Consider the following 57,671-nt stretch of genomic DNA (forward strand, 5'->3'; position numbering starts at 1 on the left):
AAAGCCGAATATATGGCAGCAATGAACTTTGAAATTCTATCAATTACTGTCTTGCAATCGGAGATAGTCCATATATGGTATTATTATTTTTTGAGGAATTTATGGATATTAATTTAATCAGTATATTTGTTTCGGTTGCAGCTGCACACTTTCTTGCATTGCTAAGTCCTGGGCCTGATTTTGTTTTGGTTGTTAAAAGTGCATTAAAAGGCAATCAAAAGAATGCGATTGGCGTAGCACTTGGGATCGCAACAGCTAATGCAGTGTATATTACCTTATGCTTAATTGGAGTTGGCGCCATATTATCCACCTCAATTGGTTTGATGGTAACGCTCAAAGTTATTGGTGGCTTATTTTTGATGTATATAGCCTATCACGCCTTAAAAGCCCCTAAAAATGCCTATGCTAATTTCTCCACAAATACCAAGGCATCCACTGAATTTTCATTATCATGCTTTTGCAAAGAGTTTGTAACTGGGTTTCTCTCAGGTATTTTAAACCCTAAAAACTTATTATTTTATTTAAGCTTGTTTACTGTTGCACTAACCCCTGAGGTCAGCATTAGCTTTAAAGTGCTTTTAGGAGTATGGATGACATTAGTCGTCTTTTTTTGGGATGTGGCAATTATTTATATGTTGTCAAAAACGACTATCAGACAAAAATTCATTAGAGCCGCATTTTATATTGATAAAGTAACAGGTGTCGTTCTCGGTGCGATAGGGTTTAACATTCTAAAATCAGTTTGGTCAAAACAGCCGTAAATACTACTGCATAGTAAGGTGCTGTTTATAACGCGGTGTTGTAAAACAGCACCGATTTATTTAAATCAGCTTTTTTAATTGCTTACTGTAGGTTCGACTTACTTTTAAGGTTTTACCTGTAGTTAAGGTTGCCATGTACTCTGAGTTGCGCAATGGCTCAAGCTGTCTTACATAGGCTAAGTTAACAATTGTCGACTTATGGATCCGCAAGAATGCCTCAGGCAGCATATTACTTTCGAGTTCCTTTAATCTTGCTCGCATAACATGGGTATCGGTCGCAGTGTGCACACACATATAATCGCCAGCCGCATCAATCCAAAGAATATCGGTGAATGAAATTATTTGAATCGGGTTTTTAGCATCCCGGATAACCAAGTGATCACTGTCAAAATTATAATCAGACTGATTAGCAGAGTGTTTGTTTTGCTCAGACTTGCTACTCACTTCTTGTTGTAGCGCTATCAACTCACTTTTTTGAAATAGCTTTACTTTACTTATAACTCTTTCAATAGCTTCAGCAAGTCTATCTAGTTTTACCGGTTTTAATAAATAATCGATGGCTCTAACTTCAAAAGCTTGGACCGCATGTTGATGAAATGCTGTGACAAAGATGACCGCAGGACATGCCTCAGGTTGAAAATGCTTTATCAATTCAAAACCTGATTTAGAGGGCATTTCAATGTCTAAGAAAATTAAATCTATTTCTTTGTTATTTATCAGCTCAATTGCATCGTCAACACTGCATGCACTACCAACAATATTAATTTCAGGAAAATGTTCGAGTCGAATACGTAAACCTTCGACGGCGCTGTATTCATCATCAACCAGTATCGTGTTTAGTTTTATCATTTATTATGACCACTCATAGGTAATGTTATACATACCCAAGCGCCACCTTCGCTTAAGTTACCCTTTTCTATACGGTGTGACTTTCCATACATTAGCTTTAAACGTTGCTCACAATTAGCTAACCCAATACCTCTTTTGTTGGTACTTTCCTCACCAAATCCCTTACCAGTATCAGACACTTTTATATTTAAATAACTCTTCGTTTTTTCTATTGCAATGGTGATACACATTTTCTGGTTTGAACACATGCCATGCTTTAAAGCATTTTCGACAAGGGGTTGAATCAACATAGAGGGGATCAACAACTCGTTGCAACCATCGGCAACAGAAATATCAACAACAAGCTTATCAGTAAATCGACACTTTTCTATATCCAAATAATTGCTAAGAATGCCAATTTCTTCCTTAATTGTTACCTTCTCAAGTGGATCTGTATATAAGCTGTGGCGCAATAGATCACACAGTTTTTCGAGCATTTTGACAGCTTCTAAACTTTCTTTCTTCAAAATCAATGTACAAATCGCATTTATACTATTGAACATAAAATGGGGATTAAGCTGATAACGCAGCATTTTTAATTGTGACTCTTTTGCTAGGTGTGTGGCTTCAGCTGCTTTTTGCGTTTGCTCTAAGTTATCTAAATAAATCTTGATCCCATAATAAAACGCGGCCCATGTTGAAAGCACTGTTAATGACGCCGACGTCCATGTACCAAAGTCAAACCACGTCATTGGTTGCCAAAAGTTTCCATAAAACCACTGCAGCGTAATCCACTTTATTTGTGTCCAAATTAACGTCGCAGTTATAACAACGACAACATGAAGCGCAATCTTCAGTTTTAGCTCAATAAAATTGATATAGGAGAATACTTTTCGCAGGAACAGGGTAATTAAAAAGCCGCAGATTGTATCAATAATCAGATGCGGGATATGGATAGTCCAAGGCTCATCACTTGGTACTTTAATCATTAATTCGGTTAGCATTGCGTAAACAACCCAACCACATATCTGAAACAGCCAAAATAAGTGGCTGCGGGGGTTACTAGTATTCAAATTATTCAATCCATAAGGTAAAGCTGATGGGCATTACTTGCTCATCAGCTTTACTAAGATTTAGTCAGAGCATGAGAGTAAATAAGCATCTGCATTTGGTTTACTAGTCAGTGCTATATCAGCAACAGCTAAGCTGGCAGCATTTGCCGAAACGTTTAGCACCTCTGTCACCTTGGTTATAGTATTTAACGCAGATGGACAATTTAACGGTATCGCTAACGTATGCCATTTCTTATCATTCATCAAGGCTTCTATTGATTCAAACTTAATGTTACGCATGCAATGGTTATTGTTACACATTAATTGTATTTGAGTCGCTTTACTTGGCGCTGTGTTAACTCTCATTTTAAGTTCAAGAATAGCTGACTTACTTGCATCACTGAGCACTTCAGGCTGTTGATAGCTTAAGCTCAAAGTAGCTTTCTTTGCGCCTGCTCGCCAAATGAATTGTCTTGCATCTTCCTGATAAGACAAGTTAACTGATTGCATTAACAAACTAGCACCATCACCACTGGTTGCAGATGAACCTGTTGTTTCGATGGCAGCGGTATTTGCGTCTTTTAAGCGCCAAACTAAGTTCTCTGCTAAGCCTCTAACAAACAGTGGCTTTGCGTCTTCATTAGCTTGCTTTTTAGGTGATGTTTTTTCACTCAATAAAGGCACATTAACCGTGTCTTGGTAGGTTAATCCGTAGTCGTAAGCAAACAATGGATCATAGTTTTCATCACCTAAGTTTAATGTGTATTGCGTGTCATACTTTGGCCATGAAAAGCTCAACTTACCTGAAAAATCATGTTGAATGTTGCCTTTCTTATCGGTCAATAAAACATCTGCTACGCCCTCGCCTTCTGAGCCAGGTAACCATGCAGCAACAAATGCATCAGATGCATTGAGTTCTTTATTTATCCAAAGTGGTCTACCGCTCAAAAATACAGTAACAACCGCAATGCCGTCTGCTTTTAACTTTTTCAATAATGCTAGATCTGCTTTTGTTTTATGCTGATATTCAAGATATTCGATATCACCAAACCACTCTGCATAAGGTTCTTCGCCAATAACAACAATTGCTACATCAGGTTTGACCGAGTAGTTTCCGGCTTCGTTTAGTTCAATTTGCCCACCGGCATTTTCAACTTGCTTCTTTAAGCCAGCAAAAATTGACGTCGCATTTGGAAAATCGTCATTGGTGTTGTCTGTGCCTTGCCACGAAACACTCCATCCACCTGCTTGCTTTGCAATACTATCGGCACCATCACCAGCAACCAGTATCTTGCTTGTTGCTTTAATTGGCAGTATTTTGTCATTATTTTTCAATAATACTAATGATTTACGAACAGCTTCTCTAGCAAGCTCACGGTGCTCAGCAGCACCTAACCATTCAGGATGCTGAGATTCAGATCGGCTTGATGGTTTACCTCTTGAGAATAAGCCCCATCTGATCTTCGCTCTTAAAAAACGTCGAACAGCATCATTAATTCTTTCTTCAGAAATAGTACCCTCTTTCACTTGCGCAACCGTGTTGTGATAAAAGGCTTCAAAGTGCTCTGGAACCATAATAACATCAACACCTGCATTGATAGCTGCAGCACATTGCTCTAAATCACAACCCTCAACAAATTTGTGAGCATTCCAGTCACTGACAACAAAGCCATCAAAGCCCATTTGCTTTTTAAGTACCTCTGTTAGCAAGTATTTATCACCGTGCACACGTTGACCGTTCCAGCTATTAAAAGATGCCATAACAGACTGAACACCTTCATTTATTGCTGAAAAATAGCCTGGACTATGAATATCTCTCAAACCTTTTTCATCAATAATAGTGTTGCCACGGTCTATACCACGTTCAGTTCCACCATCACCAACAAAGTGCTTTGCTGTTGCAATACGATTTGTTCCTGTTAAGAAATCATTGTTGATGCTTCCCTGAATACCTACAACCATTTCGCCTGCGTAATCTTTAACTAAATCAGGGTTCTCAGAATAACTCTCATATGTTCTGCCCCACCGATCGTCTCTGACCACTGCGACAGTAGGCGCAAAACTCCATTCTATTCCGGTTGCAGCAACTTCTTTTGCTGTCGCTTGACCAATGCGTTTAATTAGCTCTTTATCTCTGGTTGCACCTAAACCTATGTTATGTGGAAATAACGTAGCTCCATAAACATTGCTATGTCCATGCATTGCATCTGTGCCCCAAACCGTCGGAATTGCGCTTCCATCTATCGATGCATCTACTGATGCCTGATACATCTCATCGGCATATTGAAGCCACTGTTTCATCGAGGCACGTTTATTACCATAAGGCGCGGTGTTACCACCATTTAAGTACGATCCAAAGCCATACTTGCGCATCTGTTCGACACTTAAATAGCCTATTTCAGGTTGAACCATTTGTGCTACTTTTTGCTCAATTGTCATTCCTTCAATGAGCTCATCAATTTGCTTCTCAACAGCAGGGTCTTGTTTGAGTTTAGTGTTTACATCAGGCCAGTTTACCTGTTCGCTGTCGATGGCATGTGAAAGATGACTATAAACAAGCCCAATAAGAACCAATGGGCTTAATAATAATGGTGGAAATTTAAATCTAGACATTTAAAACCTATAATACAACACGTTGAAAAATAAATAGTTAGTTAGGTATGTATTCAATAAAATCATAATATACCCAAGATGAAGCACCATAATATTGCCCAGGAAAGTAATTGGCTTCTTGTGAGTTATCGCCGTGCCAGTGATTAATCATAATTTTGGTGTTATCAACAGGCCAAGCGTATGCAGGTATCTCATTATTTGCCAGCACACCATCACCATTATCTTTATAAACGGTACGAATAGTTTGCTCTTGGCCATTGGCATCATACAGATACCAACGAATAACACTGCTAGACCAATCAAAGCCTATCATGAGCAGATTTTCACGGTAATCAAGCCCAAATTGGCTTAAATCGATGTCTTGTTCCCAGCTTTGATATAAACCACCTTGCGGTTGATAGATAATATTTGTATGTACAACATTACCAAGTGAGGGCAGCAATTCAATGTCTATTTCTTGCCATGCTCGACCTGGACTATCCCACCATGAGGTATAAGTGAATATCGATGAAACCGTACCAGCAACATTGCCTGACTTTAATCGACCTTGTACCTTACCATAACTATAAAACTGATTGCTCTGTAATTCTGAGCATGTGCCTTGCGATAAGGTTAGTGTTAAGCCATGCTCGCTGGGGCTTTGCATATTAGGCTCAAAGGAGCACCCAAATGGCGTGCCATTGTCACCTTGTCGTGCAGTCCAAATACTCGTGTTGTATCCCCAAGAAAAGTTATCTTTGAAGTAGTTTGCACTTAAACTAGGGGATAAAAAAGCAACACATAAAGTTGCTAGAGGTAGCCATAATTTTTTCATTTTTTTGCCTCTTAATCTGGTTAGCTCTCATATTGCTGAGCAATATGAGAGCGCTTAATCGTAAGGTTAAAATGAGAAACCGGCTCTAACACCATAGTATCTCGGCATGCCAAAACTACCTTTTGGTACACCTTTACTCGTGTTGTTCCAATATTGAATGGTCTCATCAGAAGCGTTGTTAATGAATAACTCCGCATACCATTTTTGGCTTTGAGGCTCATACTTCAAAGATGCGTTATAAACGGCGAATGCATCTCGGCTATCATCAATATATTTTGTCGCTTCGTCTGAAACTGCAAAATCCATATCATCTAAATGTTTATCAAGATTCCACACCGTTGAATACGATTTATCTTTCCAACTTGCGTTAAACCAACCATGAATAAAGCCATACTCACCTAAATTGAACGTATGCGTATAACTAATATTCGCAGTGTATTTAGGTGTCATTGCTAGGTTGTTACCTTTGAGGTTTGTCGCTAACAATGTGTTTTCTGGATCTTTTGATTCTTCATAAGAGATATCAAATAGATACTCTGAATCATAATCCCACTTAGTATTCCAATCTTCCGTAATTTTAGCATCAGTCCAAGTTACATAACCTGTAATGCGACCATTTGGATATGGCTTCCAGTCAAATTCAAATTCAATACCTTTAATTGTTGATGCTGGAACATTCTGAGTGTAATAAGCAATCACAGGTTGATTTTGATAATCAAGAAGAGGCTCGCCATCATCACCTAAAATCGGTGTTCCGTTATCATCTTCCACCACTGATAAGCGTTCAACATTACCGATCGAACCAACCGATGCGTATTGCATATCTGTATAGTCTGTATAGAAAAAAGCAGCTTTTAAATTCAGTGAGTTATCAAAAAAGCTTGATTTAGCCCCTAACTCCCACGTTAATACTTCTTCTGGATCAAACTTCGTTTCAAACCGGGTAACATCACCGGTTCTATCGTTAACTACTTCGTATACATCACCAATACCACCCGCTTTAAAGCCACTCGCTAAATATGCATACAGCATGGTTTCTGATGAAATGTCATAATCTAAGCCAACACGGAAGTCATGATGTTGCCAGCTTCCTTTGTTGTCATTTTCAAAGTAAGACGCATATATAGATGGGTCTTCGTAATAGTCGACTGGCAGATTGTTTAGGTCTGTTCTATTTAACCAACCTACAGCACACCCATCGGCATTTGAGCATCGATACGTTCTGCCGCCTTTGTCTTGCTTAGTTTCATCACTAAAACGATAGCCTAAAGTTGCATGTAACTTCTCGGTTAGTTTGTATGTTCCTTGACCAAAAATGGCAAATGCATCTGTTGAGCGATCAGGTTGATCCCAAAACGCTTTATCATCCATTGGATTATCATAATAACCCACGGTTGTGGTTTTTTCGTGGAAGTAGTTTGCCCCTACAATCCATATGAAGTCACCATATTCATCAGATTGAAGTTGTAATTCTGTTGAAAACGATTCAGCCCCAGTGCCGTTTAAAAAGTAGGTTGCACCATCCCATGGGTCAAGACCTACTTCACTGTCTTGTGCTGACTCTCTTTTCATGTCTTCATAACCCATCAACCAAACGATATTGTATTCGTCATTTAGGTTATAATTTAATGTGTTGCGAAGATAAGTGATGTCTAAATCTAATTGTCCAGGAACATTCACAACCGCTTGATAAGTGTTGTCACTTGGCAAGAAATTTGAGCAATCGCCCCCCATTTCAGCTGGACGTCCTCTTAACTTATCACAGTTAACTAAATCAAGATTATTGTTGCTGTTATTTACGTACTTTTGGAAAACCGTATGGTTTGAGAAATTACCATTTAATGGCTCCCAAAGTGTGCTCACACGGAATGAATATTCATCTGCATTGTTATAAAAATCACTTTTATCTGCAGGTGTTAATGCGCGAACTTTTTGTGCTTCTGGATCGGTACCAGCACCATCAATCCACCAGTTTTCTCTTTGAGTAACAGTTTGACCAACACCTTGATAAGAGTCTTCTGATATTACAGGTGCATTTAATACATCATCAGAAAGCCTGCGAGTATCGTACTGGTTAGGATCATAGTAGCCTTCTAAATAAGAATCACGCTTCAAACCTTTTGCTGCGAAACGAACTGCAAATTCCTCGTTAATTGGAATATTAACAACGCCATCAATGTTTTTGCTGTTGTACTTACCTGCCTCAACATTCACATTGCCAAAGAAATTTTCAAATTGTGGCTTTGCAGATATAACATTAATACTACCAACCGTAGAATTTCGGCCGAATAAGGTGCCTTGAGGACCACGTAATGCTTCAACACGGTCAATATCGTACATCAATGCAAGCGCACCTTGCATTCTCGGTGAATACACCCCATCTAAGTGCACACCAACCGCAGGATCACCTAGCTCTGTTAGGTTGGTTGAGCGTACCCCGCGCATTGAAATAACGGGTGCTGATTGGTCGGTTGCTGTTGAAATATCAAGGCTAGGAACAAGGTTCGCAATATCCTTAATATTATTAACACCATTTTTTTTAAGCTCAGCTTCTGTTAACGCCGTAATTGCTACCGGTGTTTCCATCAACTTCGTTTTGCGTTTTGTTGCCGTAACAGAAATGATTTCTAAGCCACTTTGCGGCTCTTTTGATACTTTATTGTCAATATCCTGCTGATTTTCGTTTTGTGCATGTACAGGTAATGAGCAAGCTAAAGCGACAGCAACTGCTAATGCCTTTTTATTTATTGTGTGCATATTCAACCTTTAGATGTGTGTTCAAATTTAAAAGTATTTACTTTTAATTAACAGTATCTGCAGGTTCATTTTTCATTACCAGTCAAATTCGGCAAGACGAGTTTGAAATAATACAAAGCGAATTTAAAGTTACTTTCACGTTGGATTTTACGTACTTTTTGAGCGCAGACCACAAGGAAATAAAGGGGCTTTAAACTGTTCAGATTTAGTTTAAAGCCACCATCATCAATGTCTATTTAAGGTGATCGGATATTAATTTTTCTGTATGAGAGAGCAACTCATATCCGCCTACATCACCATGCCCGGGAACAACCATCACTGCGCTTTTAAATTGTTTGTTTAATTGCTTTGTTATATTTAGCCAAGAATGAATGTCGCCATGAGCTAAGTTACCAACAGATGATGACTGAAGTGATCGAACCGCACAACCACCAAATAAAATTCTTTTTTCAGGTAACCATGCCATAACATTGTCCATTGCATGCCCGGCCCCTGGATAAAACAGCTCAAGTGAGCCAAATTTAACAACTGAGCCTGCTTCTTTAAGCTCTTTAATGGTATTGTTTGGCACTGCCGCTCCTTGCTCTGTCGTTAGCTGAACAGTTAATGGATGGGCAAAAACATCGATCCCCTTAGATTCAAGTACATCAACTCCTGCAGCTCGGTCGCCGTGGGCATGTGTAACAAATGCTTTGCTTACTGGCAGTTTAATTTCAGAGTGTATTGCTTCGAGAAGATCTAAAGTGAGTAACTCTCCCCACGCAGTGTCAATAAGTGTCAAACTATCTCCTTCTTTAACAATTAAACCATTTGAAGGAAATCGTGTACCATTTGGGTAAGTATAATAAGATGTATGCAGCCACACCCCTTCATCTAGCGCAGTGATAGTGACTTGATTAGGCTTGCTATCTTGCGCTGCACCATGAAAACTACATATTAAAAGAAAAAAAACAAAATAACCGAGCATCCTAAATTTCATCATCGCTCTATATATCCCTAAATTAAGACCAAAAAAAATAAATTATAATAAAAACTACCAATAGGTAGGAATATAATTATGAAGCACTATTTATTTGTAAGTCTATAAGAAGTAGCACTATTTTTTAGTGATATAGAAAGCGAGTATGAGAATTAGTCAGTTATAGCTTTTACGATGTTCGCTAACTAATTCTCTTCAGTGTGATTGAAGAAAGTGGCAATAGTGGCTCTTTGCGCCATAAACATAACACGATAAATCATGGTATGTGGCATCAAGGTTTAACTACTCAGACTTATCTAAATGTTCACTTTTTAGAGGTAACATACGTTTTAAGGTGTTATCTGCCAAAAAGTAATGGTGAACTAATGCAGCAGCGGCATGTATACCTATTAAGTAGTAGCCAACTTCACCCACTGTCTCGTGTAATTCTTTAATCGTTTTAGCAAGGTCTTTATTTTCACTTGCTAAAGGAGGAAGCTCTAAGCCAAAAAATGGCACTGGTTTACCAGCCATACTCAATATCAGCCAACCAGCTATTGGCATTGCAATCATGAAGACATAGAGCGCAAGGTGCACTAGTTTAGCCAATGTATTTTGCCACTTTGCAGGCTCAGGTTTTATCGCAGGCGTTGAGCCTGCCAGTACATGCACCACTAACCTTATACTTACTAGGGCTAAAACAGATAAACCCAACATAAAATGCCACATTTTAAAAGCGTCGCGGGTTTCTGTACCTTTATCAAACAACTCGCGCAATTCAATACTGCCAAAAACAGTGACGATTAAAATAAACATAAGCCAGTGCAATACAATAGAAAAAGTATTGTAATGAGTCGTTGTATTTTTAATATTCATAATGCCTCTTTAGTAAAAACGCCTTTAGATAAGTGCCCAATTTATACGTAATATAGACTCACAATTAAGCTATCCTTTGAGCGCTCTTGCTGTAATGATCTAAAACAAAAAATGAGCTATCTAAAATTATCTTGTTTACTTATTAGCGAAACTCTACTGTACTTGTTTAAACTTAAAATAAACTTAAGTCATTTAATTATATAAGCTTACTACTCTTTATAGCCCTCAAGATCCGCCTTACATTATCGTGAGCAATACGCAGTTTATTGCCCCAACTGACAAGCATATTTCCGAACAACTCTCACCATCTACTTCTATTTGAGTTCGTAGAATTTGAAATAAAACTTCCTGAGCATTACCGTGAAAATCACAATCCACTTTTCCGATTACAACAATCTTTTTATTCCATTTTAAAGATTAAAAATAATGATCAATACTAAACTCATCAAATTATGAGAGTTAGGGTATTCAAAATGATTAAAACAGTTACTTTTGCAATAATGCACTTCACAATCGCGTTTACAGTGACCTACTTTTTAACAGGTAGTTTTTTAATTGGTGGCTTGGTTGCCATTGTTGAGCCTGCGGTCAATACGGTTGCGTTTTACTTTCACGAAAAGGTGTGGCGCAATCTAGAGAGTAAGGATAGCTTCAAACAAAACCCAGATGGGATAATGTTTGCATAATAATTAGGTTGAATTGACTCACAAAGCAACGAATACCCATCTTACATCTCAAACTGTCAATTAAGCTTTGCCACTAGGGCCGGTGGCAAAGCTGCAAACTAAACTGGCTATTGTTGTTAAGCTTTATAGCCAAATTCAAACACGTCCTTTTAAGAACACGGCCTATAAATGGGCTCTACACTCTCACTTCCCTGAATAATTACCTGCATGAGCTGAACCTATCAAGCATATCCCCATGAATTAAAATAAAAAGCAGCTATTCCTAAAGCTCTCCTTATCACATTTTAAATTCTTAAAAGTTGCATATAGCTCCGTCAATTTAGAGCTAATACTCAAATTAGACTTGCAATTATCACTTTTCGACTTACACTTGTGCGCTAAGTGAGCGTACACCTGTAAGCTAAAGGCAAAAAATGAGCGCGTTATTTAATTCATTATCAAAACACTTATTACATCATCAATCATGGGCTGGATACTGGGAACCTGTGATCCAGTGCTTTAAACCTGGCTGGCGCGAAGGCTACTTTCGTGCACAAGTAAAACACGTACAAGTGTTTGCTAAACAAAATGTTGAGCTGGTTCTTGAACCAGAAAAAGCATGGCCAATTCATCAAGCAGGCCAGCATATTGCGTTAACAATCCAAACGAATGGACGATTGCTTACGCGCGTGTTTACCATCGCAAGCGAACCACAATTGGCAAGGCAGCAGCGACAAATTCGTTTATTGATCCGCAGCCAAGAGTTCGGCGCATTTACATCAAAGCTAACTAGTCTGAAGTCTGGGCAATGGCTTAATATTTCTGAGCCTAAAGGCCAGTTTGTTATGCCAAATACTGCTCGCTCTTTAATTATGCTTGCCGGTGGTTCTGGCATTACGCCATTTATGGCTATGCTTAAATCTATACCCGCTGATAGCAAAAAAACCATAACCTTGCTTTACTATGCAAAGCCGAACAGCCACTGGCTTAAAGATGAGCTTGAGCAACTAAAACAATCACTGAGCAATTTTGATTACCACTTACTTGAGCGCAGCAAAGATGGTGATGCGACGACATGGCTGACACCAAATGCGCATAAACACTGGTTAGTATGCGGCCCAACTTCTTTGTATAACCAAGCAGCCACTTTAGCTGAACAGTTAGATACACCTATAGATAGTGAGCATTTCAGTGCAGTCCCTGCTTTTTTAGCAACCACTGATAAGCACGAATTAACACTCACTCATCAGGGCAAAACATTCACTATTGATAACCAACAAACCCTGCTTTCTCACTTACAAGCAAATAAGCAACCGGTGACAGTTGGCTGTGGTATGGGCATTTGCCATCAATGCCAGTGCGTTAAAAAGCAAGGCATCGTGCGTGATATTCGTACCGGTGAGCTCTCTGATAGCTCAGAGCAATTAATTCAACTTTGCATATCGCAACCAGTCAGTGACGTGGAGTTATCAGCATGAAGACAACAAAAACAGTCAATTTTGAAAAATTAGCAGCTCAACTCGATAGCGTTAAAGCAGATGTAAAATCAAAACTCGGTGAGCAAGACGCGAAATACATTCGCCGCGTTATTGTTTGCCAACGAGTGTTTGAATGGAGTGGCCGAATTCTATTAATGCTAGGCTTTATTCAGCCAGTTTTATGGCTCGTGGGGGTGCTTAGTTTAGCCACTGCAAAAATCCTCGATAACATGGAAATTGGCCACAATGTGATGCATGGCCAATACGACTGGATGAATGATAAATACATAAATTCAAGGTCTTACGAGTGGGATATAGCGTGCGATGGGGCTAGTTGGAACCGCGTTCACAACTACGAGCACCACACCTATACCAATATTATTGGTAAAGATCGCGACTTCGGTTATGGATTACTGCGCTTATCGAATGACTTTCGTTGGCGAGTAAAAAACCTATGGCAATTTGTCACTTACCTATTACTCAGTGTGCTGTTCCAATGGGGTGTGTCGTACCATGAAATGGCAGCCGAGCGAGTATTTTTTGGCAAGAAAAAAGATGACCGCGATTACAAAGTACCGCACAGCGAACTGAAAAAGCGCTTTTTTAGTAAAGGTGCACGCCAGCTAGTGAAAGACTACCTGCTCTTTCCACTCCTTGCTGGGCCTCTATTTTTGTGGGTTTTGGCGGGCAACTTAGCGGCTAATTTATTACGTAACCTGTGGACCTCAACCATTATCTTTTGCGGGCATTTTACCGGTGAAGTTGAAACATTTAACCAGCAAGACTGCGAAAATGAATCGCAAGGCCAATGGTATTATCGCCAAGCGTTGGGCTCATCAAATATCAAAGGGGGTAACCTGTTTCATGTAATGACTGGGCACTTGAGCTATCAAATAGAGCACCACTTATTCCCAGACTTACCAGCAAAGCGCTACCGCGAAATAGCCCCTAAGGTGCAAGCTATCTTTAAAGAGCACGGTATTCACTACAATACCGGCGGCTTCTTTCGCCAGTACTTTTCTGTAGTAAAACGAATTGTACGCTACTCTTTTCCGTAAATAATGAACGCCAGTGCAAAGTACTGGCGTTAAATCTCATTCGATTCAGACCAAACCCGTAACTCATCAAGAATATGCAGTGCTGAGCGGCCAAAGTCAGTAAGCTCATAGGTCACCGCTATCGGGCGGGTGCTAATAACATGACGGGTGATCATCGCTCTACTTTCAAGCTCTTTTAGACGTTGGTCGATCATTTTTTTACTTGCACCACCCAGCATACGCGTTAAATCATTAAAGCGCACAGGGCCATCTTTTAAATGATAGATAATAGAGCCCGTCCATTTACCGCCAATCAAACGCATGCCTTTTTCAATAGCACACGGCTCCATGCAAGCATTTAAAACTTTTTTTCTACCCTTACTATCTGTTTCTACTGAACTTTCCAAAACATCCTCGCATTTTTCAGCATAGTTACAAAAAGGTAACTAGTTGATTAAATAATCTAGGTTACTATTATATACCACACAATATATTTTGAACATGATAAAGTAACTAGCAAACGGATACTCAACTATGAAAAACGTATTAATTCTTAACGCACATCACTATTACCCTTTTTCTGAGGGTAAGTTAAATGCTGCTTTAATCGAAAAAGCCGACGCTTTTTTTCAAGCAAAAGGCTATCAAACTCGTGTGGTTAACACACAAGACGAATTTGATGTAGAAACTGAACTTGAGAACCATCAATGGGCAGATATCGTCTTTTTGCAATCACCTATTAACTGGATGGGCATGACTTGGTCATTCAAAAAATACATGGATGAAGTGTACACCGCGGGCATGGGTGGAGCGCTTTGCCATGGTGATGGTCGTCATCAAGACAATCCAAAAGCCAATTACGGTAAAGGCGGAACCTTAAATAACACTCAATATATGATGTCGCTGACTTTAAATGCACCTGCAGAATCATTTGCAGATGCCACTGACTTTTTTGAAGGTAAAAGTGTTGATGACCTTGTTTTCCCAATGCATATGAACTTTAAGTTTTTCGGTATGCAAGGGTTACCTACTTTCGCCTGTTATGACGTGATGAAAAATGCAGACATCGAGAGCGACTTTGCGCGCTTTGAAAAACACTTAAACGAGAACTTTTAAGGAGCACTCATGAGTAACGAATCTGTTTATAGCAATAAACTCCATCCGGGCAGTGCATTTCCTAGTATTAGTGCTGCACTTTTGAATGGTGAAGAGGCTGTTCTTGGTCAACCTCAACACGGTGCAAGCTGGCAGCTTGTTGTTGTTTATCGTGGTAAGCATTGCCCTTTATGTACTCGCTATTTAAACAGCCTCGAGCAGTACAAAGCTGCGCTATTAGAAACGGGTGTTGATGTAATTGCTGTTTCAGGTGATAGCAAAGAGCAGTTAGAAGCGCATTTAGAACAGTTATCTGTGTCATTTCCACTTGCTTACGGTTTGACTACAGAGCAAATGCAAACATTAGGTACTTACATATCTGATCCCCGTTCACCGCAAGAAACAGATCACCCTTTCGCAGAGCCTGCTCTGTTTGTGGTTAACGAGCAAGGTAATGTACATGTGGTTGATTATTCTAATAACCCATTTGTAAGACCTGATTTAGCAACCTTGGTAAGTGGGCTTAGCTGGATACGCGACCCAAAAAATAACTATCCAATTCGCGGTATGCATAAGTAGAGAGTAGCCATGAGCAAATTTACAACTTTGCTGATTGGCTTGGTGAGCATAATGATGTGCTCACCACATGCCTTTTCAGCACAACTCCCCCATGCACATATTGCTTCACCTAATCACTATGAAGTATTGCTAGATAACAGTGAAGTACTTGTTTTGCGTATGACTTTAGCACCAGGTGAGCAAGATAATTGGCATAAGCATAATGCTGAAACTGTCTACTTTGAGACAGGTGGAAAGGCAACCATCAGTACTAAAGAGTCACAAACAACACTTGAGATCCCCAATGGCTATGTGATGTGGCATGACGCATGGACTCATCAAGTCAAAAATGAGGGTGAAACCACCATCACTGCAATTATTGTCGAAAGGAAATAGATAGGATCAATTATGGCATTAGAAAACCACCCAATGTGGCGCTTACCTAAGCATCACCTAGATTTAAAAAGTTCACATGACCATGTTCATTGGGTTGAATTATTTTATGACCTTATTCATGTGGTAATCATTTTTCTGCTAGGTAATTTTTTAAGCGACCACTTACATTTAAGTGGTTTTCTTACTTTTGCAGGTTTATTCATCACCGTATGGTTCGCGTGGGCTGACTCCAGCGTTTTTAACTCACTCTATGTCAGTACCGATGTAAAACATCGGCTGATAATGGCCTGCCAAATTGTCACAGCCATGGTTATGGCAGCCTCTATTCCCCATGTACTTGACAAAGGCTGGACATATTTTGCATTGGCCTATGCAGCTAACCGACTTATTACAGCGTATCTATTTCATCGCACCAATCAATTGGGGATCGAATCAACTAAATTAGCACGCAGTGTGAGCCGTAACTACTTTGCACTTGCCATTATCTTTGCGACCACAGCTTTTATGCCTGCACCCTATCGTTATTGGGTATTTGGCACTGCGATTGCCGCTATCCAAGTTTTGTATATGGCTCCAAAAATTGGTGTACTTGAAAATAAACGTTTTTTACCACGCCTTGGGCATATGTCTGAGCGCTTTGCCCTTTTACTGCTCATTGTCGTAGGCGAAGGTTTCTTTAAATTGGTGATTACTTTATCAGAAAAAGGAATTTATAAAGTCGACCCCTCTGTACTGGCTAACTTTATGTTTGGCGGTATTGCAGTATTTGTTCAATGCTGGATTTACTTTGACTTTGTTGGCAATGGTAAACCTAAGAATCAACATAAATGGACACTCGTAAGTTGGTGGTTAGCACACCTATTTTTAATGTTATGTGCAGTTATGGTCGGCGTTGCGCTCGCCGGCGAAGTGAAAGCTGGGTTTTGGCAACCTTACCCACTTAAATATGGTGTCATTGGCTGTGTAGGGTTAGCAGGCTACTTATTGAGTTTATTGTGGATCCAGTTAATGATCGAACACCGTGTAGCCCATCGTTTTGCAACAGCTAAAGTAAGAATGTTTGGCGTTATACTCGCTTTAGTTACCATTCCCATTTTACCCCATGTGCCTTCGCTCATTGGCAACTTACTTTGGGGCACAGCACTGATTTCACAAATTGCCTACCCTGTCACTCGCGCATACTTTACCCTTTCAAAAGAAGAAGCTAATTCATAACGATTAAAACACCTTTGCAAAAACGACAAAGGTGTTTTGTTATCCTTGCTGTTTTTCGCAAAGACTTTCCTCGCAATAATATCGCTATTCAATCATCCCTTTCTAAGGGTTGAAACAAGCATTAACGGACTCATGTCATTACTAAAGGCAATGAAAAATGCCGGTGTGAATCACATTGGCCTGCACTTTAGACGTAACGAATTACCCATCGAATGGGTATTAAATTCCCCAAATTCCATAATTTAGGAGTTATGATGTCACAATCAATTATGCCAAAACTGGGTTTTGGTACATTTAGATTACAAGACGAAATTGCATATCAAAGTGTGCTAACAGCTCTTGAAGAGGGCTTTAGGCACATCGACACCGCGCAAATTTACGGTAACGAAGAAGCTGTTGGCCGAGCGATTAAAGATAGTGGTGTTGCACGTGGTGAGTTATTTATTACCACCAAAGTATGGAATGATAAGTTAAACAAAACTGAATTTATTAGCAGCGTAAAAGAAAGCCTGACTAAACTGCAACTAGATTACGTCGACTTACTGCTTATTCATTGGCCAAGCCCTGCTAATGGCGAGAGCATGGATGAGTATTTAACCGAATTACAATCAGCAAAAGAGCTTGGTTTAACAAAAGAAATTGGTGTTTCAAACTTTACCATTACACAAATGGAAAAAGCCTTAAGTATTTTGCCAAAAGGTGCGTTATTTACCAATCAAGTAGAAGTACATCCATACCTAACAAACCAAAAGGTACGTGAATTTTGCGCGCAAAACGACATTCTCGTTACGGGCTATATGCCATTTGCGGTAGGCAAAGTACTTAAAGATCCAACTATCAAGGCTATTGCAGACAAACATCAAGTGAGCACAGCTGAAGTGGTCATTGCTTGGGAATTAGCTCATGACATGGTGACGATACCGTCATCGACCAAACGTGAAAATATGGCTACCAACTTAAAAGCCCTTTCGCTTATCTTAAGCCAAGACGAGATTAATCAAATTGATGCCCTTAGCTGCGGCGACAGGCAAGCCAACCCAGATTTTGCTCCTAACTGGGATCATGATGAAGTAAAAACAACTCACGCTTGGCAATTTCAAGGTGCTGATAAAGCACTCGGTTTGGGATTAAAAGATGTACCAGCACTAAAAGCAGGGCAAATTTTAGTCCGTAACCTTGCAATTGGTATCAATCCAGTTGATTGGAAGTTTATCCAAGCCAATCCTATTAATTGGGCAGATGCACACACGCCAGGCGTAGACGGTGCTGGGGTTGTTGAGCAAGTTGGCGATGGCGTCGACACTAAACTAATTGGTAAAACCGTCGCTTATCATCACAGCTTGAGTGAAAACGGCAGCTTTGCTAAACACGCGCTGCTTTATGCTGAACGTGTTATGCAGGTACCAAAAGAGTTAGCTGCTAATGTTGCTGCTGCATTGCCTTGCCCACTTCTTACTGCGTGGCAAGCCTTTAGCAAAATACCATTACGCAAAGGCGAAAAAGTATTAGTTACCGGCATGGGGGCTGTTAATAAACTACTGACGCAAATGCTGAACCACAGTGGCTTTGAAGTTCATGCATTATCAACAAGCTTAACGACAGAACAAGCTGAAAAACTTGGCGTTAAGTTAGTATTACGCGACGCGCCTTCTGAAGGAGGCTACTTTGCACTCTTTGATGCTAACGGCCCTGAAGAAGCTAAAAGGTTAGTGCCACTCCTAAAAGCAAATGGCCATGTGATCAGTTTATTAGGACGTATTGAAACACCTGTAGATGAGCCATTTACGCGCACAATTTCTTATCACGAGATTGCCCTTGGTGCATTACATCATTATGGCGATACACAGCAATGGCAACGCCTTGTAAGTGATGGAGAAAAGCTCCTTAATGACATTGCTTCGGGTAGTTTAAATGTTGAAGAACCTACTGACTTTGAATTTAACAATCTCAACGATGCGCTTGAGTTTTCTAGAATTCAAAAGCAAAAAGCCGTTGTCGTTGTTTAGTTCTCATTTTAAAGGCCTCTAATGAGGCCTTATTATTTTATTCTGCTGTTTGATTAGGTGTTTTATTAATTACAGCTAAGTGATAGATAATCACTAAGTTCGCAATAAACCACAGATCTTTAATCACAAATTGACCAAGTCCAGCTAAAACGGTTGTACTGCTAAGCGCATTCGGTGCGGTAATTAAAAACGTTTGTGTCATGATAAAAACAGCACAGCAGGCAAGCCCAGCTAACACTATTAGTTTGTTGTTCTTAATTAACAAGCCAACACAAAGCAACAGCACACTGACAATATCAAACACGCCAATAACATTCGACGCACCCTGCACACTAAAAACCTGATACAACCACGACATAAACGGCGATGTTTCTACAAGGCTCACAATTCCCTTCGCTTCAAAAGCAAAAAACTTCATGGCGCCAATCCAAACCAGCACTAATGCCACCGATGCATAATTCAGAGCAATATGCGCTTTATCAGTTAAAGCATCTTTGTAAAACACAAATATAAACAGTGGAATAACAGCAAAATACTTAATGATCCCCTGCCCCGAACCAATCACAGGGAAGCCCCCTTCACTAGCAAGCCAACGATTAGCGCCAAGCAGAGTTATTAAACATACCAGTGAGATAGCAAGTGCGGTGACGGTCGGAAGCGCTTTATTAATAAACCCCAAATGTGAATGAAGGCTGGTAATGCCAACAAAACAAAATGCAAAGCCTGCTATCATACTCATTAAATGAGCAGGCACCTGAGCGTCTAAACCATAAAACGAAAATATACTGCCAATGGCATTGGGGTTTGCCCCTAAGATAAAAGACAAGCCCAATAACGAAAAACTGATAGTGATAAGTGCAACCACTAAATTATTTGCTGTACGTAAATTCATTTAACCCCCACTTTACTGCTTATTTAAAAGACCCAAGTTAGGGATAAAAACATTCACACTAAAATCAAATATAAGAAAAGCCAAACCGGAACTATTTATAAGAAATTGAAAAATAAATAAAATCATCACTGCTATTTGCTGTTATTTAGTTAAAAATAAATCTCTTTAATTCAATATCAGCAATTTTGTTCAAGTTTTTAGGTTGCCTGCTTCGCTATATTGGCGTAGGAATAATAACGAAGCGCACAACCTTCAGGAGCATCTGTGAGCAAAGACAATCACTTTAAGTACATCAACAACGAACAGCATCAGAGCATCTCGATGTTGACTTCGACTATGAGTGATTTTACCTATGCAAAGCATGCTCACGAAGAGTATTCAATTGGCATTACTCTACAGGGGCGGCAAGATTTCTTTTGTCGTAATGCGTTTTATAAAAGCGTACCTGGCAATGTCATTTTGTTTAATCCTGAAGATATTCACGATGGTCACTCTGGCACTGAGCAAAACCTAGAGTATCTAATGCTGTACATTCATCCCGATGAATTTCAGCCGTTGTTCAAAGCGCTTGGGTATAAGGAAGATTGCACATTACGTATGGCAAACACCTTGTATGCTGATCCATTACTGCGTAATCAAGTGATTAACTTATCGAGGCTTTTACAAACCAATAGCACCAGCAAAATAGAGCGAGAAGCTGCGCTATTGCAAATGGCGCAGTCTTTAGTAAGGCTCAATGGCAGCCTTGATTTGCCAACTTTAAACACCCGTGTTGATAGCTTACTACTGCGCGCAAAAGACTACATTTTGGCAAATATCGACAATGACATTTCTATTGATGACATTGCCCATGCTGCCACTATGTCTAAGTTTCATTTTATCCGCCGCTTTCGCGAGCACTTCGGTATTACTCCACATCAATATGTTTTGAACTGTCGTATTAATTATGCCCGTAGAGCGTTACAAGTTGGCCGCGATGCCACCAGCGTAGCGGTTGAATCTGGCTTTGCAGATGCCAGCCACCTCAATCGTAACTTCAAACGAGTATTCGGTATGACACCAAAACAATTTCAACTGCAATGGGCTCGTAGATAGAGCTAAATTACTGATTTGGAGCTGTTATGGCAGATATCTTTGCATATGCTATTGGCATTATGTACACCCCTGGGCCAATCAATTTACTTGGTTTAGGCAGCGGCTTAAATAAACAAACTCGTTCACACCTTGGATTTTTTATCGGTGTGGGTAGCGCGATGTTTATCTTATTTGTTCTGCTTGGCTACCTTGGCTTACAAGTGATCAATCCGCAGTTTTTGCCTTATGTGAGCTTAATTGGTTGCGGCTATATTTTGTACATTGCTTGGAAGGTTGCAAAAGCAAAAGTACAGGTGAGTGATACGTCTGCTGATGCATCACTTAGCTTTTTCGATGGCCTGTTTATGCAGCTATTAAATCCAAAAGCCTTGGTGGCCACTTTGCCAATTGCTACGATTCAGTTCCCAAGCGCAGATATTACCGGCGCTGCAATCGTATTTTGGTCTCTTATTTTAGCCATTCTTGCCTTTGGTGCGCCTACAAGTTACTCGTTAGCGGGCTTGGTGCTTGGCAAACAAGTATCACGGCCGGGTGTTTTTAATGTGTTTAATAAACTGATGGCTGTTTTGTTGGTTTATGTCGCGCTAATGATTGCCTACGAGCATGTGCTAACCCCGTTAATGGCCTATAAAATTGATCATCCCTAGCAAACAGGCATAATAGCGTTATTCAGCAAACGGTTATCACAAAACGATGCAAGGCAATCTATCTATCCGCTCATACAGTACTAAGCCTGTTAGTCATAGCCATGACTATCATCAACTTGTACTGCCCTTAAAAGGTGTGATTGCTATTAGTGTGGGTGAGTTTCAAGGTAAGGTCGCCCCCGGTGAATGCGTGGTTGTCAAAGCCTCGCAAACACACCTGTTTACCGCAATGCCAGAGGCACGATTTGTGGTGGCCGATATGCCAACGCTACCAGATAACCTGGCCACTGCTGAGCGCTACGTGTTTGCTATTAATCAATCACTTTGGGCATTTTTGCAGTTTGTAGCAAAGCAACTTGAGCAAGCGGTTAATCGTGAATTAGAACTTGCCATGTTTAACACCTTCAATTTGCTGCTAACTGAGCAAATTATGCAGCCAAAGGTCGACAGCCGAATTAGTGAGGCACTGCTTTATATTGACAGTCATCTAAGCACTCCTCTTCATATCAAACACCTTGCCAGCATTGCCTGTTTGAGCCCAACACAATTTAAACTGCTGTTTAAGCAACAAACTGGATTGACTGTCATGCACTATGTAACTAAACAACGAATGGAAAAAGCCCAAGCCTTGCTGAGTCATACCGACTACCCGCTACAACGTATTAGTGAGTTAGTTGGTTACAATGATCTTTCATCTTTTAGCCGCAGTTTTTCAAAGTTCTTTGGTTTATCACCGAGCAAATTCAACAAATAACTTTAGTTTTAAACGCCAACAAAACCGTCCTTTTTGTCAAAAACTGCACATCAATTTTGATTATGCTTTTGATATCTTAAATTTAAAGCGAATCATCAATGAACCATACCATCGCGACCATTGCCGTTTTAGTTGCCAGTGTGTTTTGGGGCACAACAGGCACAGCCGCAAGCTTTGCACCAGACATTAGCCCTTTTGCAATAGGTGCGTTTGCGATGGGGTTTGGCGGCGTATTACTTTGTTTAACCTCACTAAAACAGCTAATAAACAATGCGAGTGCACTACGTAAGCACTACAGCCTAACCCTACTAGGTTCAGCCTGTATTGCTATTTATCCGCTGGCATTTTATACCTCGATGAATAGCGCTGGTGTGGCTATTGGCACTGTTGTTTCGATTGCCAGCGCCCCTTTATTTACCGTCTTATTAGAATACTTAATTGAGAAAAAGCCCATTGCAACTCGCTGGCTAGTGAGCTTTTGCTTTGGTGCAGTAGGCATTAGCTTAATCGCGTTAGGTAAAGAGCATAACCTTGCTGCTAAGGGGCTGTTTAGCCAAAACATCGGCATTTTACTTGGCTTAATTGCAGGGCTTACCTATGCAGGTTATTCATGGGTTGCCAAGCGTTTAATTAGCAACGGCGTTCATTCAAGAGCGACTATGGCAAGCCTATTTGGCGGCGCTGCGTGTGTGCTTTTGCCTTCATTATTGATCACTGGAGATGCGCTTTTTGCCTCAGTTACCAATACCAGCGTGGCGCTTTACATGGCCATAGTACCGATGTTTTTAGGTTATTGGCTATTTAGTATTGGCTTAAAAACCATCGCGGCCAGCCAAGCTGTGCTCATTACTTTACTTGAGCCTATCATCGCCACCATACTGGCTATTGTGATTTTAAATGAGCAATTTCAGCAAATTGGCTGGCTTGGAATTGGCTTAGTGAGCGTTAGCTTGATAATTCAAACGGTCAATTTTAAACGAATATTAGTGCGCTACTCGAAACGTTTACTTATACCCTGAATTAAAATAATTAGAGGGGAAACCCAAAAGGACAATGTCTTGATAATATAGATTAAATGTATGCGCTAAGTCAGTTTAAACTCACTTAGCGCATCTTCTCTTAAGCTTTATTGAATGGGTTGCGGGTGTCTTGGTCGGCATCGAGATTACGCATCAAAATTGCGTGATCTAAATCGATATCTTCTGGCAGAGGAATTTTAACAATATGGCCTGAGCCTTTTGCATCGCTAATGGCTTCGCCTTTTTTGTTTTCCATAAAATCTAGCTTGAAGTTGATATTCCCTTTTGGCGTCATAAGCTCAAGTGAGTGACCAGTACAGAATTTATTTTTTACATCAATTTCCACTAAGCCATTATCGTTACGGCCTAATACCTCACCCACAAACTGCTGTTTATCTGATACCGAATGACCGTACTCATAGTTTTGATAGTCTTGATGCGCATGGCGCTTTAAAAACCCTTCGGTATAACCACGGTGTGCTAAGTTTTCGAGAGTTTTAAATAAGTTTGCATCAAATGGACGACCAGCAACCGCATCATCTATGGCTTTACGATATACTTGCGCAGTACGAGCAACATAGTAGAAAGACTTAGTTCGGCCTTCAATTTTTAAACTATGCACGCCCATTTTTGTAAGCTGATCAACATATTGAACTGCACGTAAGTCTTTTGAGTTCATAATGTAAGTACCATGCTCGTCTTCAAAAGCAGGCATGTACTCGCCAGGACGGCCTTGCTCTTCAAGCATAAATACTTCGTTACTTGGTGCACCATCACCAAGTGTTGGGATCACCGCTTTAGGGTCGATTTTATGCACCATTTCGCCAGTTTCATTTTCGGTGCCGGGTTTCACATCGTAATTCCAACGACATGCATTAGTGCAAGTGCCTTGGTTTGGATCGCGTTTATTAATATAACCTGATAACAAACAACGGCCAGAGTACGCCATACATAGTGCACCGTGAACAAACACTTCAAGTTCTGTATTTGGGCATAGCTCACGAATTTCAGCGATTTCTTCAAGCGATAATTCACGCGATAAAATAACTCGCTCAATACCCTGCTGAGCCCAAAAGTTCACTGTGGCATAGTTTACTGCATTCGCTTGCACAGATAAGTGAATCGGCATGTCTGGCCACTTTTCACGCACCAACATGATAAGCCCAGGATCAGACATGATCAGCGCATCTGGCTGCATCGCAATGACTGGCTCAATATCTCGTAGGTACGATTTAACTTTGGCATTGTGAGGAGCAATGTTCGACACCACATACAATTTTTTATTTTGCGCGTGCGCTTCGTTAATACCGATTTGCAGGTTATCTAGGTCAAACTCATTGTTTCGAACACGAAGACTATAACGAGGTTGCCCAGCGTAAACAGCATCTGCACCATAGGCAAAGGCATAACGCATATTCTTTAAACTACCTGCAGGTGATAACAACTCAGGCGTAAAAGGACGAGGGGTCAAAATAGGTGACGACATGAAAGCTCCATACATCGAACCGAGTACAAGTCGGTTGCATGAATTAATACGATAATGAAGCGCGGGAGTATAATAATCTGCCCAGTAATTTTATTGATCTAGATCATGATTAATAAAACTCAGCAGCACGGTTATACCAATACGCTTAATTAAGGGATCTATTTTGAAGCAATAAAACCTTGTTAGCGACAGGTTTGATGCTTCAAAATGTTTAAGTATTATTGCGAATTGGTATCACATAGCATGCATATGTATAAATGATGTCTAAAGCAAAAAGTGACCGTAAGATGGTCACCTTTATAGCAAAGTCGACTGACGAGCTATTCTCATTAAAGTTATAGCCTTAAACTCCTGATAAACGCTCTCTGCGCTTTTTCCAAAGTAAAAACTGATAGCCAAGTAAACCGTCAGCTTGCATATTAATACGCCCCCCTGCGGCTTTTTCAATTTTCAACTCAGCGGGCTTGCCTGCTTGCTGAAACTCAAATAGATAAAAGCGCGTAGTTTGTTTATTTAAGTGAATAGCGAGCTGTTGCCGAGAGTCATTATAAAAGCTTATTAGGCTATTATTCTCAAATTGATACCTAACATTTTTATTTGTCGCTATTAACTTAGTCATAAGTTTGGCGAAGCTGTCATTCCAATTTGCTGACTTTTTCGCATATTCTATCGATGCTGGCGCATCTAATTCCCATACAGTCATTAATTCGCTGGGAAATTCACTTTTATCTTGGTAGTTATCTGTTGTTGGGTTTGATTGTGCCCATCCATTAAAAGAAGTAAAGCTTAACAACAAGGCGGCAGCATAGAGTGGGATTCTTTTAAACATTGAAAACTCTTTGATACTGTAAAAATTAAAATAAAGACCCACTTTTCAGTGGGTCTTATGCGCTTAACAAAATAAACGATTAGTCATCTAAGTGCGCGCAGCGACCAAATTCAGCACCTAGTTTAACTGCCTCAACCACTTGCTTAGGGAAGCTAAGCTCACGGTCGCGGCCGTTATCACATACAAATGCTTTATTGGCATCAATTTCGATTGATAGTGTTAGTCCAGCCACACCAGCCATAATCTCAGAGCCATTCGCACTTAAACCAAACATGTTATCGGTTAAGATACCTTTTGCTTCGGTTACGCCTTGTTTACCAAAGAACTCTTCTGTTGACATCCAACCAATACCTTTAAGGTAAATAGCGCCAACAAAACCGCCCGCTAATGGGCTACCAGCACGACCCGTAATTACTGACAAGTCGTCGTTTGCATCAAGTACCATGACTGAAGGTAAGCCAAAACCTAATTCAACTAACTCTTCATGGCTGTAGCCTAGGTCACAGTAATTAGTCCAAAAGCTTACCGCTGGAATGTTGTCACACCAACGCAGGCTACCAATTTGCTCTGTGGTATTTGATACTGTGTCCCAAACTTTAACGCCAACAGCACGACGGTTTTCAATTGCACCAAACGCAACATAGCGACCATCAACAGAAATAACTGAGTTATCAATCGCACCAAACTCGGTATGAGTATCAACAAGTTCACCATTTACCCAAGCAATTTGGGTAAAGCCATTTGTAGAACCTGTAATAGTCTTACCATTGCCTGATATACGGTCAGCTCGAGCCCATGCTGTACGACGGATCTCGGTATCACCATCTACTAGAGCGATTTCTTTACCTGAACCATATGAACGGTCAACCATCTTAGTACCTGGTAACAGTGTTGCCTTACCTGTTTTAACATCCCATACTGTTGGCATACCGACAGAACGAGCGCCTTCACCTTCTGCACAGCGGTTAGTTCCGTCATAAGGGAAGCGTGTATTACCTACGACAAGTTTACCCGCATCATCCATATCCCAAACACTTTGCGAGCTAAAACCTTGCTGGCTAGATAACGCACAGCTATTACCCGTCAAGTCTTCAAGCATTGATACGTGGCCTGAGTTAATATCCCAGATACCGCCTTGCATAATTCCGTTGTCATTAAAATGTGCGGTGATTGCTGCTTTAGTTGCAGTTTTATTCATCGCAGTATTTGTAGAGCTCAGTAATGCGTATCCATCAGGGCTAACTAATGTGTCAAATGACTTAGTCGCGCTGTCATATAAAAATGGGATACCTGATGACGTTGTTCCTAGCGCCTTCTTACCATTTTTCGCGTGGTCCATAACAAATGCTGAAATAAGTGGTGTATATTGGATACCGTCTTGATAACCGTTAAAGATCATCTCAACTTGCTTTGTCTCGCCTGCTGAAACAACAATTTCAGTTAAAGCACACGCATTATCTGTACTTGGGTCCGCACTTTCATTTTCATTCCAATACTCTGCTTCTGACAAAATATTTGTTTGCTGAGTTGGGTAGCCGCCAGCATTAATCTCTTGGGTATAAAGTGCATAACGCGCACCCGGAGTTAAACCATTAATAGTAAATGATCCATCAGGTCCAATACGACCTTGAGTCATATTACCTGACTGCTGACTGATCACATCTTCATAAGGATTATCAAGATTTCGAGCTATCAAGTTAATACCTGAGTACTCAACGCCTTCTTTTGTAAAAAGCTTGCCTTGAATGCTACCAAACTGTGATTTGTACTCGGCTGTTGGGTAAAGATCAGAGATGTTTACAATATCGTCTTTTACATTAATGGTATGCTGATTAGAACCTGCGCTTGAGCGAACATTAATAAACGGGAACATTGTTTCAATCGCTGAGAAATCTAGCATACTTGAGCTGGTAAACTTAGTTACACCAGCACAACCAGGCACACCATCGTATTGCGGACTATAGCTTGCCGACATATACACTAAATGACCATTTACTTGAGAGTGAGACATATTAATCGCATGACCGAACTCATGGGTAAATACCCCACCTACTTGCGTGCCGTCAGTATCGTTAATATCAACATACCAGCCATTCATCAACGCAGTGGCTTCTAATATTTCACCTGTTTCTTCATCAGCCCATTCTGGGAATGCAATACCAAGCACTGAATTGCGAGGCACACCAAAATAGTTTTCTAAAATTCCACCGTCGGTGTCGTAGTTAACCCAAAAACCATAGCCGTTTTCAACGCCATAAATTTGGTCTACATTTTCAGCTGTTACATCAGCAATGCCGGTTTTTTCAAAGATTGTGCCTTGAATAGACATCTCAAATGTTGATGTTTCAACATCAGACCACTCTTTTACAGCGTTCGCTGTCACTGCATTTGCTTGCTCAACTGTTAAAAAAGTATAGTCACGGTCTAGCTCTGTATTCGCTGGGATCACAGTGCCATCAGGTAAGGTAACATCAATGTTAAATACGGTACCTTTTTCAAGCACACTAAATGTTTCAACATCATTACCATCTTTGTCTTTGATCAGCTGACCACCATCGGTCCAAACAGGAATACTGCCATTTGAAGTATCCCATTTGTAAGGCTGCATAGTTTGTTCATGAATATACAAAGGGCCGCCAGCTAATGCACCGGTTGATACTGTTGCTAGCGCTAATGCTGCTGCGATTCTTGAAAATTTCATTATTGTTGCACTCCAGATAGTTTACCCACTAAATCCATAAAAACACCTACATCAACCGCACCTGGTGTGGTTAAAAGGTTCTGTTGTTCAGCTGACAACTTACTGGTGTCTAACCCTTCAAAAACGCCTTGATTAGCAAAAATATTTTCTACCTTACCGTTACGTACAACAAACTTACCTTGTGCCAGACCTACCGTAGTTTGAAAGCCTGTAATAGATGCTGGTTTATACATAAAAGCAATCACTTGCTCGCCTTCGCGCCATTTAGAAAATCCCTCAGGTGTAGCCCCTAAGTAAACTTTGCCATTACCCATTGAACGAGGCTTAATCAAACCAAACTGGCGAAATGTATAAGTTGAGTCTTCTTTTACTTTGCCTTTTGCATCAGACGAAACTTCAATGGTCACTTCAGTGTAAGGGCGGTTATTATCAAAACCGTCAGTAACACTAACTACGCGTCCTGAAATGATGCTTTGTGATTCCACCGTCATCTGTTGCAAATTTTGTTGTTTTAATTTCATTGCATTCGCTGCTGGCGAAAGTGTCAGCATCGTGCCTAAAGCAAAGGCCGAAGCACATGACAGCTTGGTAAACGCGCTGCGTAATTTCATTGATATCTCCTTCAATTATTAGAATTGTTTTCTCAGAACTGAACTTTGCCCATGACAAAGAAGCAATCCGTTACTAATTTATGACTGAATAAAAGTCGGAATTCACGTAAAACCATGTAGCGTTTTGTACACTCAAATTTAACATTTGAGTTACATTTTGATATAAGGTGAATTACTAACCACTAATTAAAGAGTGATGCAAAAAGTAGAGTTAAAACACTAATTAATAGGAGAAAATAAAAAACAGAAGGATGATAAAGAATAGAAAAACCAGACTTAAATGAACCTAAAATTAACAACTGCACATTAATTGTTAATTATTTGTTTAAGCTAAATAAAGTTAACTTCAGCTTTAAAATTTGAATGCCCTAAAACTAAAAAAACACCTCGTCATTGCTTAGTAAATATCAGTGAAAATAATGTGCTGATTTTGCACTTCAGGCCTGACATTTAGCATAGAGTTCGCAAAACATCTTTATCTACATCAGCGACATTAAAGGTAAGAGTATAGAGTACAAACTATGCACCAATTACTTTGGTATCATTAACTTACCATACGGTTATTGGTTCACTGCATGACTTCTCTAGGGAAAATTTATACATTCATAAAAATGCCATCACGCTAATGTTTAATTAAATTAGGAATTTTCACGTAAAGCGCGTATAATTCGCGCCCGTTAATATTTATCCTTTTATATTCAAAATTATTGGAGCATAAAGATGGCTTTAGAGCGTACTTTTTCAATCGTAAAACCTGATGCAGTTGCTAAAAACCACATCGGTGCAATCTACAACCGTTTCGAAACTGCGGGTCTTAAAATTGTTGCAGCTAAAATGGTTCACCTTTCAAAAGAGAAAGCTGAAGGTTTCTACGCTGAGCACAGCGAGCGTCCTTTCTTCGGTGCTTTAGTTGAGTTCATGACATCTGGTCCAGTAATGGTTACTGTTCTTGAAGGTGAGAACGCAGTACTTAAAAACCGTGAAATCATGGGTGCTACTAACCCTGCTGAAGCACTAGCTGGTACTTTACGTGCTGACTACGCAGACAGCATCGACGAAAATGCTGTTCACGGTTCAGACGCTGTTGAATCAGCTGCACGTGAAATCGCATACTTCTTCGCTGACGAAGAAATCTGCCCACGTACTCGTTAATTTCGAGTTCACAGCTAAGTCTGTGATGCAGAAGAAAAAGGGCTTTCGGGCCCTTTTTTAGTCATCAGCTAAGCCTATTGTAAATCTGTTTAGCTAATGACTAAGTCGATTAAATAATATACAATCGCGCACCAAAACTACTTACCACCGTCACTGATTGAGGTTGTTTCATGACCACTGAAAAAAAGATTAATTTGTTAGATTTAAACCGAGACGCAATGCGTGAGCTATTCGTATCGTTCGGTGAAAAGCCATTCCGTGGCGATCAGGTGATGAAATGGATTTATCATTTTGGTGTAGACAATTTTGACGATATGACCAACGTCAATAAAAAGCTTAAAGAAAAACTAAAAGCTGAATGCGAAATTGTTGCTCCAGAAATCTCTGTTAAGCAAGTGGCAAGTGATGGCACCATCAAATACGCCCTATTGCTTAAAGGTGGCCAAGAAGTCGAAGCTGTTTGGATCCCTGAAAAAGACCGTGCAACTTTATGTGTTTCATCACAAGTTGGTTGTGCTCTTGAATGTACGTTCTGCTCTACAGCACAACAAGGCTTTAACCGTAACTTATCTGTGTCTGAGATCATCGGTCAGGTTTGGCGCGTAGCAAAAGACATTGGTTTAGACGGTGACAGCACAAAACGCCCTGTGACTAACGTGGTAATGATGGGTATGGGTGAGCCTCTGCTTAACCTTAAAAACGTCGTACCTGCGATGGAGCTTATGATGGACGATTGGGGTTTTGGTTTATCAAAACGTCGCGTTACTTTAAGTACATCTGGCGTGGTGCCTGCGCTTGACTTATTAAAAGAGAAAATCGACGTAGCGCTGGCTATTTCACTGCACGCACCAAGCAATGAGCTGCGTGATGTACTGGTACCAATCAATAAAAAGTACCCAATCGAAGAGTTTTTAGCGGCGTGCCGTCGTTATATTGATGGCTCTAAAGCAAATAAAGATGTGACTATCGAATACGTTATGCTGCAAGGTGTGAACGACAGCACAGATCAAGCACACGAATTGGTTAAAACACTAAAAGGGACGCCTTCAAAAGTGAACCTTATTCCGTTTAACCCATTCCCGGGTAACGAATATGGTCGCTCAAGTAACAGCCGCATCGACCGCTTTTCAAAAGTACTACAAGCAGCGGGCATTACCTGTATTGTGCGTCGTACACGCGGTGATGATATTGATGCAGCTTGTGGCCAATTAGTCGGCGACGTTGTTGACCGCACTAAGCGTTTAGCGAAGAAGAAAATGCGCGAAGATAACGCAATTGCGGTAAATGTTCACCAAGCATAATCACAATATTTAAAGTAAAGCCTTTGTGCTAAACCTTTTATTTTTAAAATAATAGATGCAACACAAAGGCTTTTCGGTAAGATAGGCATACGGAATCAAAGAAGAGATTAGGTAATGCGATCTATACTTGCCCTAACAGTTAGTACATTGGCATTAGCAGGATGTGTCACAGAAAATAGCTACGACGGCAGTAACAGACCCGTTGTTGAAAAAGAAATAAACAACAGTGGTGCGGCGCGCACCCGTATAGCCCTTGCTTTACAATACTTAAAAACAGGCAATAATTCTCAAGCTAAGTACAACTTAGAACGTGCTGCCGATTTTGCACCTGATATTCCCGAAGTTCATTATTCTCTTGCCTATTATTATCAACAGGTTGATGAACCAGAACTCGCCGATAAAGCCTATCAACGCGCATTAAAAATTGCTCCAAATGATCCAAACACCTTAAATAACTATGGTGTATTTTTATGTGGTATTGGCGAATACGACCGTGCCGCTGAAGAATTTCTAAAAGCTATCGCAATTCCTAGCTATATTCGAGTTGCAGAAAGTTATGAAAATTTAGCTTTGTGCGCAATTGAGTTTGATGACTTTGATAATGCAGAAAAATACTTAAAATCAGCTTTAAATCACAGTTCACAACGCGCTTCATCGCTGATCACTCTCGCTGGACTTCATTACGCTAAAAGTGATTTACACAAAGCAGAAAGCGTTTTAGAAAAGTACGAATCAACAGGCCGTGTTACCCCAAGAGCATTAATGCTCAGTTATTTAATTCAACAGCGAATGGGCCACATCGAGAAAGCTGAAAAAACAGCCGGGATCATTTTACAAACTTATCCAGGTTCGAGCGAAGCAAAGATAATTTCATCAGGCCAAAATAAACGCTCAGAATTTGAAATTTTACGCGAAAAATATCGTCAAGCTCAGTTAGAAGAGCTACAAATTTCAAGTGATAACTTAGCTGTGAGTAAAGAGCAGCCAAAAATTCGTATCGTAAAGAAAAAAGTACCGCAAACAAAGGCACGAACAGGTCAAAGCACGGCTCTGTCTGCTGAATCTAACTCAAAACCAGCTGCGCAAGCGCTAGCAACAACATCGAGTAATGATCAACAAGCATACGCTATTGAACCATCAACAATTGATGAAAATAAAAGCCAGCAGACAGCTGCAAAGATTGAAACTGAAAGTACCGGCTTTAAAACTGTTACTTCAACACCAAAAAATAGTAACCAAGCTGTCGATACGTCAGCCGTAGTAAGCGCGCTATCTGTTGACGTTAACCCACAAACCACTGCCTCAGCCAGCTTACCAAATACTAAAAATGATGACGTAACGATTGTCTCGTTTGGTGAACCACAATCTGCTTATAAACCAGAGCCCTCGGTTTCATCAAATCAAGTCGAAGCGGACAGTTCAGGCAGTGTGGTATTTTACGAAGCACAAAAGGATGAAAGCGTATTTAGTACCGACTCTGGGTTTTCATCTACATCAAGCCAACCTAGCTATAATGTGAGTGCAGAGCAAGTACAACTCCCCATGCTAAACCCAAGTGTACCTGCGCTGAATATTCCCTACCATATTATTCAAAATGGCGAAAACCTATTTAGCATTTCGGTGCGATACAATGTTAAACTACAGCAGATTTTGCAGTGGAATGGCTTCAAAGAATCGGATCGGGTCGAAAACGGCACCAAAGTGTATTTAAATGATCCGAACATTTATCACACGATCACTGAAGGTGATACGTTGTACAGCATAGCCACCCAGCATGGCGTGTTAATTGATCAATTAATGCGCTGGAATAAATTGAGCCCAGACGTTGCCCTTGAACCTGGGCATAGACTCTTATTAGTGGACCCTGACTCATACTCATTATGAATGAAGAAAATAACCTAGAACAACCGCAAGAAACGCTCGGCCAAGCGCTAAAAAAGCGCCGCGAAGAAGCAGGAATGAGCCTTGAGCAACTTGCCAGTGCATTAAAACTATCCGTTTTACAGCTGCAACGCCTTGAGAACGATGAGCACGAACTACTCGGCCCTATTACGTTTGTAAGAGGCTACATTAAAAGCTATTGCCGTGAGCTTAAAATTGATACTCAGGCAATTCTTGCTCTTTTACCTGAGCAAGTTGAGCCAGCTAAAAAGTCAAAGATGCAGAGCTTTTCGCGTCGTACAGAAAAAGAAGCAAATGATAACCGCTTGATGCTGTTTAGTTACTTTATCTTAGCAGTGATCATTGGCTCATCGGTTTTTTGGTGGTGGCAAAATAGCTCACCAGCACTTGAAGAACAAACCGCGACCGTAATGCCAAGTCAGCTCGAAGCCAGTGAACTTACACCAGCAACAGAACAGTTGAGCAGTGAAACTGAGCAACTTAACGCGCAACCAGCAACAAGTTCAGTGCCACCAGAGAGTGAAAATGCACAACCTGCTACCAATGATGCCAACGTCGTTGAAGCTAAAAAGCCTATTGAAGAGCAGAGTAATTTAGACCCAGAACACAGCACTGTGGTAATGCACTTCAATGAAGACAGCTGGGTAGAAATTCACGATGGCAATGGCGATCGTATCGCATTTGGAGTTAAAAAAGCCGGTTACGTGATGACCGTAACAGGCCCTCAGCCGTTTAATGTTGTACTTGGCAAACACCAAGTGGTTGATATTACTTTTCAAGGTGAAGCCGTCGACACCTCACATTTTGCCAAAAATCGCTTAGCCAAATTTACTTTACCGTTATCAGAGTAATCGCAATGTTTTCAGAATCTCCTATTAAACGCAGAAAATCGACCCGTATTAACGTAGGTAATGTACCAATTGGTGATGGTGCACCAATTGCCGTTCAGTCGATGACCAACACCAACACCTTAGATATCGATGCCACGGTTGCGCAAATTCAAGCTATTCAAGATGCGGGTGCCGATATTGTGCGCGTATCTGTGCCGACCATGGAAGCGGCTGAAGCATTTAAAAGCATTAAAGAACAGGTCACTATTCCACTTGTGACCGACATCCACTTTGACTACCGTATTGCGCTAAAAGTGGCACAATATGGCGCGGATTGTTTACGTATTAACCCAGGTAACATAGGTAGCGAAGAACGTATTCGTGCCGTTGTAGACTCAGCGCGTGAGCACAATATACCTATTCGAATTGGTGTCAACGGCGGTTCATTAGAGCGTGACTTACAAGAAAAATATGGTGAGCCAACGCCAGAAGCATTACTTGAATCAGCTATGCGCCACGTTGAGATCTTACAACGTTTAGACTTTGATCAATTTAAAGTATCCGTAAAAGCTTCTGATGTATTTTTAGCGGTGGGAGCATATCGTCTACTAGCTAAAGAAATCGACCAGCCTTTGCATTTAGGTATTACCGAAGCAGGTGGTATGCGTTCGGGCTCTGTTAAATCAGCTGTTGGCTTAGGTATGCTTCTTGCCGAAGGCATTGGTGACACACTACGCGTTTCACTTGCTGCCGATCCGGTACAAGAGATCAAAGTGGGTTTTGATATTTTAAAATCATTACGCATTCGCTCACGCGGTATTAACTTTATTGCCTGCCCGAGTTGCTCACGCCAAGAATTTGATGTGGTAAGCACCATGAATCAGCTTGAAGAGCGACTAGAAGACGTGGTTGAGCCTATGTCAGTGTCTGTTATTGGTTGTGTGGTAAATGGTCCAGGCGAAGCACTCGTTAGCGACATAGGTCTTGCAGGAGCTAACCGCCGTTCTGGTTTATACATTAACGGTGAGCGTCAAAAAGCACGTATTGATAACGATAACATTGTTGATCAGCTAGAAGGTTATGTGCGTGACTTTATCGCCAAAAAAGAGAAAGAAACGCCAATCGACATCAAAATCGTTGAATAATTCGCATATACTCGGCAAACCCTCAGGTTTGCCGTTTACCTTTATCGCCCAAACGGTATAATAGCGGGTCAATTTTTTAGTTTTTCTTGATGCGCGATTTTTCAGCGCAAGTACAGTATTTAGGATTTATCAGTGGCAAAACAAATTCAGGCAGTTCGTGGTATGAACGATTGTCTGCCAGGCGATACGCAAATTTGGCAGAAAGTAGAAGACATTTTACGTGAAACAGTTTCATCGTTTGGTTATCAAGAAATTCGTTTTCCAATTGTTGAATCAACCGACCTTTTCAAGCGCTCTATCGGTGAAGTGACTGATATCGTAGAAAAAGAAATGTATACCTTTGCTGACCGTAATGGCGATAACCTAACACTTCGCCCTGAAGGTACTGCAGTATGTGTGCGTGCAGGTAATGAAAACGGTTTACTGTATAACCAAGAACAACGCTTATGGTACATGGGTCCGATGTTCCGCCACGAGCGCCCACAAAAAGGCCGCTACCGTCAATTCCACCAATTTGGCTTAGAGACATTCGGCATCGCCACTGCTGATATCGATGCAGAAGTTATTTTGCTGACAGCCCAATTATGGAAAGAGTTTGGTATTAGCGAACACGTTCGTCTTGAGCTTAACTCACTGGGCTCAAATGAAGCGCGTGCTGACTACCGTGATGCGCTTGTTGCCTATTTAGAACAGCATGTAGATGTACTAGACGAAGACTCAAAACGTCGTATGCACACTAACCCATTACGCGTTTTAGATAGTAAAAACCCTGATGTACAAGCAATTTTGACTGATGCACCTAAATTATCAGAGCACTTAGACGCTGAATCAAAAGAACATTTTGCAAATTTATGTGAACGTTTAGACGCTGCTGGCGTCGAATACACGGTTAATGAAAAACTAGTGCGTGGTTTAGACTACTACAACCGCACTGTGTTTGAATGGGTAACCGATAGTTTAGGCGCACAAGGCACTGTTTGTGCCGGTGGCCGTTATGATGGACTTGTAGAACAACTCGGTGGTAAAGCAACCCCTGCAGTTGGTTTTGCTATGGGTCTTGAGCGTTTGGTGTTATTACTTCAAGCCTTGGAATGTGTAGGTGACATCCGCCGTAGTGCTGATGTATATTTGGCAGCCATGGGCGACAAAGCAAGCATTCAAGCGCCAATTATTGCAGCTCAATTACGCAATGACGTTGCTGGCCTTCGTGTTATGGTTCACGCTGGCGGCGGCAACTTTAAAAAACAGTTAAAACGCGCAGATAAAAGCGATGCACTCGTGGCCGTTATTATCGGTGAAGATGAATTAGAACAAGGCGTTGTGACAATTAAGTACTTACGTGAGCGTAAAGAACAAGTCACCTTAAAACTAGAAGAAGCGAAAACGCTACTAGCTGAGCTTATTTAAGCCCAGCTAGCAACAGAGGTAAGCATGGAAATTTATTCAACTGAAGAACAACAAGCAGAAGCAATAAAACGCTTTTTCCGTGAAAACGGTTTAGCACTAGGTATTGGTATCGTAGCTGGTTTAGGTGGACTATACGGGTGGAAAGCGTATAACCAAAGCCAAATCACCAATGCAGAAAATGCATCTGATTCATTCAATCAACTTGTTGAAAGTGGTGCCGTGCTAGAGAATGCGGATAACTTCATTAAAAACAATAGCGAATCAAGTTATAGCACATTAGCTGCTTTTGTTGCTGCTAAAGAAGCAGTAGAGAAAGGTGACCTTGATACAGCAAGCGAAAAGCTAAACTGGATCATCACTAATGAACAAAATAAAGAGCTAAAAGCAACGGCAACAATGCGTCTTGCACGTGTTCACCTTGCACAAAAACAATTTGAGCAAGCATTAACAACCTTGAATGCACAGCTACCAGCATCATTCACAGCTGCAGTTGCTGAATTAAAAGGCGACGTTTATGCTGCACAAGGCGATAAAGCAGAGGCGCGCAGTCAATACCAAGCTGCTGCCGACAATGGTGGCCTTGATAACAATCCGTTATTACAAATTAAACTTGATGACTTAGCACAAACTAGCCCAGCGGCGTAAGGGGTTAAGATGAAAAAGTTAACAGCGGCAACACTTGCTCTGTGTATCGCAACCCTAACTGGGTGTTCGTCAAGTGATGACGAAGAAGAACTAGTATTACCGCAAATTGTTAATCAATTTGAAACGGACGTAGTGTGGCAAGAGTCAATTGGTGATGGTGTTCAACACTATTTTTCACGTTTAACACCTGCTGTACACGATGATGTGGTGTATGTTGCAAACCGTGAAGGCCTAGTTGAAGCGCTATCGCTTGAAAATGGCAACACGCTATGGCAAACAGACGTACGTGAAAATGCATCTTTTTGGCCTTGGGAAACCACAGAAAGTGCCAAATTATCGGGTGGTATTTTACAAGCTTACGGCAAGATTTATATTGGCTCTGAACACGGCTATTTAACAGCCCTTGATCGCGAAACCGGTGAAATTGTTTGGCGCAAAACAATGCCTGGCGAAGTACTTGCTAAACCAGCTGCAGGCGATGGCCTAATTTTTGTAAACTTAGCTTCTGGCAAATTATTAGCTGTGCACCCAGATACAGGTGAAGAGCGCTGGCGCTTTGAACAAGAAGTACCACCGCTAACATTGCGTGGTCAAAGCTCACCAACCGTCGCAAATGGTGGTGTATTACTTGGCCTTGAAACAGGCAAGCTAAGCGTACTAATTTCAGAAAACGGTTACTCTGCATGGAGTGCTGAAATTGCCACACCAAAAGGGGCATCTGAATTTGAGCGTTTAGTTGATGTGGATACTCAAGCACTGATCAGTGGCCCATATGCTTACGCAATTGCCTATAATGGTAATTTAGCCGCTGTTGACATTCGTTCTGGTAATGTTGTTTGGAAACGTGAATATAGCAGCTACCGTGATTTATCTATGGATAGCCAGTCTATCTATGTAGTTGATAGCGATGGCGTTGTTTACGGTCTAGATAAGACATCAGGTATTGAGCGTTGGAGCCAACCGGCACTACGCGGCTGGTACTTAACAGGCCCAACTGTGGCTGGTAAGTATTTAGCACTGGGTGACCAAGAAGGTAACCTGCACTGGTTAGACAAAGAAACGGGTGAGCTTGTATCGCGCGAAGACTTTGACAGCTCAGGCTTCTTTATCGAGCCTGTTGTTGCCGGTGACAAATTAATTTTATACACCCGAGATGGTGAAGTTAGCGCGGTTAAAATCCCAAACTAACTTACTAATAGTAAACGTTATTTTTCTAAGGCTTCGCTTGGCGAAGCCTTTTGTTGTTTTTTTAAGAGGTAGTTTATGCTTCCCGTGATCGCTCTTGTTGGGCGACCCAATGTGGGCAAATCCACATTATTTAACCGTTTAACACGTACTCGTGACGCCCTCGTAGCCGACTTTCCAGGCTTAACACGAGATAGAAAATATGGCCAAGCTGACTACGATGGCTATGAATTTATCGTGGTAGACACGGGTGGTATTGACGGCTCTGAGCAAGGTATTGAAACCGAAATGGCTGAGCAGTCGCTATTAGCGATTGAAGAAGCCGATATCGTGTTATTTTTAGTTGATGCTCGCGCAGGTATGACTGCTGCCGACCAAGCGATTGCTAACCATCTACGCAAACAACAAAAGAAATGTTTTGTTGTAGCAAATAAAGTAGACGGTATTGATGCAGACTCATATTGTGCTGAATTCTATCAATTAAGCCTAGGTGAAGTGCATCACATTGCAGCGGCTCACGGCCGTGGTATCACGCAACTCCTTGATACGACTTTACAGCCAGTTATTGCTGAACTTGCAAGCGAAAGTGAAGAGCTTGAAGAAAGTGATGACGAACTAATTGATCTTTACAGCGAAGATGAAGAAGGCGAAAACAGCGAGCAAGCCTTTGCCGACAAGCCTATAAAGCTTGCTATTATCGGTCGCCCTAATGTTGGTAAGTCAACACTTACAAACCGTATCTTAGGTGAAGAACGTGTAATCGTTTACGATATGCCGGGTACCACCCGTGACTCTATCTATATACCGATGACACGTAACGATAAAGAATACATCCTTATCGATACCGCAGGTGTTCGTAAGCGTAAAAAAGTAAGTGATGTTGTTGAGAAGTTCTCAGTTATTAAAACATTACAAGCAATCGAAGATGCCAACGTCGTGTTACTAGTGGTTGATGCGCGCGAAGGTATTTCTGATCAAGACTTAAGCCTACTAGGTTTTGCTTTAAATGCAGGGCGTTCTTTGGTTGTTGCTGTAAATAAGTGGGACGGCCTTGATGATTACGTTAAAGAGCGTATTAAGTCAGAGCTTGATCGCCGCTTGGGCTTTATCGATTTTGCACGTTTGCATTTTATCTCTGCCTTACACGGCACAGGTGTTGGTCACTTATTTGAGTCAGTAGACGAAGCCTACGAGTCAGCAACTAAACGTATTAGCACAGCTATGCTGCGTCGTATCATGGATATGGCACAAGCCGATCACCAACCGCCACTTGTTCGCGGTCGTCGTGTTAAACTTAAATATGCTCACGCAGGTGGCTATAACCCACCACGTATCGTGATCCACGGTAACCAAGTTCATGACTTACCTGATAGCTATAAACGCTACTTAATGAACTATTATCGCAAAGCATTAAATATCATGGGTACGCCAATCAAAATTGAATTTAGAGAAGGCGACAACCCTTACGCTGGTCGTACTAACAAAGTGACCTTATCGCAAAAACGTAAAATCCGTGCGTTTGCGAAAGAAAATCGCAACAAGTCTTAGCCAATTGCTAAACTAAGTGTAAAGTATTAAAAAAAACCTTGTGAGTATGACTTACAAGGTTTTTTTATTACTAAAACTATGCTTTATTTAATAAACGAACAATAAATAGAGCAACATAAATGGACTTTTTAAGTCAGGTTATTTACGTCGACAACGTAGAAGAAGTACTCGACTTTTACTATCAAGCATTTGGTTTTAATACCAATCATATCAGTGATGATGCCGATTACGGTGAACTTGTTACAGGGCCTGTTAAGCTTGCTTTTGCAACCCATCCGCATGCGCAATCGTATTTTAAGCAAGGGTATATTCGTGCCCACCCTAAGCAACCTGCACTTGGTTTTGAGCTAAGGTTCAGCTGCCATAATTTAGTAGAAAGTTACGATAAAGCAGTGCTTGCTGGCGCTGAGCCATTGTGCCCGCCAACTAAAAAAGACGCCCAGCATTATGCGTATGTTCGTGCTATTGAGGGCACCTTGGTATGTTTAGTAGAAGATTAGCCTTTGGTAAGGTCAGTCTTTTGTTAGATCCGTTTTAGTAAGGTCAGTGTGTAGCTCAAGGGTTAACTCGCGTAATAACTCGATTCGCTCCAAACTCATGTTTGAGCGCGCCATTAACTTAGCCGTTAATGCTTCGGCATCAGTTTTAAGCTGCATGCCCTGCTCTGTTAATGAGATTACTTTTTTACGCTCATCTTCATTCGATACCTGACGCGTCAATAAACCTTTCGTTTCTAAGCGTTTAACTATCGGTGTTAAGGTGCCTGAGTCTAAGTGCGTATCATGAGAAAGCGCTTTTAAACTCACCTGATTTTTATACCAAAGTGAGTGCATCACAATATATTGCGGATAGGTCAAGTCATAAGCTTCAAGGATTGGTCGAAACGCTCTGATCAACGCATTTGTTGCACTGTATAAAGTGAAACACACATTGTCTGATAAGTTGTTGCTCATGCTATTACCCTAAACTGAAATACAGCCGTATTATTGCCTTAATTTAGTTTGCGCGCAAATTATTTTCTGACGATCTATTGCCTTTTACCGTAAACTTCATTAAATTGGCCGCAAATAGTTTGCGCACAAATAATTTGCGCAGGCTATAATTATTCGCTCACTAGCCTAGCTAGCTCAAGTATTCGAGGTTTATATGGTTACAAGTCAACAAATTCACTTAGTTTCACGCCCAACGGGCATGCCTACACAGGCTAATTTTGCGCAGGTAGACGTATCACTTCCAGATTTGAACGACGGCGAAGTGTTAATTAAAAATACTTGGATGTCTGTCGACCCTTACATGCGCCCACGCATGATCGATCGTAAATCATATATCGCGCCTTTTAACTTAAACGAAGTGATGGAAGCCGGTGCTATCGGCGAAGTAGTTGAATCACGCAATAACGACTTTCCGGTAGGAAGCAAAGTAAGTCATATTAGTGGCTGGCGTACCATGCACATTAGCGATGGCAGCGATTTAACCCTACTACCTAGTGTACCACTGCCTGACCAACTGTTTTTAAGTACTATGGGCATGACAGGGTTAACCGCATGGGCAGGTTTAACAAAGGTAATTAGCCTAAAAGAAACCGACACTGTGTTTGTGTCAGCGGCATCAGGGGCTGTAGGTAGCGTAGTGTGCCAAATTGCTAAGCTAAAAGGCTGTAAGGTAATTGCATCGGTTGGCTCTGACGAAAAAGCGCAGATGGTAAAAGCGTTAGGCGTTGATGAGGTAATTAACTATAAAACGGTAGCAAACCTAACAGAAGCTCTTGAACAAGCGGCACCACAAGGTATTGATGTGTACTTTGAAAACGTAGGTGGCGATCATCTGGAAGCCGCACTTAATGTAATGAACGATTACGGCCGTATTCCTGTTTGTGGCATGATCTCAGGTTACAATAACGACACAGCACAGCCAGGGCCAAGCAACCTGTTTTATATCAACTCGAAAAAGCTCACCATGCAAGGCTTTATCGTGATTGATTATTTTGATCAGTTCCCTGAGTTTATTGAGCAAATGGGCGCGTGGATCAGCGAAGGTAAAATTAAATCTGAAGAAACAGTTTACCATGGCATCGAAAATGCCGTTGATGCATTTCTTGGCCTGTTCGAAGGTAAAAATAAAGGAAAAATGCTAGTTAAGCTTTAACACTTAATAGCTAATAAAGCCTGTATCTTAATTGGTACAGGCTTCTTTATTAGGCAAGTTTAAAAAATACGATTGCCGAAACAAGCACCAACCCCACATAGGAAAGAAACAAAATCCCAGCTTGGCGATGTTTTTTTGCATTCGCTCGCACAGTTTCGTTCTCTGTGGAATTTAAAAGTGTTAAGCCCTTTTTAGACACAAACACCATAGGTACTTTTAAAAATCGCGGTGCACCCAATTGTTGCCACAGTTCCGGCTCTAAAGTTTTAACCGATTGATAGTATTTATATTCAGCGCTCGCAGCATAAAGCATTAACAGCGCCCACACTAAAACCAATATTATTGTTATTAGCATAGATTACCTAATCAATTGAATTAGTTAGGTTTAAAGTGTATGCCATCAAACAAAATGCACAACCCGCCAAATTGCTTACTTTGCCCTGTAAAGCGAACTACCATATTGATTCCTGAGCAAATGTCCTTTGCTTAACCCTGCTTCAAATAATGTCATAATTAAACCAACAAAAGGTACAAACCAAATTAGGCAATTCCAGCCCGACTTTCCAATATCGTGCCAGCGTTTGACTTGAGAAGCCATTAGTGGCCATTGAAATAAAATAAATATGCTAATAAAAAGAAACATATCAACTACAGCAATAGTTTGAATCACAAAATAAAACCCATGCACAAACCAAAACTGTTTTCTATTCAAACGCCCATGAAAAGAAAACAACACATCAAAAAGCTCTAAATCTCGAGGTTTCGAAAGATAGACAGATTCGTGAGTAAGTTCAGCGTCTGGTGTTTTATATAAATTATCAGTCATTCAAAATCGATAAATAGGCAAGTTCTGCTAGTTTTTCTAAAGATGACGTTGCATTAGACTCAGGCTTTTTAGCATGAACAGAGTGACGTCTTTTCGGGATTTTAACTTGAATAAAACCATGATTATTGGCCATATCAATACGCAGCATTTCACGCTCATTTGGCGTTAAATGATTTTCATGGATCTTTTCAAGCTCACCATGATCGAGCCAAATAGCTGCACAGTTTGGGCACTCGTCTATTTCAACCACTTTTAGTGGACTAAAAAAACGCCGCATCATCACCACGTCAGGGCACTTCGGGCAATTAATTCGCGTTGCTATATCAACACATTCTGTTGGCAAGGTTTGTAAATGAGCCACCAGCACTTGCGCGGGTTTTAAACTTGGATCGCTAAAGTGAAATATTTGTCGGTTATCAAAAAATACGCCACCAGATTTTGATAAATATACTTTAACATCGCCAATACTCACTGCTTCAAGGGCTGTTTTAGTACGTGGGCAAAACATATTACATCCTTGTTTGTATGATTAATTTAGCGCTTTTGTTATTAACGGCTTAAGTGGCTCAGGTAAGCTGATGTGTCCAGCTAATACAAATTCATGTGCTTCATCTGACATTTTTTGCCATGTTTTACGAATAATACCCAGCCATTTTTGCTCATCGTAATCAGGCTTGCTACTTGCAAAGTCAAGCATGTAATGCTCAATAAACACGAGGCTTGCGATATCTTCAATCAATTGGCTATCAGGATTTCGTTTTATATTCTTTTTAGCAACGGCTGCATAAACACGCTCACAATCAGCCGTTGAATAACCAGCCGCTTTCATGAGGGCTGTTACACGTTCAGCATGAAAATCATATAAAGCTGTGCGCCATTGATAATAACCTTGCTTACCCATAGGAAAATCACTTCGCGGAGAGCGCCAGCGCTCAATATGTTGCCCTCGGGCAGCAATATGCATTAGCTCATCGGCTTGAGGCTTAAAACGATTGAGTATATCGGTCATACGCATGGCATATAAACCTTCTTTTGCAAATTCTTGTTCATCGACTAGAACTCGGTTTGGGTCTACTGCATTGGCTGTATCAATGGCTTTAATAACGGCGGTATACATCATGGGTTCTCATTGTTATTGCTTCAAATTGATTGTAAATGGCAACAATCACTTTGGCTATATTGCATCAGGCGATCTGGTACTGCTAGCTTGAGATCTAGTTTTGCAAAGTTAAATCAGCAGCAATACTTTGCTTTGGTTTTTCTATCATGCGCGCGAGCTCTTTTTCGCCATCGCTAACGATAATGGTTGGCGTATACAGTAAATCGTGCTGCTTTGCTAAACCGGCAGGATCAAGCTTATCGTAGCCTACAGCCACCAATTTAAGGGATCCTAATTGCACATTCGCTGTATCAATAAGTTTTAAAAAACGAGGGACTTCACGTTTAGAGTCATGGCACCAAGTGCCTAAAAACACTAACACTTGCTTACCTTGCAGTGCTCTTATAGTACTTAGCTCTTCTTCACTGGGTGAGTAATCATTATATTCTTCACTAAAAGCAGGATAGTCTTTAAGTAAGTCTGCAACGCTGATATCTCCACTATAGGGACCTGAGCTTGCAAATGTAAAAACAGAAAATAACAATAAAGCGATATAAACTAATTTTTTCATATTTTGTTCTCTGAATATTTTTCTCACCATAACCAATTTAACAGCAACACTCCAGCATGCTATTAGCGTGAATCCTGTTTTTTTGCAGCATAAATTGGCATGTAGAGTAAATGCGAACTACTATATTAGATATATCTAATATAAGGCCTTACAATGCATACTTTAAGAACGATAGCGCTTTGCACTCTATTGCTTTCACCTAACCTTTATGCCGAAACGAATTCTGCTACCCTAGAAACCCAAGCAGCTGAGCGAGCAACTGAATTTGCCACTACGCTCAAATCAGCACTAGGAGCCGCTATAAAACAAGGCGGTTTAGTTGAAGGTATTAACGTGTGCAAAATGCAAGCCCCTGCTATTGCCGAAAGCTTATCAACCGATGGTTGGACTGTGGCACGTAAAAGCACTAAAAACCGAAATCCGAACAATAAACCAGATGACTGGGAAGCTGAGAAAATCGCCCAGCTAGTTGATATGATCAGAAACTCAGAAAGCATTGATAATGTGACTTTCTCGACCAATAAAGATGGCCAATTCCGCTTTGCTAAAGCGATAAAAGTCGCGCCAGTTTGCCTCAATTGTCATGGTCAAACGATTGCTCCAGAAATAAAGCAAGTGCTTAGTGAGCATTACCCCCATGATTTAGCCACAGGCTATCGGCTTGGTGATTTAAGAGGAATATTCTCTATTACCAAAACACTTGAAACGTCTGAGCCATAAAATATAAGCCTTATGCTCGCTTAGTTTGCTCTTAGCCATTAAAATACGCTTTTAAAATTAACCAAGGTGTTTTTATGTCTTTTCCTCCTTGTCCAAAATGTAATTCTGAATACGTATATGAAGATCAAAACAACTTAGTATGCCCAGAGTGCGCTCATGAGTGGGATCCAAATGCTGTTAATAACGATGATGTGATCGATGTAAGAGATGCTAACGGCACCTTATTGGTCGATGGCGACAAAGTGACTGTTGCGAAAGATTTAAAAATTAAAGGCAGCTCACAAGTAATTAAAATTGGTACCAAAGCCGTGATCCGCCGCGTGTTAGATAAAAAAGACCACGAACTAGACTGTAAAGTTGATGGCGTAGGTGAAATGATGGTAACTGCTAAGTTTGTTAAAAAAGCCTGATAACATTATAAAATTGTTATATATTGCTGTGAATAATTACGCAGCAATTTCAATAAGCTAACTTTTTTAATAGCCAAACTTTTCAACAACAATCCCCGTTACTTCACAATGTTCGCAGCTCAACTGCCAGCCAGCAGCCCATGTGGTTGCACTAAGATTTCCTTTGCAAAGTGGGCAAACTTCGCCAGCAAACGTACTGGGGGTAATATCTTTAGCTTGCTTGGAAAACGGTCTTAAAAACCAAAGAATATTATCGTCGATACTGATGGTTAGATCGTGGCGTAGCGTCTCGCAATAAGCATCAAACACCGCTTGTTTGTACTGTTTTTCGTGCTCAGCAGATTGACTGGCATAAACACTCAACGCATTTTCGATGTCTTTTAGACGTTCGGGCCATGCATGTGCGTCTATATTCGCTTTACAATCTAACAACTCTTCAAGAGTGTAACTTGCATAGTTTGGTTCAAACATCATTGCCATCCTTGCTTTGGGTTATTAATTCTTTGGGTACTCAGTGCTTTAGATATAACGTACCATTTTTATTTATTTGCAAAAGCCATTGTTCAAAAAAATTGTTCGCGATACTTAGCTCTTCATCTGAAAGTGTCGGGTATTGTCTTTGCTCAAACCACGCATAACGATTATACACATCGTTATTTTGCGTGATTTCCATAATTAGTCGATTTATTGCGTAGGCTTTTGCTGCACTATGCTCACCAACTTGTTCGCTGTAATACATGCTCGCTAAACTCATCAGCGCTTGTTCACTACCCTGCTTCGCTGCTTGCTCTAAAAATACGGTTTTACGCTCTTTAAAACTATCACGATTTTTGATGAACTCTGCACGTGACAACTTCTCAGGAAATTGCGACTTCATGTAAAATTCGGGCGTTAGCCCAGCAAACGTTTGCTGCGCATAAGCGGAGCCATTTTCTGCAGCCTCTGCCAAATAACTGTAAAAAGAACGCCGCGTTGCTAAATCTAATCCTTGGCAATACTCATATTTATCTAAAACACGGCTTTGTATATCGCCAGCATCACTAAACTCATAGATTTCAGCCAACTTTACTTCAAGGGCCTGTTCATCTAAAGGCGCATTAAAACAATACTTAAGATTTAGCCCGATGAGGTAGTTAGCCTCAGCATCACCTTGCTGAGCACGTTGCTTTAGCTCTGTAAAATGTTCAATAAGCACACCATCAAAACGCCAATTTGGTGGTTTTTTGATAATAAGTTCACGGCTGTCATTAACTTCACTTCCTTGCTCATCTGATTCATCAGCTAACAAACTCGTTTCAAGCTTGATAGCAGGCATGCTTACTTGTGCCACAACTTGCTGCGTAGTTTTTATATCATTTGAAGATTCTGAATTGGTTGCAAAGATTGCAGCTTCTCGTGAAAAAAATTTATAAATAACGAACAACAGTACTGCAATTAGAAATGGCTTTATTCCTTGCCTAATAAAAGCATACCTAGACATAACAACCTACTTTTCATTTTTGTTGCTAAGTAAGTTACAAGAAAACAAGGATGAAAGCGAAACTTAACTGCGGTTTCGCTTTTCAGGTATATAAACTATTTGCACTTGAGGCTTATAATTAAACCTAAGAAACCAGCAGTTCTAGCATTTGCTCGTTTTGAATCAGTGGGCATTTTGTCTTTTTTTGCTGCTTATTTTAGGCCTTTATTAGGAATATTGTGTATGGAAGCATTACCGTATCTTCAAAAGGTGACACTCAAACGAGAGCACGTTTTCTCTTTTGATACATATCCATTCTCTATTCCTGCTGTTAATCAGCTCTTTGAAATAGACTTTTCAAACATGTCACAATATTTGTAGGTGAAAATGGTTCAGGAAAATCGACTCTTTTAGAAGCAATTGCTATAGCCTTAGGTTTTAACGCCGAAGGTGGTTCTAAAAACTTTAACTTTCAAACTCAGCAATCTCATTCAGAACTTCATAAATACTTGCTACTCTCAAAATCGTTTAAGAGATACAAAGATGGTTTTTTCTTGCGAGCTGCAAGCTTTTATAACGTTGCATCAAATATTGATGACTTGGATTCGGGATTTTCTGGAGGAGCTAAGCTGATAAATGCCTATGGTGGTACATCCCTTCATCACCAATCACATGGCGAATCGTTTTTAGCGCTTATGGTAAACCGCTTCATCGGCAATGGGCTTTACATTTTAGATGAGCCTGAGGCTGCCCTTTCTCCTGCTAGGCAGTTGGCTGTTTTAAGTCGCATGTTTCAACTAATTGAACAGAACTCTCAGTTCATTATTGCCACACACTCACCGATTTTAATGGCGTACCCACGCGCAAGAATCTACCAAGTGGGAGCACAAGGTATTGAACAAATAAATTATGAGGATACTGAGCATTACCAAATTACAAAGGCATTTTTAAACAACCCACAGCCAATGCTCGAAGAGCTTTTCAAGCCTGAAGGTGACTGATTTTGTTATTTCTGATGCTATGCATGAATAAAGGTAAGCAATAAAGCATGCTTACCTTTATAGGGCGTGTTTAGATTTAACTAAATTTGTTTTGGCAATTTAGTCGAAATAAAAGCAGTAATAACAATAAATAACAGTGAGATAGCTAAACAGGCTGTTAAGCCATACACCTGAAACACTAAGCCCGACAACACAGTACCAATTAAGCGACCCATGGCATTGGCCATATAGTAAAACCCGACATCAAGTGATACGCCATCGGCGTCAGCCATGCTAACAATTAAGTAGCTGTGCAAAGATGAGTTAATTGCGAATAACACGCCAAATAACATCAACCCGCCTATCAGCATTGGTTTTACAGCCCAGTCAAAGCCAATAGCAAGGGCAATGACTAAGGTGACTAAAGCAAGCAATGATGCCCACTTAACTGTTTCTGCACTTGGTGATGTTTGCTTATTAAGCTTAATAATTTTAGGTGCAAAAGATTGCACAGCCCCATAGCCAATAACCCAACTCGCTAAGAAGGCACCCACGGTCCAGTGGTCCCAATCAAAGGCTTGTGATAAAAACACCGGTAGTGCAACTACAAACCAAACATCACGCGCACCAAACAAAAACAACCTCGCGGCTGACAAGATATTGATTGAAATGCTTTTTGAAAATATCTCGTTAAACTTAGGTTTGTTTTTGGCTTTACCTAAATCATTTTTAAGTGCATAAAGACTAAAACACCACACCACCAGCAAAGTGGCAGCCATGGTTAGCATTGCACCTTTAAACGACATTAATGTCAGTAGTAAACCACCTAAAAAGAAGCCCACACCTTTTAAGGCGTTTTTAGAGCCTGTTAGTATCGCTACCCATTTAAACAAGGTGCCTTCTTGGCCACTGGCAACCAGCATTTTAATTGAGCTTTTAGCACTCATTTTATTGAGATCTTTTGCAATGCCCGACAGAGCCTGCGCTAACATCACATAGGCAACACTCAGCCATTCAGCGGGGACTGCCAACATGAACAAGGCTGCAACCTGTATGGCAAGGCCAATATTCATGGTTTTGTTTAAACCAAGCCTTGCGCCTAAATAGCCGCCCACTAAGTTAGTGACAACACCAAAAATCTCATAAAACAAAAACAGCATGGCAATACTCAAAGGCGAGTAGCCAAGCGCATGAAAATGCAGTACCACCAACATTCTCAATGCGCCATCTGTTAGCGTAAATGCCCAGTAATTCCCGGTGACAATTAAGTACTGCTTTATATCAGCGGGAAGATTAGCCAAACGCGTCATTTCTTTTAACCTTGTAGTGATCGCGCAACTTTACGGGCAAGTTCGGCGGTGCGGTTTGCATAACCCCATTCGTTATCGTACCAAACATACAGCTTAACTTGAGTCTCGTTGACAACCATGGTTGATAGCGCATCAACAATGCTTGAGCGTGGATCAGTTTTGTAATCGATAGAAACAAGTGGCTTTTCTTCATAGCCTAAAATGCCTTTTAGCTCGCCCTCTGCGGCTTCTTGCATCCATTGGTTAATTTGCTCAGCGGTGGTTGGCTTTGTTACTTCAAACACACAGTCAGTGATTGATGCGTTTGCTAAAGGAACACGAACCGCGTGGCCGTTTAATTTGCCTTTAAGTTCAGGGAAAATATGTGTGATCGCCGTTGCAGAGCCGGTTGTAGTTGGAATTAAGCTCATGCCGCATGCGCGAGCACGGCGCAAATCTTTATGCGGCGCATCTAAGATAGTTTGCGTGTTAGTAATATCGTGAATAGTGGTCATTGAACCATGTTTGATACCAATTTTTTCTTGCAATACTTTAACCACAGGCGCTAAACAGTTGGTAGTGCACGATGCTGCTGTAACAATATCATGCTGATTTACATCGTATAAATCATCGTTTACACCCATCACTATATTAAGCACACCGTCTTCTTTTACAGGGGCAGTAACAACGACTTTCTTCACACCTTGGTCAATATATGCCTGAAGTAGTGACTTTTCTTTCATCACGCCAGAGGCTTCAATAACAATATCGCAACCAGACCAATCAGTGTCTGCAATCGCTTTATTTTGTGTGACGTTAATTACGTGACCATCGATGATCACAGCGTTGTCGTTACTTTCAACCTCATGAGACCAAATACCGTGTACCGAATCATACTTTAGTAAGTGAGCTAATGTAGCTGCATCACCCGCAGGGTCATTAATTTGCACAAACTCAACGTCGTCCCATGCAAACGCTGCTCTTAGCGATAAACGCCCCATGCGGCCAAAACCATTAATGCCTACTTTAATTGCCATTGTTAAGCTCCTACTTTTTAAAATTGTCTAACTTGTTTTACCGGGTTTGCCGACAGTTAACAGCAAACCGTTTTGTTTAATTGCAACAGCGCGCCACACGAGTTGGGCGATCATCGCCCATCGCATTTAGCCTTGCTAACTCGTTTTCTATGAAATTTGGTTCGTTTACCACAGTCGAGGTAATTGCTTGTTTCATCCACATAGGTAGAGTCGGGTTTAAAGAGTAAAACACCCACTGCTGGTGTTTTCTATCCGACAAAATGCCTTGTTTTTTAAGCTGTGCTAAATGCCTTGAAACCTTTGGCTGGCTCTGCTCATTAAGTGCCGTCATTAGTTCGCATACGCAAACCTCTTGCTCAACGGCGATGAGCAATAAGCTTTTTAAACGAATATCATCTGCAAGGGCTTTATAAAATGTAGTTGGTGAAATCGATGCTGGTTTTTCTTTGTTATGGGATTGCACAAACTGTTTAATTCGCTCATTGAGCTCTTGCAAGGTTTTTTCAAAGGCGTGAGGTTCAGGACGCGTTTTAGGATCAATAAAGTCCCATGCAAGGCAATGGCTGCCATCGACACGATTAGCGCATTCTTTTACAGCGTCATCACATAGGGTAATGACGTAATCAAAATGCAGATTACTGACATCGTTTAAGTGCTTTGAGTGTAAGTCATCGGTTTTTAAGCCAAAATGTTCAATCGCCGCAAGCGTACGAGGGTCTACCGCATAAGGTTCGGTACCCGCACTAAACACCTCAAACTCACCTTTACCATGATGTTTAAGCAACGCTTCAGCCATAATTGATCGGGCTGAATTTTCTGTACATAAAAAGAGAACTTTCACGACTCACTCCATAACAATTTGGTTATATAATATTTTTGTTATATAAAGTACGCAAGTTATTTATTAGTTTAATGCTGACTCTTAGTGAGAGTTATAAGAGAGGTAATGATGGTTTATCTGGCTATTTACTTACTTAGGCTTGGGTGATTTTTTAAAAGGCTGCTTTAATAGTTGCAGCCTTAGCAAACTTATTTTGAGGACTTTTAAGAAGTTACTGATGCTCCCTTAAGTCTCTTTCAAATTCAGTTTCTGTTTTAACTGGAGTGCAACGCGTAGTGACTTCAGTTTTGCCAATTTTTTCTGGTTCGTCTGAGCTATAAATCGTGGTGTTATAGCTTCGATCTATTTCCCCTGGGCAGTGATGTTCTGCGGTCACTACATCCTCAAACTCACCCATTTGCTGCTGAGAGGCACAGCCAGATAAAAGGAATGCAATAAAGGTTACCGTGTATTTCATAACGAATCCTTTTCAAAAGTTCGGGGTGAGTTTTTTGGCACATTGTCTTGGCGTAAAATCCATTTTGCTATGTCATCTTTACGCATAAACTTAACCCTCTTGTGCTGCTTTGCATAGGTTATAAAGTCATCCAACGCTTTCACTCTGGCTGGAGTGCCCGCTAATCTATCGTGAGCACTGATAGACATCATTCTTCTGCGTTGTTTGCCCTCTTCGTAGAGCACATCAAACTCGTCCTTAAGCTCTTGTAAATACGCTTTACCAGTCATGGCTGTGCTGCCAGTGTAGCGAACTATATCGTTGTTTCTATAAGTGTATGGAACAACAACAATGTCGTCACTTCCAACGGGGGTTAGCGATGGCTCATCACGAGATAAATCGTCTATATGATAAATAAAACCTAATTCTTTAAGGATTTTGAGTGTGTTTTTTGAGTGCCTCATCCAAAAAGCGTTAAACCCCACAGGCCGTTGCCCTGTTACTTTTTCAATGATATTTGCACTTTTTATGTATGACTGTCGCTCTTGCTCTTCACTCATAGAGTATTGAGGGGTCCATGTTTGTCCGTGCCCTGATGCTTCATGCCCGCGCCGAACGACTTCTTTTGCTAATTCAGGATTTAATTCAACAGCTCGGCCAACCATATGAGAGGTTACTTTAATTTGATGCTTATCCCATAAGTCTAGCAGTCTAGGTATGCCTTCATTCATGCCATACTGGTACCAAGAAGGCGAAATAGTGTCAGGATAACCCAGCTCTTGCGGTGGAAACGGGCCAGGATCTGATGGGTCTTGCGCTGTTGCCTCAAACTGCATCGAAATAGAGATCACAAGTTGAGCATCATCAGGCCAAAATGCAGGTGTTGCTCCCTTCGCTTGCACTACACCTAAGCAACTAAAAACAACCCCAGAAGCAATTAAAATTGGCTTTAAAAATTTCATCATTTATTCCCTTGGTATGCTGTGTAGTCTGTGTAACCGCGCTCATCACCACCAAATAAAGTAGTAGGATCTGATATTTCATTTAGAGGTAAATTGTGCTCTAAGCGATAAGGTAAATCTGGGTTTGCAATAAACTTTCTGCCAAACGCAACATAGTCAACTAAGCCTTCAGCAATTAGTTTATCGGCCTTTGTTAATGTGTAATTTCCTGCAACCACTATTTTGCCACCAAAGCTTTCACGCAATTTAACTCTAAACTCATCTGTTACGATGGGAGCATCATCCCAATCAGCTTCTGCTAAATGCAGATAAGCAATGCCGAGTTCATCAAACTTTTTAGCTAAATATAAAATGGCATCGATTGCTTGCGGATCATCCATGCCTCTTTGTGTAATGAAAGGTGCTAATCGAATAGCCGCTCTTTCAGGGCCGATAGCTTGGCTAATGCCGGTAATGATTTGCAGCGCGAACTTTGCTCTATTTTCAATATTACCGCCGTATTCATCGGTACGTTTGTTTGATGTTTGCCTTAGAAATTGATCTATTAAATAGCCATTGCCTGCATGTACCTCAACACCATCAAACCCTGCTGCAATCGCATTCAAAGCAGCTTGTTTATAGTCTTGAACAATGCTCTTAATTTCACTGGTCGATAATTCTCGTGGTGTAGGGCAATCAAGCATATTCCCTTCGCCATTTTCATCAACCACCCACACTTGCGCATTTGGAGCAATAGCACTTGGCGCAACCGGCAAGCCGTCTGGATGAAAGACGCTATGCGACATTCTGCCAACATGCCACAGCTGAGAAAAAATGAGTCCATTTTGCTGATGAACAGCCTGCGTTACTTTGCGCCATCCGTTGATTTGCTCTTCAGTGTAAATCCCGGGAGTAAATGAGTAGCCCTTTCCTTGTGCTGAAATTTGCGTTGCCTCTGATACAATAAAACCTGCACTGGCTCGCTGCGCATAATATTCTGCCATTAAACTTGTCGGAATATCGCCAGGTTGAGCCGTACGTGAACGGGTCATAGGAGCCATCACTATTTTATTTGCGGTTTTATGATGACCAATTTGGCCTTTATTAAATACTCTACTTTTCATATGTGTACCTTTTAAATAAGCTCACTGCGTGTAAATAAAATTTCTATTTTTAAGCCATCAGGCCCTTGAATAAACACTTGATGCTCATTCGCTGCCGGCACTTCCCGCTCAACGAATGGTATTGAAGTTGCTTCTAGCCGTGCTTTAACTTCTGGATAATCAGTTGCAAAAAAAGCAAGGTGGTCAACTGTTGATAAGCCCTTTACATTTGTTGATACCGAAGCTTGGGTTAAGTAATCAGACTGCGATTCATTTATCCCAAACTTAGCTGCTATATGAATGCATGGCGTATCCAAGTCGTCATATAACCAAACACCATCAAAATCAAATGCTGGCCTTGGCCCCTTTTTAAGGCCTAACGAAGACTCTAAAAACTGAGCCATGTGCTGGATGTTTGTTGCTAAAAGCAGAGCGTGGTTAAACTGCATTTCTATCTCCTTCAAGTGATGAAATGAGTTTAACTATTTTGACTAAATTGATAATTAACCTTAAAGTTAAATCAGTATTCATTAAAACTGAAGAATAATGTCAAAAATTGATGATATGGCGCTTTTTGTTCACGTTGTAAAAGCGGGAGGTTTAGCCGCTGCGGGAAGAAAATTGGGGCTTTCGCCTGCAAGCATGACAGCACGAATTAATAAAATTGAGCAAAATTACGATACGCGATTGTTAACACGTAATACGCGCAGTATTGCCTTAACAGATGCAGGTGAACGTTTTTATAGTGGCTGTTTAAGAGTATTAGCAGAAGTCGAAAACACAGAAAACATACTTCAAGAGTCGCAACAACGCCTAAGAGGCCAGCTGAAACTCTCTGCAACATCTGACTTTGGTCGCCAGTTTGTTGCACCTGCATTAGCAGAATTCATCAATAACCACCCAAATGTTAAACCGCATTTAGTACTGACAGATGGGGTTACCAATATTGTTGAGGAAGGTATTGATCTGGCATTTAGATTCGGCAATTTGCCTGATAGTAACTTAATTAGCCGCCCGCTATGTAATAACCGCCGAGTTCTTTGCGCCTCACCTAGCTATATAGAATCGTTTGGCTTGCCAAGGCATCCCGAAGCTTTAAAAAAACATCGTTGCCTTGTACTTGAGCGACTCGGACAACCACTAAATGACTGGCATTTTGAGATAGATAACACGCACTTTTCTATCAAAGTAGCTCCCCACCTTTCATGCTCAGACGGTGAGGTGATTAGACGCTGGGCAAATCAAGGCCATGGCATAGCCTTAAAATCATACATTGATATCAAAAATGATCTCAAAACAGGCGACCTTACTTTGGTGCTGGATGAGTATGTTCGAGGATTTAACCACAGCGATAAAAAAAGTGTCGGCCTACAGGTGATATATCCAAGCAGGCAATTTCAACCTCGGCAAGTGAAAGCGTTTATAGAGTTCTTTGAGTGTTGGTTTAAAGAGCACTGCTAACTTTAAATAAATCGCAAAGTAGATTTAATCGTTAAAACTACTTTATAAGCATATTCACAGCCATAATTACCAATAGCCCTGCAAAGATTTTTTTGATGGTAGAGACAGGTAAATGATGCGTTGCTTCTGCACCTAATGGCGCGGTAAACCACGAAGTACACACAATGCCAAACAAGGCAGGCAAATAAACAAAACCAGCAAAGCCTTCTTTTAATGTAAAGTACTGACTGCCATAACTGATGTAACCCACTGAGCCAAATAGCGCAATGACAATACCGCACGCCGAAGCACAGCCAATAGCTTTTTTCATATCGACCGAGAAAAACGTCAGTAACGGCACAAGTACCGCACCACCGCCAATACCTATCATGGCAGAGAGACCCCCCGTGATGCTTGTATATAGTGTCAAAAGGCCTTTATTAGGTAGCGTTCGTGTTGATTGGCTATCATTTTTACTGCCTAAAATCATTTTTAGTGCAATAAGCACCACACTCACAGCGAATACAATTCGCACCACATTTGCGGGTAATAGTGAAGCCAAAAAACCACTGATAAGTGCGCCTAATGCAACCCCTGTCATCACCCACGGAGCCAATTGCCAAGGCACATTACCATTTTTGTGGTGGGCAATAGCTGATGAGGTTGAAGTAAACAGAATTGAGGCAAGCGATGTAGCAATCGCCACCAGCACAACTTGCTCAGCAGGTAACACCTGAAAGTGCAGCAAGATCATGCTTAATATGGGCACAATCACCAAACCGCCGCCAATTCCTAATAGCCCCGCTAAAAAGCCAACCCCGCTGCCAAGTACGGCGCAAGCAATAATAAGCACGATTAATTCGTTCATTGTATTTGTCTGTGTTGTTGATTTAGGGAACCGAGTATAACAACAATAAAGTACGGGGTTACTCTCAAAAGTCCTGTTAAGTAGTGAATATTACTCACGTTTTATATGAAATTACTGCAACTCCAATAAATTAATTTAGAAATCTAGACGTCCAAAATGACTTAAAAGCATTTTTTCACTATCCGTTCCTAAAAGTTTTACTAAAACAGTAAATATTTATGAATCTGCCTCATGTTTTACCTGAAATAAAAACGTTTTTCTTCATGATACTGAGCACGTATAAATTGATACCCAAGCCACCTCAAAGTTAATGACCTAGCGATTTAAGGAAGGTGAGCAGCAATCATTTATCTCAGGAAATATGGACACATTGCTATGAACAACGATTTTAAATATACAGTTAAAAGTTTAAAGCTAGACGAAAACTATCACCCATCTAACAGCACGCGTATTACAACTAACTTTGCTAACTTGGCACGAGGCGCAAGCCGTCAACAAAATTTGCGTAATGCATTAAAAATGATTGATAGCCGCTTTAATGCACTAGCAAATTGGGATAACCCGCAAGGCAACCGCTATTCAGTAGAGCTTGAAATCATTTCGGTTGATTTAGAAATTGCGGGGAGCGCTGAAGCTTTCCCATCTATTGAGGTATTAAAAACCAACATCATTGATCACCAAACTAATGAACGTATCGAAGGAATTGTTGGTAATAACTTTTCATCGTATGTACGTGATTACGACTTTAGCGTGCTATTGCTTGACCATAATAAAAACAAAACAGAGTTTACTATTCCAGATAACTTTGGTGATCTTCATGGCAAACTTTTTAAAAGCTTCATAAATTCAGAAACCTATAAACAACACTTTAAAAAACCTCCTGTTATTTGTTTAAGCGTTTCTGATAATAAAACCTATCATCGCACTGAAAACCAACATCCGATTTTAGGTGTTGAGTATCAACCGAATGAGTCGTCATTAACCGAGCAATACTTTAAAAAAATGGGCTTACAGGTGCGCTATTTTATGCCACCAAACACGGTTGCTCCGCTGGCGTTTTATTTCTTTGGTGACCTGCTGAATGATTACACCAACTTAGAGTTGATCAGTACGATTAGCACCATGGAAACATTTCAGAAAATCTACCGTCCAGAAATTTATAACGCCAATGCCGTGGCGGGTAGTTGCTATCAACCAAATTTAAGAAACAACGATCACTCTATCACGCAAATCGTTTACGACCGTGAA

The 57,671-nt window shown here is 40.8% G+C and carries 58 protein-coding genes and 2 pseudogenes (1 of these 60 running past the window's edge); 31 read left to right on the forward strand and 29 right to left on the reverse strand.

Features of this window, described 5'->3' with window-relative positions:
* Positions 1-101 precede the first annotated feature (101 nt).
* Positions 102-761 carry a LysE family translocator gene (locus QL229_RS14190; protein WP_135926808.1) on the forward strand — a complete coding sequence of 220 codons (660 nt, stop codon included), beginning with the start codon at positions 102-104 and terminating at the stop codon, positions 759-761.
* A gap of 60 nt (positions 762-821) precedes the next feature.
* Here QL229_RS14190 and QL229_RS14195 read toward each other — a convergent pair whose 3' ends face one another.
* The 7 genes from QL229_RS14195 to QL229_RS14225 form a co-directional block, all read right to left on the reverse strand.
* A complete protein-coding gene (locus QL229_RS14195; RefSeq protein ID WP_135926807.1) occupies positions 822-1,610 on the reverse strand; it encodes a LytTR family DNA-binding domain-containing protein in 789 nt (262 codons plus the stop codon).
* Entirely contained in the window at positions 1,607-2,578 is a 972-nt protein-coding gene (locus tag QL229_RS14200) for a histidine kinase (protein ID WP_244667140.1), read from the reverse strand. Before QL229_RS14200 ends, QL229_RS14195 begins: the two co-directional genes overlap by 4 nt.
* A gap of 144 nt (positions 2,579-2,722) precedes the next feature.
* On the reverse strand, positions 2,723-5,254 hold the full coding sequence (locus QL229_RS14205) for a glycoside hydrolase family 3 protein (RefSeq protein ID WP_138558241.1): 2,532 nt from the start codon (positions 5,252-5,254) through the stop codon (positions 2,723-2,725).
* Between the two features lie 37 nt (positions 5,255-5,291).
* Entirely contained in the window at positions 5,292-6,068 is a 777-nt protein-coding gene (locus QL229_RS14210) for a family 16 glycosylhydrolase (protein WP_138558242.1), read from the reverse strand.
* Between the two features lie 66 nt (positions 6,069-6,134).
* Complete coding sequence (locus QL229_RS14215) at positions 6,135-8,825, reverse strand: TonB-dependent receptor (RefSeq protein ID WP_138558243.1); 2,691 nt, start codon at positions 8,823-8,825, stop codon at positions 6,135-6,137.
* 232 nt (positions 8,826-9,057) lie between these two features.
* Complete coding sequence (gene bla, locus QL229_RS14220) at positions 9,058-9,807, reverse strand: subclass B1 metallo-beta-lactamase (protein ID WP_138558244.1); 750 nt, start codon at positions 9,805-9,807, stop codon at positions 9,058-9,060.
* A gap of 279 nt (positions 9,808-10,086) precedes the next feature.
* On the reverse strand, positions 10,087-10,659 hold the full coding sequence (locus QL229_RS14225) for a cytochrome b (protein WP_138558245.1): 573 nt from the start codon (positions 10,657-10,659) through the stop codon (positions 10,087-10,089).
* A gap of 473 nt (positions 10,660-11,132) precedes the next feature.
* On the opposite strand from QL229_RS14225, the gene QL229_RS14230 reads away from it, so the two are divergent.
* From QL229_RS14230 to QL229_RS14240, 3 genes are all read left to right on the forward strand, one after another.
* Positions 11,133-11,345: a DUF2061 domain-containing protein gene (locus tag QL229_RS14230; RefSeq protein ID WP_063527308.1), complete on the forward strand. Its 213-nt coding sequence runs from the start codon at positions 11,133-11,135 to the stop codon at positions 11,343-11,345.
* Between the two features lie 413 nt (positions 11,346-11,758).
* Positions 11,759-12,802 carry an iron-sulfur cluster-binding domain-containing protein gene (locus tag QL229_RS14235; protein ID WP_249930239.1) on the forward strand — a complete coding sequence of 348 codons (1,044 nt, stop codon included), beginning with the start codon at positions 11,759-11,761 and terminating at the stop codon, positions 12,800-12,802.
* On the forward strand, positions 12,799-13,860 hold the full coding sequence (locus tag QL229_RS14240) for an acyl-CoA desaturase (RefSeq protein WP_138558246.1): 1,062 nt from the start codon (positions 12,799-12,801) through the stop codon (positions 13,858-13,860). The genes QL229_RS14235 and QL229_RS14240 overlap by 4 nt, the downstream gene beginning before the upstream one ends.
* A 29-nt stretch (positions 13,861-13,889) precedes the next feature.
* Here the strand turns inward: QL229_RS14240 and QL229_RS14245 are convergent, their stop codons facing one another.
* On the reverse strand, positions 13,890-14,246 hold the full coding sequence (locus tag QL229_RS14245) for a helix-turn-helix domain-containing protein (protein ID WP_054553546.1): 357 nt from the start codon (positions 14,244-14,246) through the stop codon (positions 13,890-13,892).
* A 127-nt stretch (positions 14,247-14,373) separates the two neighbouring features.
* On the opposite strand from QL229_RS14245, the gene QL229_RS14250 reads away from it, so the two are divergent.
* The 6 genes and pseudogenes from QL229_RS14250 (at position 14,374) to QL229_RS14275 (ending at position 19,109) form a co-directional block, all read left to right on the forward strand.
* Positions 14,374-14,955 (forward strand): NAD(P)H-dependent oxidoreductase, encoded by a 582-nt coding sequence (locus QL229_RS14250; RefSeq protein ID WP_063704248.1) that lies wholly within the window; start codon positions 14,374-14,376, stop codon positions 14,953-14,955.
* 9 nt (positions 14,956-14,964) lie between these two features.
* The gene (locus QL229_RS14255) at positions 14,965-15,513 is read left to right on the forward strand and encodes a redoxin domain-containing protein (RefSeq protein WP_135926799.1); all 549 of its coding nucleotides are present in this window, start codon (positions 14,965-14,967) and stop codon (positions 15,511-15,513) included.
* Positions 15,514-15,522: 9 nt separating this feature from the next.
* Positions 15,523-15,888: a hypothetical protein gene (locus QL229_RS14260; protein WP_240704567.1), complete on the forward strand. Its 366-nt coding sequence runs from the start codon at positions 15,523-15,525 to the stop codon at positions 15,886-15,888.
* A 12-nt stretch (positions 15,889-15,900) separates the two neighbouring features.
* Positions 15,901-17,103, forward strand: a complete 1,203-nt coding sequence (locus tag QL229_RS14265) for a low temperature requirement protein A (protein WP_138558247.1) — start codon at positions 15,901-15,903, stop codon at positions 17,101-17,103.
* A gap of 254 nt (positions 17,104-17,357) precedes the next feature.
* Positions 17,358-18,164, forward strand: a pseudogene (gene dkgB / locus QL229_RS14270) (2,5-didehydrogluconate reductase DkgB); the annotation flags it as partial.
* Positions 18,165-18,224: 60 nt separating this feature from the next.
* The gene (locus QL229_RS14275) at positions 18,225-19,109 is read left to right on the forward strand and encodes an alcohol dehydrogenase catalytic domain-containing protein (RefSeq protein WP_249930242.1); all 885 of its coding nucleotides are present in this window, start codon (positions 18,225-18,227) and stop codon (positions 19,107-19,109) included.
* Between the two features lie 37 nt (positions 19,110-19,146).
* On the opposite strand, the gene QL229_RS14280 is transcribed toward QL229_RS14275, so the two are convergent.
* Entirely contained in the window at positions 19,147-20,001 is an 855-nt protein-coding gene (locus QL229_RS14280) for a DUF417 family protein (protein ID WP_138558248.1), read from the reverse strand.
* A 264-nt stretch (positions 20,002-20,265) separates the two neighbouring features.
* Between QL229_RS14280 and QL229_RS14285 the strand changes: the two genes are divergently transcribed.
* The 4 genes from QL229_RS14285 (at position 20,266) to QL229_RS14300 (ending at position 23,516) form a co-directional block, all read left to right on the forward strand.
* Entirely contained in the window at positions 20,266-21,096 is an 831-nt protein-coding gene (locus tag QL229_RS14285; RefSeq protein ID WP_281547101.1) for an AraC family transcriptional regulator, read from the forward strand.
* A 26-nt stretch (positions 21,097-21,122) separates the two neighbouring features.
* Complete coding sequence (locus QL229_RS14290) at positions 21,123-21,743, forward strand: LysE family transporter (RefSeq protein WP_138558250.1); 621 nt, start codon at positions 21,123-21,125, stop codon at positions 21,741-21,743.
* 46 nt (positions 21,744-21,789) lie between these two features.
* Positions 21,790-22,497 (forward strand): helix-turn-helix domain-containing protein, encoded by a 708-nt coding sequence (locus tag QL229_RS14295; RefSeq protein WP_138558251.1) that lies wholly within the window; start codon positions 21,790-21,792, stop codon positions 22,495-22,497.
* Between the two features lie 98 nt (positions 22,498-22,595).
* Positions 22,596-23,516, forward strand: a complete 921-nt coding sequence (locus QL229_RS14300) for an EamA family transporter (RefSeq protein WP_138558252.1) — start codon at positions 22,596-22,598, stop codon at positions 23,514-23,516.
* A gap of 100 nt (positions 23,517-23,616) precedes the next feature.
* Here QL229_RS14300 and yegQ read toward each other — a convergent pair whose 3' ends face one another.
* The 4 genes from yegQ to QL229_RS14320 all read right to left on the reverse strand — a co-directional run bounded on the left by yegQ (position 23,617) and on the right by QL229_RS14320 (position 29,143).
* Positions 23,617-25,002 carry a tRNA 5-hydroxyuridine modification protein YegQ gene (yegQ, locus tag QL229_RS14305; protein WP_138558253.1) on the reverse strand — a complete coding sequence of 462 codons (1,386 nt, stop codon included), beginning with the start codon at positions 25,000-25,002 and terminating at the stop codon, positions 23,617-23,619.
* A gap of 343 nt (positions 25,003-25,345) precedes the next feature.
* A complete protein-coding gene (locus QL229_RS14310; RefSeq protein ID WP_135926792.1) occupies positions 25,346-25,831 on the reverse strand; it encodes a hypothetical protein in 486 nt (161 codons plus the stop codon).
* A gap of 79 nt (positions 25,832-25,910) precedes the next feature.
* Entirely contained in the window at positions 25,911-28,532 is a 2,622-nt protein-coding gene (locus QL229_RS14315; protein ID WP_281547102.1) for a hypothetical protein, read from the reverse strand.
* Positions 28,532-29,143 carry a hypothetical protein gene (locus QL229_RS14320; RefSeq protein ID WP_199527499.1) on the reverse strand — a complete coding sequence of 204 codons (612 nt, stop codon included), beginning with the start codon at positions 29,141-29,143 and terminating at the stop codon, positions 28,532-28,534. Before QL229_RS14320 ends, QL229_RS14315 begins: the two co-directional genes overlap by 1 nt.
* Positions 29,144-29,863: 720 nt before the next feature.
* On the opposite strand from QL229_RS14320, the gene ndk reads away from it, so the two are divergent.
* From ndk to QL229_RS14370, 10 genes are all read left to right on the forward strand, one after another.
* A complete protein-coding gene (gene ndk, locus QL229_RS14325) occupies positions 29,864-30,295 on the forward strand; it encodes a nucleoside-diphosphate kinase (protein ID WP_036972405.1) in 432 nt (143 codons plus the stop codon).
* 170 nt (positions 30,296-30,465) lie between these two features.
* A complete protein-coding gene (locus tag QL229_RS14330; protein ID WP_138558255.1) occupies positions 30,466-31,596 on the forward strand; it encodes a bifunctional tRNA (adenosine(37)-C2)-methyltransferase TrmG/ribosomal RNA large subunit methyltransferase RlmN in 1,131 nt (376 codons plus the stop codon).
* 114 nt (positions 31,597-31,710) lie between these two features.
* On the forward strand, positions 31,711-33,480 hold the full coding sequence (pilW, locus tag QL229_RS14335) for a type IV pilus biogenesis/stability protein PilW (RefSeq protein ID WP_138558256.1): 1,770 nt from the start codon (positions 31,711-31,713) through the stop codon (positions 33,478-33,480).
* The gene (locus tag QL229_RS14340) at positions 33,477-34,349 is read left to right on the forward strand and encodes a RodZ domain-containing protein (protein WP_138558257.1); all 873 of its coding nucleotides are present in this window, start codon (positions 33,477-33,479) and stop codon (positions 34,347-34,349) included. Before pilW ends, QL229_RS14340 begins: the two co-directional genes overlap by 4 nt.
* Before the next feature lie 5 nt (positions 34,350-34,354).
* On the forward strand, positions 34,355-35,473 hold the full coding sequence (gene ispG, locus QL229_RS14345) for a flavodoxin-dependent (E)-4-hydroxy-3-methylbut-2-enyl-diphosphate synthase (protein WP_054553525.1): 1,119 nt from the start codon (positions 34,355-34,357) through the stop codon (positions 35,471-35,473).
* Between the two features lie 132 nt (positions 35,474-35,605).
* A complete protein-coding gene (hisS, locus tag QL229_RS14350) occupies positions 35,606-36,880 on the forward strand; it encodes a histidine--tRNA ligase (RefSeq protein WP_138558258.1) in 1,275 nt (424 codons plus the stop codon).
* Positions 36,881-36,904: 24 nt separating this feature from the next.
* Positions 36,905-37,525 (forward strand): tetratricopeptide repeat protein, encoded by a 621-nt coding sequence (locus QL229_RS14355; protein WP_135926786.1) that lies wholly within the window; start codon positions 36,905-36,907, stop codon positions 37,523-37,525.
* A gap of 9 nt (positions 37,526-37,534) precedes the next feature.
* A complete protein-coding gene (gene bamB, locus QL229_RS14360; RefSeq protein WP_135926785.1) occupies positions 37,535-38,713 on the forward strand; it encodes an outer membrane protein assembly factor BamB in 1,179 nt (392 codons plus the stop codon).
* Between the two features lie 75 nt (positions 38,714-38,788).
* The gene (der, locus tag QL229_RS14365) at positions 38,789-40,258 is read left to right on the forward strand and encodes a ribosome biogenesis GTPase Der (RefSeq protein WP_135926784.1); all 1,470 of its coding nucleotides are present in this window, start codon (positions 38,789-38,791) and stop codon (positions 40,256-40,258) included.
* A gap of 119 nt (positions 40,259-40,377) precedes the next feature.
* Positions 40,378-40,758 (forward strand): VOC family protein, encoded by a 381-nt coding sequence (locus tag QL229_RS14370; protein ID WP_135926783.1) that lies wholly within the window; start codon positions 40,378-40,380, stop codon positions 40,756-40,758.
* 12 nt (positions 40,759-40,770) lie between these two features.
* Here QL229_RS14370 and QL229_RS14375 read toward each other — a convergent pair whose 3' ends face one another.
* On the reverse strand, positions 40,771-41,211 hold the full coding sequence (locus QL229_RS14375; RefSeq protein WP_135926782.1) for a MarR family transcriptional regulator: 441 nt from the start codon (positions 41,209-41,211) through the stop codon (positions 40,771-40,773).
* 193 nt (positions 41,212-41,404) lie between these two features.
* Here QL229_RS14375 and QL229_RS14380 point away from each other — a divergent pair, with 193 nt between their 5' ends.
* Positions 41,405-42,403 carry an NADP-dependent oxidoreductase gene (locus QL229_RS14380; protein ID WP_138558260.1) on the forward strand — a complete coding sequence of 333 codons (999 nt, stop codon included), beginning with the start codon at positions 41,405-41,407 and terminating at the stop codon, positions 42,401-42,403.
* Between the two features lie 49 nt (positions 42,404-42,452).
* Here QL229_RS14380 and QL229_RS14385 read toward each other — a convergent pair whose 3' ends face one another.
* The 5 genes from QL229_RS14385 to QL229_RS14405 all read right to left on the reverse strand — a co-directional run bounded on the left by QL229_RS14385 (position 42,453) and on the right by QL229_RS14405 (position 44,899).
* A complete protein-coding gene (locus tag QL229_RS14385; protein ID WP_138558261.1) occupies positions 42,453-42,758 on the reverse strand; it encodes a hypothetical protein in 306 nt (101 codons plus the stop codon).
* 75 nt (positions 42,759-42,833) lie between these two features.
* Positions 42,834-43,229, reverse strand: a complete 396-nt coding sequence (locus tag QL229_RS14390) for a DUF805 domain-containing protein (RefSeq protein WP_138558262.1) — start codon at positions 43,227-43,229, stop codon at positions 42,834-42,836.
* A complete protein-coding gene (locus tag QL229_RS14395; RefSeq protein ID WP_138558263.1) occupies positions 43,222-43,737 on the reverse strand; it encodes a zf-TFIIB domain-containing protein in 516 nt (171 codons plus the stop codon). Before QL229_RS14395 ends, QL229_RS14390 begins: the two co-directional genes overlap by 8 nt.
* A 21-nt stretch (positions 43,738-43,758) precedes the next feature.
* The gene (locus QL229_RS14400) at positions 43,759-44,346 is read right to left on the reverse strand and encodes a DUF4202 domain-containing protein (RefSeq protein WP_138558280.1); all 588 of its coding nucleotides are present in this window, start codon (positions 44,344-44,346) and stop codon (positions 43,759-43,761) included.
* 97 nt (positions 44,347-44,443) lie between these two features.
* Positions 44,444-44,899: a thioredoxin gene (locus QL229_RS14405; protein ID WP_138558264.1), complete on the reverse strand. Its 456-nt coding sequence runs from the start codon at positions 44,897-44,899 to the stop codon at positions 44,444-44,446.
* A 153-nt stretch (positions 44,900-45,052) separates the two neighbouring features.
* On the opposite strand from QL229_RS14405, the gene QL229_RS14410 reads away from it, so the two are divergent.
* Both QL229_RS14410 and QL229_RS14415 read left to right on the forward strand, forming a co-directional pair.
* Positions 45,053-45,619 (forward strand): DUF3365 domain-containing protein, encoded by a 567-nt coding sequence (locus QL229_RS14410; protein ID WP_138558265.1) that lies wholly within the window; start codon positions 45,053-45,055, stop codon positions 45,617-45,619.
* A gap of 74 nt (positions 45,620-45,693) precedes the next feature.
* Complete coding sequence (locus QL229_RS14415) at positions 45,694-46,029, forward strand: zinc ribbon domain-containing protein YjdM (RefSeq protein ID WP_135926777.1); 336 nt, start codon at positions 45,694-45,696, stop codon at positions 46,027-46,029.
* A gap of 66 nt (positions 46,030-46,095) precedes the next feature.
* On the opposite strand, the gene QL229_RS14420 is transcribed toward QL229_RS14415, so the two are convergent.
* A complete protein-coding gene (locus tag QL229_RS14420) occupies positions 46,096-46,503 on the reverse strand; it encodes a hypothetical protein (protein WP_138558266.1) in 408 nt (135 codons plus the stop codon).
* Positions 46,504-46,540: 37 nt separating this feature from the next.
* Positions 46,541-47,509, reverse strand: a complete 969-nt coding sequence (locus tag QL229_RS14425; RefSeq protein ID WP_138558267.1) for a hypothetical protein — start codon at positions 47,507-47,509, stop codon at positions 46,541-46,543.
* A gap of 350 nt (positions 47,510-47,859) precedes the next feature.
* Between QL229_RS14425 and QL229_RS14430 the strand changes: the two are divergent.
* A pseudogene (locus QL229_RS14430) lies at positions 47,860-47,912 on the forward strand (AAA family ATPase); the annotation flags it as partial.
* 130 nt (positions 47,913-48,042) lie between these two features.
* Positions 48,043-48,489: an AAA family ATPase gene (locus QL229_RS14435; RefSeq protein ID WP_249930240.1), complete on the forward strand. Its 447-nt coding sequence runs from the start codon at positions 48,043-48,045 to the stop codon at positions 48,487-48,489.
* A gap of 80 nt (positions 48,490-48,569) precedes the next feature.
* Here the strand turns inward: QL229_RS14435 and arsJ are convergent, their stop codons facing one another.
* The 7 genes from arsJ to QL229_RS14470 form a co-directional block, all read right to left on the reverse strand.
* Positions 48,570-49,778: an organoarsenical effux MFS transporter ArsJ gene (gene arsJ, locus QL229_RS14440; RefSeq protein ID WP_138558268.1), complete on the reverse strand. Its 1,209-nt coding sequence runs from the start codon at positions 49,776-49,778 to the stop codon at positions 48,570-48,572.
* Between the two features lie 5 nt (positions 49,779-49,783).
* Positions 49,784-50,794 (reverse strand): ArsJ-associated glyceraldehyde-3-phosphate dehydrogenase, encoded by a 1,011-nt coding sequence (locus QL229_RS14445; RefSeq protein WP_138558269.1) that lies wholly within the window; start codon positions 50,792-50,794, stop codon positions 49,784-49,786.
* 76 nt (positions 50,795-50,870) lie between these two features.
* Complete coding sequence (locus QL229_RS14450) at positions 50,871-51,635, reverse strand: metalloregulator ArsR/SmtB family transcription factor (RefSeq protein ID WP_138558270.1); 765 nt, start codon at positions 51,633-51,635, stop codon at positions 50,871-50,873.
* A 211-nt stretch (positions 51,636-51,846) separates the two neighbouring features.
* A complete protein-coding gene (locus QL229_RS14455; protein WP_135926772.1) occupies positions 51,847-52,092 on the reverse strand; it encodes a hypothetical protein in 246 nt (81 codons plus the stop codon).
* Positions 52,089-53,036: a polysaccharide deacetylase family protein gene (locus QL229_RS14460; protein WP_138558271.1), complete on the reverse strand. Its 948-nt coding sequence runs from the start codon at positions 53,034-53,036 to the stop codon at positions 52,089-52,091. The genes QL229_RS14455 and QL229_RS14460 overlap by 4 nt, the downstream gene beginning before the upstream one ends.
* The gene (locus QL229_RS14465; RefSeq protein WP_138558272.1) at positions 53,033-54,136 is read right to left on the reverse strand and encodes an alkene reductase; all 1,104 of its coding nucleotides are present in this window, start codon (positions 54,134-54,136) and stop codon (positions 53,033-53,035) included. The genes QL229_RS14460 and QL229_RS14465 overlap by 4 nt, the downstream gene beginning before the upstream one ends.
* Before the next feature lie 11 nt (positions 54,137-54,147).
* The gene (locus QL229_RS14470; RefSeq protein ID WP_138558273.1) at positions 54,148-54,564 is read right to left on the reverse strand and encodes a lactoylglutathione lyase; all 417 of its coding nucleotides are present in this window, start codon (positions 54,562-54,564) and stop codon (positions 54,148-54,150) included.
* Between the two features lie 97 nt (positions 54,565-54,661).
* Between QL229_RS14470 and QL229_RS14475 the strand changes: the two genes are divergently transcribed.
* Positions 54,662-55,576, forward strand: a complete 915-nt coding sequence (locus QL229_RS14475; RefSeq protein WP_171040443.1) for a LysR family transcriptional regulator — start codon at positions 54,662-54,664, stop codon at positions 55,574-55,576.
* Between the two features lie 37 nt (positions 55,577-55,613).
* Here QL229_RS14475 and QL229_RS14480 read toward each other — a convergent pair whose 3' ends face one another.
* Positions 55,614-56,423 (reverse strand): sulfite exporter TauE/SafE family protein, encoded by an 810-nt coding sequence (locus QL229_RS14480; RefSeq protein ID WP_281547103.1) that lies wholly within the window; start codon positions 56,421-56,423, stop codon positions 55,614-55,616.
* 375 nt (positions 56,424-56,798) lie between these two features.
* On the opposite strand from QL229_RS14480, the gene QL229_RS14485 reads away from it, so the two are divergent.
* Positions 56,799-57,671, forward strand: partial view of a DUF1852 domain-containing protein gene (locus QL229_RS14485; protein WP_138558276.1) — the 5' portion only. It continues 105 nt past the right edge of the window; only the first 873 of its 978 coding nucleotides appear in the window; it begins with the start codon at positions 56,799-56,801; its stop codon lies off the right edge, out of view.

Origin of the sequence: Pseudoalteromonas sp. PAR1 (assembly GCF_947311895.1) — a bacterium.
Taxonomy (GTDB): Bacteria; Pseudomonadota; Gammaproteobacteria; order Enterobacterales; family Alteromonadaceae; genus Pseudoalteromonas; species Pseudoalteromonas lipolytica_C.

What these genes read in the sequence shown, in the direction of transcription:
- QL229_RS14225 (WP_138558245.1), bottom strand. Translation starts at nt 10,659, where the DNA reads ATGAATATTAAAAATACAACGACTCATTACAATACTTTTTCTATTGTA.
- QL229_RS14355 (WP_135926786.1), top strand. Translation starts at nt 36,905, where the DNA reads ATGGAAATTTATTCAACTGAAGAACAACAAGCAGAAGCAATAAAACGC.
- QL229_RS14200 (WP_244667140.1), bottom strand. Translation starts at nt 2,578, where the DNA reads ATGATTAAAGTACCAAGTGATGAGCCTTGGACTATCCATATCCCGCAT.
- QL229_RS14415 (WP_135926777.1), top strand. Translation starts at nt 45,694, where the DNA reads ATGTCTTTTCCTCCTTGTCCAAAATGTAATTCTGAATACGTATATGAA.
- ispG (WP_054553525.1), top strand. Translation starts at nt 34,355, where the DNA reads ATGTTTTCAGAATCTCCTATTAAACGCAGAAAATCGACCCGTATTAAC.
- QL229_RS14255 (WP_135926799.1), top strand. Translation starts at nt 14,965, where the DNA reads ATGAGTAACGAATCTGTTTATAGCAATAAACTCCATCCGGGCAGTGCA.
- yegQ (WP_138558253.1), bottom strand. Translation starts at nt 25,002, where the DNA reads ATGTCGTCACCTATTTTGACCCCTCGTCCTTTTACGCCTGAGTTGTTA.
- QL229_RS14470 (WP_138558273.1), bottom strand. Translation starts at nt 54,564, where the DNA reads ATGCAGTTTAACCACGCTCTGCTTTTAGCAACAAACATCCAGCACATG.
- QL229_RS14240 (WP_138558246.1), top strand. Translation starts at nt 12,799, where the DNA reads ATGAAGACAACAAAAACAGTCAATTTTGAAAAATTAGCAGCTCAACTC.
- QL229_RS14235 (WP_249930239.1), top strand. Translation starts at nt 11,759, where the DNA reads ATGAGCGCGTTATTTAATTCATTATCAAAACACTTATTACATCATCAA.
- QL229_RS14215 (WP_138558243.1), bottom strand. Translation starts at nt 8,825, where the DNA reads ATGCACACAATAAATAAAAAGGCATTAGCAGTTGCTGTCGCTTTAGCT.
- QL229_RS14340 (WP_138558257.1), top strand. Translation starts at nt 33,477, where the DNA reads ATGAATGAAGAAAATAACCTAGAACAACCGCAAGAAACGCTCGGCCAA.
- QL229_RS14445 (WP_138558269.1), bottom strand. Translation starts at nt 50,794, where the DNA reads ATGGCAATTAAAGTAGGCATTAATGGTTTTGGCCGCATGGGGCGTTTA.
- pilW (WP_138558256.1), top strand. Translation starts at nt 31,711, where the DNA reads ATGCGATCTATACTTGCCCTAACAGTTAGTACATTGGCATTAGCAGGA.
- der (WP_135926784.1), top strand. Translation starts at nt 38,789, where the DNA reads ATGCTTCCCGTGATCGCTCTTGTTGGGCGACCCAATGTGGGCAAATCC.
- QL229_RS14315 (WP_281547102.1), bottom strand. Translation starts at nt 28,532, where the DNA reads ATGAAATTTTCAAGAATCGCAGCAGCATTAGCGCTAGCAACAGTATCA.
- QL229_RS14330 (WP_138558255.1), top strand. Translation starts at nt 30,466, where the DNA reads ATGACCACTGAAAAAAAGATTAATTTGTTAGATTTAAACCGAGACGCA.
- QL229_RS14395 (WP_138558263.1), bottom strand. Translation starts at nt 43,737, where the DNA reads ATGTTTTGCCCACGTACTAAAACAGCCCTTGAAGCAGTGAGTATTGGC.
- QL229_RS14405 (WP_138558264.1), bottom strand. Translation starts at nt 44,899, where the DNA reads ATGAAAAAATTAGTTTATATCGCTTTATTGTTATTTTCTGTTTTTACA.
- QL229_RS14205 (WP_138558241.1), bottom strand. Translation starts at nt 5,254, where the DNA reads ATGTCTAGATTTAAATTTCCACCATTATTATTAAGCCCATTGGTTCTT.
- QL229_RS14480 (WP_281547103.1), bottom strand. Translation starts at nt 56,423, where the DNA reads ATGAACGAATTAATCGTGCTTATTATTGCTTGCGCCGTACTTGGCAGC.
- QL229_RS14370 (WP_135926783.1), top strand. Translation starts at nt 40,378, where the DNA reads ATGGACTTTTTAAGTCAGGTTATTTACGTCGACAACGTAGAAGAAGTA.
- QL229_RS14410 (WP_138558265.1), top strand. Translation starts at nt 45,053, where the DNA reads ATGCATACTTTAAGAACGATAGCGCTTTGCACTCTATTGCTTTCACCT.
- QL229_RS14465 (WP_138558272.1), bottom strand. Translation starts at nt 54,136, where the DNA reads ATGAAAAGTAGAGTATTTAATAAAGGCCAAATTGGTCATCATAAAACC.
- bamB (WP_135926785.1), top strand. Translation starts at nt 37,535, where the DNA reads ATGAAAAAGTTAACAGCGGCAACACTTGCTCTGTGTATCGCAACCCTA.
- QL229_RS14260 (WP_240704567.1), top strand. Translation starts at nt 15,523, where the DNA reads ATGAGCAAATTTACAACTTTGCTGATTGGCTTGGTGAGCATAATGATG.
- QL229_RS14460 (WP_138558271.1), bottom strand. Translation starts at nt 53,036, where the DNA reads ATGATGAAATTTTTAAAGCCAATTTTAATTGCTTCTGGGGTTGTTTTT.
- QL229_RS14265 (WP_138558247.1), top strand. Translation starts at nt 15,901, where the DNA reads ATGGCATTAGAAAACCACCCAATGTGGCGCTTACCTAAGCATCACCTA.
- QL229_RS14385 (WP_138558261.1), bottom strand. Translation starts at nt 42,758, where the DNA reads ATGCTAATAACAATAATATTGGTTTTAGTGTGGGCGCTGTTAATGCTT.
- bla (WP_138558244.1), bottom strand. Translation starts at nt 9,807, where the DNA reads ATGATGAAATTTAGGATGCTCGGTTATTTTGTTTTTTTTCTTTTAATA.
- QL229_RS14300 (WP_138558252.1), top strand. Translation starts at nt 22,596, where the DNA reads ATGAACCATACCATCGCGACCATTGCCGTTTTAGTTGCCAGTGTGTTT.
- QL229_RS14230 (WP_063527308.1), top strand. Translation starts at nt 11,133, where the DNA reads ATGATTAAAACAGTTACTTTTGCAATAATGCACTTCACAATCGCGTTT.
- QL229_RS14425 (WP_138558267.1), bottom strand. Translation starts at nt 47,509, where the DNA reads ATGTCTAGGTATGCTTTTATTAGGCAAGGAATAAAGCCATTTCTAATT.
- QL229_RS14400 (WP_138558280.1), bottom strand. Translation starts at nt 44,346, where the DNA reads ATGTATACCGCCGTTATTAAAGCCATTGATACAGCCAATGCAGTAGAC.
- QL229_RS14455 (WP_135926772.1), bottom strand. Translation starts at nt 52,092, where the DNA reads ATGAAATACACGGTAACCTTTATTGCATTCCTTTTATCTGGCTGTGCC.
- QL229_RS14195 (WP_135926807.1), bottom strand. Translation starts at nt 1,610, where the DNA reads ATGATAAAACTAAACACGATACTGGTTGATGATGAATACAGCGCCGTC.
- QL229_RS14320 (WP_199527499.1), bottom strand. Translation starts at nt 29,143, where the DNA reads ATGAAATTACGCAGCGCGTTTACCAAGCTGTCATGTGCTTCGGCCTTT.
- QL229_RS14295 (WP_138558251.1), top strand. Translation starts at nt 21,790, where the DNA reads ATGCAAGGCAATCTATCTATCCGCTCATACAGTACTAAGCCTGTTAGT.
- QL229_RS14290 (WP_138558250.1), top strand. Translation starts at nt 21,123, where the DNA reads ATGGCAGATATCTTTGCATATGCTATTGGCATTATGTACACCCCTGGG.
- arsJ (WP_138558268.1), bottom strand. Translation starts at nt 49,778, where the DNA reads ATGACGCGTTTGGCTAATCTTCCCGCTGATATAAAGCAGTACTTAATT.
- QL229_RS14190 (WP_135926808.1), top strand. Translation starts at nt 102, where the DNA reads ATGGATATTAATTTAATCAGTATATTTGTTTCGGTTGCAGCTGCACAC.
- QL229_RS14250 (WP_063704248.1), top strand. Translation starts at nt 14,374, where the DNA reads ATGAAAAACGTATTAATTCTTAACGCACATCACTATTACCCTTTTTCT.
- QL229_RS14420 (WP_138558266.1), bottom strand. Translation starts at nt 46,503, where the DNA reads ATGATGTTTGAACCAAACTATGCAAGTTACACTCTTGAAGAGTTGTTA.
- QL229_RS14375 (WP_135926782.1), bottom strand. Translation starts at nt 41,211, where the DNA reads ATGAGCAACAACTTATCAGACAATGTGTGTTTCACTTTATACAGTGCA.
- ndk (WP_036972405.1), top strand. Translation starts at nt 29,864, where the DNA reads ATGGCTTTAGAGCGTACTTTTTCAATCGTAAAACCTGATGCAGTTGCT.
- QL229_RS14380 (WP_138558260.1), top strand. Translation starts at nt 41,405, where the DNA reads ATGGTTACAAGTCAACAAATTCACTTAGTTTCACGCCCAACGGGCATG.
- QL229_RS14280 (WP_138558248.1), bottom strand. Translation starts at nt 20,001, where the DNA reads ATGAATTTACGTACAGCAAATAATTTAGTGGTTGCACTTATCACTATC.
- QL229_RS14390 (WP_138558262.1), bottom strand. Translation starts at nt 43,229, where the DNA reads ATGACTGATAATTTATATAAAACACCAGACGCTGAACTTACTCACGAA.
- QL229_RS14310 (WP_135926792.1), bottom strand. Translation starts at nt 25,831, where the DNA reads ATGTTTAAAAGAATCCCACTCTATGCTGCCGCCTTGTTGTTAAGCTTT.
- QL229_RS14210 (WP_138558242.1), bottom strand. Translation starts at nt 6,068, where the DNA reads ATGAAAAAATTATGGCTACCTCTAGCAACTTTATGTGTTGCTTTTTTA.
- QL229_RS14475 (WP_171040443.1), top strand. Translation starts at nt 54,662, where the DNA reads ATGTCAAAAATTGATGATATGGCGCTTTTTGTTCACGTTGTAAAAGCG.